This is a genomic window from Rhodococcus sp. IEGM 1381, assembly GCF_030056795.1.
Taxonomy (GTDB): Bacteria; Actinomycetota; Actinomycetes; order Mycobacteriales; family Mycobacteriaceae; genus Rhodococcoides.
In genome coordinates, this window is sequence record NZ_JASHKQ010000009.1 from 1 (window position 1) to 57,671 (window position 57,671).

The following is a 57,671-nucleotide window of genomic DNA, read 5'->3' on the forward strand; positions in this document are numbered from 1 at the left end:
GCACTGACATTCATCGACACACTGTTGAGTTCTCAAAGAACACGCACACACCATTCACCTCCGAGCTGAAGCTCGTGGGTGTCCGGGGCAACCGTTCCAGCTTAGATCAGATGATCGAGCACAGTCAAACTGGCTTCTCATCTATGAAGGAGTCCAACCTTGCGGTTCAACTACCTTCATTGTGCCGAGCGAACTCCGCGTTGCTCAGGCCTCGCGGTCTGGGCTGGCGTCCGTGTCGCTCTGACCTGGACAAAGTTACGCCCCGGGCAACAACGCGTCAAATCCCCAGGTCGTTCGCACGCGAATTGTGTGAACAGCCTGGTCGCAACCGATCGACTACCCACCTGACGGGCGTAGTAACCAAATTACATGGATGTGACTCCGGCCACTGACAACAAGCGAAGCTAGCTAGAGACCCGCGCGCCTGCGAAGTTCCGCTTTCCGCGTCGGACCACAAGCCACCGTCCGTGCAGAAGATCGTCCGCGGTGGGCGTCCAGTCCTCGTCGGAAATCTTGACGTTGTTGACCGATGCGCCGCCCTCCTTGACCGCGCGTCGGGCAGCGCCCTTGCTCTCGCTCAACCCCGTAGCGACGAGCAGATCGACGATGGTGTTCGGTGCACCTGCTTCGATGTCCGCCACGGACGCTTCCTGTAGCGCGGCGGCGAGCGTCTTTTCGTCGAGTTCCGTCAGTTCGGCCCGTCCGAAGAGCGCCTGGCTGGCGAGTTCGACCGATCGCGTCGCCGCTTCACCGTGAACGAGTGTGGTCATCTCGGCGGCCAGGCGCTTCTGCGCTTCGCGCGCGTGCGGACGCTCGGTGGTCGCCAACTCGAGTTCTGCCAACTCGTCCTTCGGCAGGAACGTGAACCAGCGCAAGTACTTCACTACGTCCGCATCACCGGTATTCACGAAGTACTGGTACCAGGCGTACGGGCTCGTCATCTCCGGGTCGAGCCACAGGCTGCCGCCTCCGGTGGATTTGCCGAACTTCTTGCCATCGGCGGACGTGACCAGGGGAACCGTCATGGCGTGGACCGACTCGGCGTCCTGTCGCCGGTTCAGTTCCACCCCGGCGATGATGTTTCCCCACTGATCGGAGCCACCGATCTGGAGGCTGCAGCCGTACTGGCGGCGAAGCTGCACGTAGTCGTTCGCCTGCAGCAGCATGTAGCTGAACTCGGTGTACGACATTCCGTCGCTCTCGAGCCTGTTCTTGACCGTCTCGCGGGCGAGCATCACGTTGACCGAGAAATGCTTGCCGATGTCGCGTAGAAAATCGATGGCGGACAGCTCGCCCGTCCACGACAAATTGTTCACCACCACCGCACCCGTAGGGCTTTCGTCCAAGTCGACGAACCGTTCGAGCTGACCACGGATACGCGAGGCCCACTCGGTGACGACCTCGGGAGAATTCATGGTCCGCTCCCCCACGTCGCGAGGGTCACCGATCAGTCCCGTCGCACCGCCGGCGAGAATGATCGGCCGATGTCCGGCCCGCTGAAACCGCTTGAGAGCGAGCAACGGCACCAAGTGCCCTGCGTGCAGCGACGGACCAGTCGGATCGAAACCGGAATACAGCGTGATCGGACCCTCGGACGTCGCTTCCCTCAGCGCGTCCACATCGGTGGACTGCGCAATCAGCCCGCGCCAGGTCATTTCGTCGATGATGTTCTCACTCACGACGTCGATCTTCCCGCATGGACGGATCGACCCGTCGGTCAGGCCCGTGGGCCACCGGGCGCAGCAGCGCGCGGACTGCGTTTGTAGCTCGATACCGCCGAAGATCCACGGATCCAGAAGCGCCACGGTCGATCGGCTGCCAGACTCACCCCGACGCGTGGGCCAGACGCGACAGCCTGGTCCGGCAGCGGGTGCTCGAGTATCCGAAGGGTGACAGCGGCCGAGGCGTCGAACAGTTCCGTTCCGTTGTCCGCCAGCGCGACGCCCAAGGCTCGACCGAGATTGCCCGGCCCACGGGCCCAGCCGGCCTCCACCCGTGCAGACCGTGGACTGCGGCCGGGGCGCCTGCTCTCGACGATGTCATGACCGGCCACCACTTCACCCGCACGGAGTAACACGGCGGCGGCCGTCCCGTCGGGACCGCAGCTGACGTTCATGCACAAATGCAGGCCATAACTCAGGTACACGTACAGCCGGCCCGCCGGCCCGAACATCACCTCGTTGCGGGGTGTCGAACCACGGAAGGAATGCGCCGCCGGGTCGGGCCACGGACCATCGAGTGGACCGCCGTATGCCTCTACTTCCACGATGCGCAGAGACACCTCGCCTGCGTGGACGGTTCCCCCGAGAATGCGTCGGGCTGCATCGTCCGGCTCTCCGCTTTCCAAGTCAGCGACGTTCACCCGTCCCATGATGCTGCGCCCTCGACCACGACGCGCCGACGGGGCTATGACTTCGACATCCGATGAAGTCTGGAGGCCGACATGGCGTTCACCGGGCAACATGCTGTCGAGGTAACTCGCGATCACGATGCTCGGCATCCTGCCGTTCGTCGTCATGTTTCTGATCACGTCGATCTATATGCAGCGCGAACAAACCTCGGGAACGCTCGAACGCCTGCTGATGACGCCGATGTCCAAGCTGGAGCTGCTGGCGACCTACGGCTCCGCGTACTCGCTCGCCGCGGTGGGACGAGCCCTGCTCGCGTGCGCTGTCGCAGTCAGATGCCGAGCTGGTTGAGCGCAGTCAGCAACGTTCTGCCGTTGACCTACCTGGTGGACGCTCTGCGGGAGATATCCCGCCACCAAACGTCACCGGGCGCATGGGGACCGATATCGCTGTGGTCGTGGCGTTCACCGTTGCCGCTCTGACCGGGGCGGCCGCGACACTACGTCGACGAACCCCGTGAGCGACCGGGCGGCCTAGGAAGTGGCGCGGGCCAGAATCGACTCGTGCTCGGCGTCGTCGACATCACGCGCGTCGTCGGCGAGCAGCACCGGGATGCCGTTCTCTATCGGATATGCGCGACGCAGTCGAGGGTTGTAGAGCAGTTCGCCCTCGACCAGCAACAGCGAGCCCTTGTCCACCGGGCACGCGAGGATGGAAAGCAGTGTCGAATCGATTGCCACAAGTGTCCTTCGTTCTGCTCCGACCGAGTCGGAGTGATGTACTCGACCACGCTACCGAACCCGACTTTCGTCCTGCAGGCCGCAATCTCAGGATGACTTTTCGGCTGCCGCGTCCCTACCGACAAACCGCTCGGCAACAACAGCTTTGGTCAAACGTCGGTAACTGTTCGACTCCGAGTCGTAAAACCACGACCGGGCACTGGGCGTCGGGATACCCGCTTCCTTCAGCGCCGTCGCATTGGGCCGATAGGCGCGGCCCACCGGGATTTCGGACACTACGTGCACGATCGCCGGACGCTCGGCCGGAAGCAGCGCACCGAGCGTGTCCGTCAACGCACGAGCGGTGATCACTGCTTCGGGTTGCAGCGAGATGGCGCAGACAGCAACCTCGGTGGCAGCCGCGTCGACACGAACCGACCGTGGACGATCGGCAGTGACGTGTACACCGTAGACCACAGCCGAATCCACCTGGTCGAGATCGCCGACAGCATCGACGATGGGCTGGGTGTAGACCGGGCCGCACGCCGACCGCACGACGGTGTCCTTGCGGTCGATCAGCCAGTAGTCTCCGTCGGAATCGCGTCGGAAGAGATTCTCGGTGGGAATCCATGCGTCCGTGGGCTCGAAAACACCGCGCATCACATGGCTGGTCGCTTCGCCCTCGCCACTCGGTCGGCCCAAGAGCAGCCCGATCTCGTCGTCGCGGCATTGCCGAACGAAACCGTCGTCGTCCTCTTCGAGTCGGCCGGTGATCGGGTCGTAGGCCGCAAGGGCAACCCGGGCACTGCCGGGCAGGGGGCGGCCTTTCGAGCCGATCTTCGATCCGGCCACGTTGGCCAGAATGACGTCGTTCTCGGTCGATGCGTAGAACTCGAGCACCCGAGCAGGGCTGAACCGAGCCAGCGTGCGGCGCCACAGTCCGACCGGCATACCGGAGCCGATGAACAGGCGAACCGGATGACCGGAATCTACTGGGAAACGACCGTCGTCGAGGATCTGCCGCATCATCGTCCACGTGTAACTGACCACGGTCACGCCGTAGCGGTAGACCTCTTCGCTGAATCGCTCGGGGTCGAGACCACGGGAGAGCGCAATCCGCGACCCACCCGCGAGCGCACCACCGATCGTGACCAGAATTCCCGCCGAATGATGTAGCGGGGCAAGGCAATACACGGTATCGCCAGGGCCGAGCGCAGCCGTGGTCGCGGTGCCGAAGGCCGAGAGCGCCCAACGGTGATTGGTGATGTACCGGGGTTCCAGGCCACGATCGGTCGTCGTGAACAGGATCATGGCCAATTCTCGAGCGCGTCCCGGATCGGGCTCGTACCACTGAGGCAGGCGCACACCGTCGGGATCGATGGCCTCGAGATCGGTCACCTCGTATCCGTTCGGTATCTCGAGTCGACGCGTCTCACCGCCACCGAGTACCAGAACATTCGGTGTCACCGGCACTGCGGCTGCGACGTTCTCGGGATCTGTGATCACGGTGTCGACATCGACCGTCCGCAGCGCTGCAGTCAGGTCGCTGCCCGGCTGCAGCAGAACCGGCACCGCCCCGATCCGCGACAGTGCAGCCATGGCGGCCAACGCACTGGGGCGCGTCTCCATCAGCACTCCGATGCGAGACGCAGGGCGCACCCCGACACTGATCAGACCGCGAACGACATTGTCGATGCGTACGTTCACCGCGTCATAGGTGTGCACACGGTCGTCGAAGAGGAAGCACTCACCGTTCGGGGACTTGCGCCCCTGTTCGGCGATCAAGCGGCCCAACGAGACTCGACTGTGCGGCTGCATCTGCCCGAGGCGGGCGAGCCGCGGCAGCGTACGCACGGCCTCGGACGAAATTTCACGGGTACCTCGTACCGCGCCGGTCGCTGCCGATGCCAGCCCCCGGCCGACCCCGACGCCCACCTCGGCAATGGAGGCCGCCGTGTGGATCAGTCGATTGGTGATCGACACTCCGCTGTCGGTGTCGCTGTGGTCCTCGCGCTCCATCACGCGGACAGCCTCCGGCTTCGGTCCGAGATCCTCCCGCCACCGAATCCAATTGCCCGTCGTCGGCCACGTCTGTGCAGCGGCTGTACTGCCGACGACAAGGCCGAAATGACCTGCGCGCAAGGTGGTCTCGAATACCTGTGCGCGCGGCGCCGCTCGCTGGATGCCGCGTACGGCCAAGGGCTGACCGATGTCGTCGACCTCTCCGACGAAGGCAAGCACCGGCACCGTCAGTTCGGCCAGAGTCAACAATCTGTCCTTGATGACGAACCCGCCGGTCATCATGCGGTTGTGCACGACGAACTGCTTCAGCAACTCCGCCACGGCTGGGCCGGACCATGCCACCCACCCGTCCATCGCCAGAAAGCGTCGCTGCGGCTCGCGCGGCAACAATGCCTCACGGTCGTGCAACTGCCGCAGGAAATCCAGGCGGGATCGGACGGTTTTCGCCGGATCGAGAAGCTGAAATCCCGTCCGAGCCATCCAGCCCGAGACGGCCAGCCGGGTGAAGACGTGATCGGCGAGAAACTCTGCGCCCCGGGTGGCCACGCCGGCCGGGATTCCCAGCGGCAGACCGGCCAATGTGTCGACGGGAGCCCCGAACGTGATGAGGCTGGCCAGGTTTCGTCCACCCCGATAGGCAGCAGCCTGGTAGCAGAACATCCCGCCCTGCGAGTATCCACCGAGATGGACGTCTCGCCCGGTGTGCTCGTGCACCTTGTCGACGACCTCGCTGATCGCCACGACGTGATCGGCGAGAGTACGGCTCCACCCGCCCTCTTCGGTATCGGGCGAACCGAAATCGACCACCCATGGATCCAGGCCCATCCCGTGCAGAATTCCGGCCGCACCCTGCTCGGTCGTGACGTCGTAGACATCCGCCGACACCATCATCGGCGGAATCAGCACAACAGGAGGGCTGTCCGCGGGTACGTCGTCGGGGAAGTACCGGCGCAACCGATACATGGGCTCGCGGTCCATCACCCGAAACGGCGACGGGTCCACCTCGGTTTCGAGGCCACCGAGACGAATGACCTCGAGACCGTTCTGGGCCGTGGCGATGGCACGCCGCAGTGGTCCACGTACGGCATCTGCATTCAGTCCCACCAATACACTCCTGCGTTCGGCCCGACGGAACGACCGGCATCGGTCTTCGCGTGACGAAAGCTTCTCACATCACACTCAAGGAAACCGGCGTGGATGTCCCTTGCTCGCCTAGTGTTGCAACACCGGTTCCTCGGCCCACGCACGCAGCGTCGACGCCGTCGCCCGTACGCCCCCGAGCTGATGCGCCACCTGCACAGCGGCGGTGCCGCCGCGAGCATCACGCGACGAAATCGAACCCTCCACCGTGAGCACCTCGCGAACATCCGGAGTGAGCGCTGGATCGATGGCGGCGAGTTCGTCATCGGTCAGATCGGCCAGTCCCACGCCCCGTGCTTCCGCCGCCCGGACGCAGGCTCCAGCTGCCTCGTGGGCCACCCGGAAGGCAATCCCCTGTCGTACCATCCACTCGGCGATATCGGTGGCGAGCGTGAATCCGGCCGGAGCCAGCTCGGCCATGCGTTCGGTGTGGAACTCGAGCGTCGCCGTCAATCCGGTGAGTGCCGGGAGCAACAGCTCCAGCTGCGCCACCGAATCGAACACCGGCTCCTTGTCTTCCTGGAGATCCCGGTTGTAGGCCAACGGTTGAGCCTTGAGCGTGGCCAACAGGCCGGTCAGGTTTCCGATCAGGCGGCCGGTCTTGCCACGAGTCAGCTCCGCGACGTCCGGATTCTTCTTCTGCGGCATGATCGAGCTACCCGTCGACCACGCGTCGGCCAGGGTCACGTATCCGTACTCAGGGGTGCTCCACGAGATGACCTCCTCGGCGAACCGCGACAGATCCACGGCCGTCATCGCCAGTACGAACGCCGCTTCTGCTGCGAAGTCACGCGAGGACGTGGCGTCGATCGAGTTCTCGGCGGACGACTCGAACCCGAGCTCGGCCGCGATCTTCTCCGGACTGAGCCCGAGCGACGAACCGGCGAGCGCACCGGAACCGTACGGCGACACCGCCGCTCGTTTGTCGAAGTCGGCAAACCGCTGCACGTCGCGCAACAGCGGATGAGTGTGCGCGAGCAGATGATGCGCGAGTAGCACCGGCTGCGCGGCCTGCGAATGAGTCTTGCCCGGCATGACGGCCGTCGGGTGCGCCGCGGCCTGAGTTGCCAGAGCGTCGACCACATCGAGAACCCCGACCGAGACCCGGCGGACCGCATCGCGCAGCCACATTCGGAACAGCGTCGCCACCTGGTCGTTTCGTGATCGGCCTGCACGCAGCCGTCCACCGACCTCGGGTCCGACGCGATCGATGAGACCGCGCTCGAGAGCGCCGTGCACGTCTTCGTCGGTCTCGGCCGCCGCGAAGGCACCCGAGTCGACGTCGTCGGCAAGGCGTTGCAAACCGTCGAGCATGGTCTCGAGGTCCTGTGGGGTGAGCAATCCGGCACCGTTCAGCACGCGGGCATGCGCCATCGATGCTCGGATGTCGTAGGGCGCGAGTACCCAGTCGAAGTGCGTCGACTTGCTCAGAGCCGCCATCGCGGCGGCCGGTCCGGATGCGAACCTGCCGCCCCAGAGCGAACCTTCGTTGGTTCCGTGTGCGCTGTCCGAGGTTGTCACAGGCCCAGGTCCCGCTTCGCTGCGATCTTCGAGGACAGGCCGTGCAGCTGAACGAATCCCTTGGCCGCGGACTGGTCGAACGTGTCGCCCTCGTCGTAGGTAGCGAGATTGAAGTCGTACAGCGACTCGCCACTACGACGGCCGTTGACGATGATGCCCCCGGCGTGCAGCACCAGACGGATGTCGCCGGACACATGCTCCTGCGTGTGCTGCACGAACGTGTCGAGAGCACCCTTGAGCGGGGAGTACCACAGTCCGTCGTAGACCAGCTCGGCCCACTTCTGATCGGTGTGGCGCTTGTAGCGGCCCAGTTCGCGCTCGAGGGTCACGTGCTCGAGCTCCTCGTGCGCGCGGATGAGCACCATGGCGCCCGGAGCCTCGTAGATCTCACGACTCTTGATGCCGACGAGCCGATCCTCGACGACGTCCAACCGGCCGACACCCTGCGCGCCCGCCCGAGAGTTGAGCTCTTGAATCGCTTCGAGTACCGAGACCGGACGGCCGTCGATCGCGACGGGACGACCTTTGTCGAACGAGACGATCAGCTCGTCCGGGGCCTGGAAATTGACCGTCGGATCCTGGGTGTAGTCGTAGACATCCTTGGTCGGCGCGTTCCACAGATCTTCGAGGAAGCCGGTTTCGACCGCACGACCCCAGACGTTCTGGTCGATCGAGAACGGCGACTTGGTGGTCACGTTGATCGGGATGTCGTTCTCTTCGGCGAACTTGATCGCCTTCTCGCGGGTCCAGGCGTAGTCGCGGACAGGCGCCAGCACCTCGAGCTCGGGGGCGAGAGTGTTGAAGCCGACCTCGAACCGAACCTGATCGTTGCCCTTGCCTGTACACCCGTGTGCAACAACGGTTCCGCCGTGCGCCCGCGCGTTCTCGACGAGGTGCTTGACAATCAACGGACGGCTGATGGCCGACACCAGCGGATACCGGTCCATGTAGAGCGCGTTGGACTGCACCGTCGGTAGGCAGTATTCGTCGGCGAACTCGTTCCTGGCGTCGACAACGACGGATTCGACTGCGCCGCAATCGAGTGCGCGCTGACGTACGATCTCCATGTCTTCGCCGCCCTGGCCCAGATCGATGGCGACCGCGACGACCTCCTTGCCGGTCTCCCGCCCGATCCAGCTGATGGCGACAGAGGTGTCGAGTCCGCCGGAATAGGCGAGGATGACGCGTTCGGCCATGGTGTTCAAGCTCCTTCGTTGTTCTTGTTGCGCATGATGGGTAGCCGGATCTCAGTTACCGCGTCGAGCAAGCTTTTCGATCTTGTCCGCGACCTCGCCACCGGTATGTGGCTCGCGGGCTATCAAGAGAATCGTGTCGTCACCTGCAATGGTCCCGACGATCTCGGGCATCGCAGCACGATCCAGAGCGCTGGCCAGGTAGTGCGCAGCGCCGGGCGGTGTTCGGAGCACGGCCTGGTTTCCGCTGTGATCGGTGGACACCAACAACTCCCCCAGCAACTTCAGGAGGCGGTCGGTGCCACCGGACACCCCGCGGACCGGGCTGCCGTCCTCCGGCACGACGTACACGCCCACTCCGCCGTCCGGGGCGCGCAGTTTCACCGCACCCAATTCCTCGAGATCCCGCGAGAGCGTGGCCTGAGTGGTGTCGATCCCCTCGGCCGCGAGCAACGACGCCAGCTGCGGTTGACTGCGCACCTGATGCGTGGCCAGCAACGCGATGATCCGCGCCTGCCTGCCCGCCCGAGTCGACGCGGTCAACGGCATCGCACTGACGTCCTCGCTCATGGTCGCTGGGCCTGTTCGAGGAGCCAGACCAGCAGAGCCTTCTGCGCGTGCAGACGGTTCTCGGCCTCGTCCCACACGACGCTCTGCGGACCGTCGAGCACCTCGTCGGTGATCTCCTCGCCCCGATGGGCGGGGAGGCAGTGCAGCACCACAGCATCGGACTTGGCCTTGGACAGGAGATCGGAGTCGATTCGATACGGCCGGAAAGGGGCGACACGATCGAGACCGTCGTTCTCCTGGCCCATCGACGTCCAGGTGTCGGTGACCAGCGCGTCGGCACCGGCAGCGGCCTCGGCCGGATCCTCGGTGATGGTGATGGTGGCCCCGGTTTCCTCGGCGCGCGCACGGGCGGCGTCGAGGACGTATCCGAGCGGCGCGAACTCCCTGGGCGCGGCGATCCTGACGTTCAGCCCGGCCGTCACTCCGCCGATGAGCAGCGAGTGCGCCATGTTGTTGGCACCGTCACCGAAATATGCCAACGTGCGCCCCTTCAGGTTCCCTTTGTGCTCGATCAGGGTCTGCAGATCGGCGAGTACCTGGCACGGGTGGAATTCGTTCGACAGGGCGTTCACGATGGGAATTGTTGCGCCGGTTGCCATCTGCTCGAGCCGCTTCTGCCCGAAGGTGCGCCACACGACGGCCTCGACGTAACGCGAGAGCACCCGGCCGGTGTCCTGCAGCGTCTCTTCACGACCGAGTTGGGTGTCGCTTCCGGTGACCACGACGGCATGCCCGCCCAGTTGCGCGATGCCCAACTCGAAGGAGAAGCGCGTCCGGGTGGAGTTCTTTTCGAAGATGACGCCGATACCCTTCGGGCCTTCGAGCGGGCGCTTCGAGAAAGGTGCCCGCTTGAGTTCGGCGGCCAGAGCGAGGATCTCACCCTGCTGCTGTGGGGTGACGTCGTCGTCCCGGAGGAAGTGCTGAACGGTCATGGCTGATGAGCCTCCTGTGCTGCGTCGAGAATTGCCGGCAATGCCGTAACGAACGACGCGGCTTGTTCTTCGGTGATGATCAGTGGTGGTGCAAGGCGGAGCACGTCCGGCTGTGCCGCGTTGAGAAGAAAGCCTGCGTCTCGCGCGGCCGCCTCGGCCGCCGGCGCGATCGCAGCGGTGAGCACAACTCCCAGGAGGAGCCCCGATCCCCGGACATGGCTGACGAGAGGGTGTTCGAGGGCCTCGATGGAGTGAGCGATGGTCTTACCGATGCTGTCGGCGTGAGAGAGGAGATCCTCGGCGGCGATGGTGCGCAACACCGCCAACGCGGCAGCGGCACACACGGGATTACCACCGAACGTGGTGCCGTGCTTACCCGGATGCAGCAGTTCCCCCGCCGCTCCGATACCGATGCACGCACCGATGGGAAGGCCACCGCCCAGGCCCTTCGCGAGCGTGATCACGTCGGGCACGATGCCGACCGACTGATGGGCATAGAACCAGCCCGTTCGACCGATGCCGGTCTGCACCTCGTCGAGCACCAGCAGTGCACCATGTTTCGCGGTGATCTCACGCGCAGCAAGGAGGTAACCCTCGGGCGGTACCACCACACCGCCCTCACCCATGATGGGTTCGAGAAACACCGCGGCGGTATCGGAATCGACGACTGCTTCGAGTGCGGCCACATCGCCGTACGGCACGTGCTGCACGCCCGCGGGCATCGGCTCGAACGGAGTCCGCTTGTCGGCTTGTCCGGTGAGTGCAAGAGCTCCCATCGTCCGCCCATGGAAGGACTTCTCGGCTGCCACGATGTTGGGACGACCGGTCAGGCGAGCGATCTTGAACGCTGCCTCGTTGGCCTCGGTTCCCGAGTTGCACAGGAACACTCGCCCGGTGGCCCCGGCACCGAGGTGAGCGAGCAATTGCTCGGCCAACGCGATACCGGGTTCTGTCGCATACAGATTCGAGGTGTGTCCCAGGGTGGACAGCTGCGTGTTGACCGCCTCGATCACCGCCGGATGGGCGTGGCCGAGGATGTTCACGGCGATACCGGCGAGAAGGTCGAGGTACTGCTTGCCGTCGGCATCGGTCACCACTGCACCGTCACCGCGCACGAGCGCCACGCGCGGCACACCGTAGTTGTCCATCAGCGAATTCGACCACCGCTGTTGAAGATCGAGCGTGGACTCCGTGCCGGTCATGGCGTGACTCCTGACGTAGAAGAGTGATCGGGGGTGACCATGGTGCCGATCCCCTGGCCGGTGAACAGTTCCACCAGAACCGAATGTTCGACGCGCCCGTCGATGACATGTGCAGTCGGCACACCTGCTCGAACGGCGCGCAGGCACGCTTCCATCTTCGGCACCATCCCGGCGTCGAGGGAGGGCAATAACGCATCGAGCGCGGACGCATCGATCTCGGACGTTAGCGAGGTGCGATCCGGCCACGCGGTGTAAAGACCCTCGACGTCGGTGAGCACGACCAGTTTTTCGGCACCGATAGCACTCGCCAGTGCGGCGGCTGCGGTGTCGGCGTTGATGTTGTGCACCACGCCGTCTCGGTCGGGAGCGATGGTGGACACCACCGGAATACGTCCGGCCGCAATGAGATCGAAGATCGCCGTCGGATCTACCGAGGTGACGTCGCCTACCAGACCGATGTCGGTCTGGTCGCCGTCGACGAGCACGGTTCGCCGGGTAGCCGTGAACAGGTGCGCGTCCTCGCCGGAGATGCCGACGGCATACGGCCCATGACTGTTGATCAAGCCGACGAGTTCACGGCCGACCTGCCCGAACAGCACCATTCGCACGACGTCCATGACCTCGGGCGTCGTGACGCGGAATCCGCCGCGGAACTCGCCCGTCAACCCGAGCCTGGTGAGCATTGCCGAAATCTGCGGGCCACCACCGTGTACGACGACGGGATGGATTCCGACGGTACGCAGGAACACCATGTCGGCGGCGAACGCACGTTTGAGGTCATCGTCGATCATGGCGTTTCCGCCGTACTTCACCACGACGGTCTTACCCGAGAATCGTTGCAACCAGGGCAGAGCCTCGGCGAGCGTGAACGCCTTCTGCGCGGCCGTCAACTGCAGGTCTGCCGAGGTCATGACGAATACGCCGAATTCTCTTCGACGTACGCGTGCGAAAGGTCGGTGGTTCGAATGGTGGCCGAACCGGAACCGAGACCGAGGTCTATGGTCACGGCGATATCGACACCCGACAGGTCGACCTCACGAGCACCCGGCGCGCCGACGCCGTCGATGCACACGGGATTGCCGTTGAACGACACCGCAATTCGATCCGGATCGAGTTCGATCGGCGCGATACCGATCGCAGCGAGCACCCGTCCCCAGTTCGGGTCCGAACCGAACAGCGCCGTCTTGGTCAAGCTGTCCCTGGCAACGGTCCGTGCGCCGATCAGGGCCTCGTCCTCCGACATCGCACCCGACACGGTGATCTTCACTCGCTTGGTCACGCCCTCGGCGTCGGCCATCATCTGATCGGCCAAGTCGTCGCACACCGCCAGGACCGCGGCGTCGAGGTCGTCCTGAGACGGTGCCACTCCACTGGCCCCGGACGACATCAGGAGCACCGTGTCGTTGGTCGAGGACGCGCCGTCGACATCGAGCCGATCGTAGGACAGCCGAGTGGCCGCACGCAGGGCCTTGTCGAGCTGTTCCGCGGTGGCGACCGCATCGGTGGTGATGACACTGAGCATCGTGGCCAGCGAGGGTGCCAGCATGCCAGCACCCTTGGCCATACCGCCCACGTTCCACTTGTCGGCGTGATGAATCGCCGCCTGCTTCGGCACGGTGTCGGTGGTCATGATCGCGTACGCCGCATCGGTACCACCCGAAATGCCGCCTGCGAGTTCGTGCACCACCTCGGTCACACCGGGCAGCAGCTTGTCCATCGGCAGCCGATCACCGATGAGGCCCGTCGAGCACACGGCAACCTCGATGGCCCCGGTCTCCGAACCCCAATTGCTCAGTGCGGACGCAACTTCCTCGGCCGTACGATGCGCATCCTGGAACCCGGGCGCACCCGTGCAGGCGTTGGCACCACCGGAGTTGAGAATCACCGCACGCAGCCGGCCGGTGGAGAGCACCTGCTGGGACCACAGCACCGGAGCGGCCTTGACCTTGTTGCGGGTGAACACACCCGCTGCCGCGAAGTCGGGTCCTTCGTTGAACACCAGGGCCAGATCCGACCTGCCACTTACTTTGATGCCGGCGGGAATTCCAGCCGCGCGGAACCCGGCAGGCGAGGTGACACCTTGTGTGCGGACCAGCTTTCCCGCAGCCGTGCCGGTGGACTCCGCCTCGCTCCGAACGCTGCTCATGGCGCTACTCCTACGGTAGAGAGACCATCGGTCTCGGTGATTCCCAATGCAAGATTCATGGATTGAACGGCGGCTCCCGCCGTTCCCTTGGCCAAGTTGTCGATGGCCGCAATGACGACGAGGAGGCCTGCGTCGGCATCGACCGACACGCTCATCTGTACGGCGTTCGACCCGATCACCGAACCGGTCTGAGGAAGGCGGCCGGCGGGAAGCACGTGTACGAAGGGTTCTGCAGCGTAAGCCTTTTCGTATACCTCGACCGCCTGCTCGGCAGTGGCAGTGGTGATCGCGGTACAGGTGGCCAGAATTCCGCGGGGCATGGGCGCGAGAACCGGCGTGAACGACACCGCAACCGCGCTCCCGGCAACGGCCGACAGATTCTGCACGATCTCCGGCGTGTGTCGGTGGGCACCCGCCACTGCGTACGCCCGAACCGAACCCATCACCTCCGAGCCCAAGAGGTCTGCCTTGGGAGCTCGACCGGCACCCGATGTACCGCTCACTGCAACGATATTGACCCGCGGCTCGATGATGCCGGCGGCGACGGCCGGCGCGAGCGCGAGAGACGACACCGTCGGATAGCACCCGGGAACCGCGATGCGGGTCGCACCGACCAACCGATCTCGGAGGCCCGGCAGCTCCGGCAGGCCGTACGGCCAGCTGCCTGCATGCGGACTCTTGTAGTACTTCTCCCAGGCAGCACCGTCGGTAAGACGGAAGTCGGCACCGCAATCGATGATCACCACCGACTCGGGCAGCGCAAGTGCAAGCTCGGCGGACTTGCCGTGCGGGAGCCCGAGGAACACGACATCGTGGCCGGCCAGCTCCTCGACGGTGGTCGGACCGAGAACTCGGTCGGCCAGCGGCAACAGATGCGGATGGAACTCTCCGAGCGTGGAGCCGGCATTGCCGCCGGCCGTCAGCGAACCGATGACCAGCGAACCGTCGCGCACCGCCGGGTGCCCGAGCAGAAGCCGAAGAATTTCACCGCCGGCGTACCCGCTTGCGCCCGCTACCGCAATGCGCCTCGGCACGGCCTCCGAAATAGTCATGCGGTTTATTATGCAGCATCATGCAAGCTCATTCATGAACGGGTCCGGTGTGTCAGGTTCCGCCCATGGACTTACGGATCTCGTCGAGCTTCTTGCGGCCGGCTTCCTGACGCTCGTTCCACTGCTTGTCCAGATCTCGACCGGCCCGGGACTCCCGGTCCAACTCCTCAGCCCCGACGGCCGTCCCCGAGCGATGGTCCACCTTGTCACGCACACCGGCCCAGGTGGGCACTCCCGATTCGGTGAAGTCGCCGATCACGCTGCCGACAGCGTCGCCCGTGTATCCACCGCCTGCGCCGACGGGCATGTCGTCGACCAATTCCGCATCGATGATGCCCGGCACCGTGCCGCCCAGTGGAGCCCCTGGCGGCGGATCTCCGAGCGGCTGATCGATCCGAGGCCTCGTGACCTGCGGAACGTCGACATCGGGAACCGTTCCCGGTGGCGCACCGCGATCGGGTCCAGTGGGTTCGGACTCGACGGTACCCAACTCGGCAGCCAGTGCCGACGCGGCAGCCGCCACCGAGGCCAGCCGCGGCCGACCGGCCACCGCCGCGAGTACGTGGTTCACAACCTGCAGATCGGACGCCGTGCCGTCTGCTCCGGATTCACTCATGCGTTGCTCCCGTCACCGTGGGCGTTCGTGACTCCACGCTACGGAACCGACGGTCCGGCCGCCGACAGATCAGCTACGCAGCTCGGCTCCGACGGCTCTGGCTGCAGCTTCGACCGCAGCATCACGCGCAGCAGTGGCCTGATCCTCGGTCAACGTGCCGTCGGTTCCACGGAACCGCAGCGCGAACGCCAGAGACTTGCGACCTTCGCCGACTTGTTCACCCTCGTACACGTCGAACAACCGGATCGATTCGAGTAGATCGCCGCCGCCGATCGTCAGCGCCGCCTCGACGGACGCCGCAGGCACGGAAGCCTCGACCACGACGGCCACGTCCTGGAGCACCGCCGGATACGGCGACACCTCGGGGGCCGGGAGCGATTCGACAACAGGCAGAGCGCTCAGGCTCAGCTCCACGGCACAGGTACGCGGCGGCAAGCCGGCCCGCTCGAGCACTGCCGGGTGCAGTTCGCCTGCATATCCCACGACCTCGCCGTCGAGCAATACCTCGGCACACCGACCGGGATGCCACGGAAGATGTTGAGCGGCACGAAGATCGACGTGAACGCCGGCCGCCTCGGTCACTGTGCGTACCGCAGCGAAGGCGTCAGCTGCTTCAGCGGCGCGGCCCGGGCCCCACGGACCCGACAGCTCACGCTGACCGGTGAGCACCACGCCCACATGTACCGGCTGCGCAGGCAAAGACCCTCGAAGCATGGCGATCTGGTCGTCAGTGGGACGACGATCCACCGGCAGTGCGTCCACCGCAGCAGTGGCATCGTGCCGAAGCACCACCTGGGCAATTCCGAACAGCGACACGTCACGCTGACCGCGGGCGATGTTTCGGCTCAGCATCTCGAGCAGTCCAGGCAGCACGGTGGTCGCGAGCTCGGGGCGATCGGCCTCGAGCGGATTGAGGACCGACGTGGTGGCTCGCCGTGGATCGTCCTTGTCCAGACCCCAGGTATCGAAGACGCCCTTGGGCAGGAACACCGGAGGCAGTACCTCGACGTACCCGGAGAACGCGAGCGCCTTGCCGACCGCTCGTCTACGCTTCTGCTCGGCGGTGAGGCCGCGACCTCCGGGGGCCGACGGCAGGACCGACGGGATCTTCTCGAGCCCCTCGAGTCGCAGCACCTCTTCCACCAGGTCGGCACGTTGCACCAGGTCAGGTCGCCATGACGGCGGCGTCACCGTCAGTTGACCGTGCCCGGCATCGTCGACGGACACGTCGACTCTGCAGCCGATCTGCGTCAACCGTCGCGCAGCGGTTCCGTTGGGGTACTGCACGCCGGCGATTCGGTCGGGCAGATCGAAATCCATCGTGACTGCGGGGTACTCGGCGGCCTCACCGATGTCGGTCAACACCGGCTCGATCCGGCCACCGGCGATCTCGACCAGCAACTGTGCCGCACGATCGAGGGCGGCGACCGGAAGAGCAGAATCCACGGTCCGCTCGAAACGCTTGCTCGCCTCGCTGGACAGCTTGTGGCGGCGACCGGTTCGGAACACCGCGAGCGGATCGAACGACGCTGCTTCGAGTACGACCTCGGTGGTCGCGTCGTCCACTTCGGTGGACGCCCCGCCCATGACGCCGGCCAACGAGATGGCTCCCGACCCGTCGGCGATGACGACGTCCTCAGGATCGAGTGACCGCTCGACTCCGTCCAATGTCGTCAGCTTCTCCCCCGCATTCGCACGGCGGACGGCGAGATCGCCGTTCAGCTTGGCCGCATCGAACGCGTGCAGCGGCTGGCCGAGCTCGTGGAGCACATAGTTGGTGACATCGACAGCAGCCGAGATCGGGCGCACACCGGCCAGGAGGAGGCGACGCTGCATCCACCACGGAGTGGTCGCCGTGGGATCGGTGCCGACGATCTTGCGCAACGCGAATCGTGATGCGCCCGAGTTCGATTCGACGGTAACCGACCATGCCTCACCGGTGACCTCGGTGGACATCGTTCGTGCCGGGTCCACGTAGGGCAAGTCGAAGCTACACGCCAGCTCACGGGCGAGGCCGCGGACCGAGAAGGCGTAACCGCGATCCGGGGTCACGTTCAGCTCGATGACCGAGTCCTTCAGCCCCAGAACCTCTTTGGCGTCGTCACCCGGTGCGGCCGTGACCGCAGGCAGCACCAGAATTCCGGAGTGGTCTCGGCCGAGTCCGAGCTCGAGCGTCGAGCAGATCATTCCGTTCGAATTGCGGCCGTACGTCGTGCGCGATGCGATGGCGAATCCGCCGGGCAGAACGCTGCCCGGCAGAGCGGCGACGATCAGGTCGCCTTCGGCAAAATTTCGTGCACCACAGACGATTTCCTGTGGCTCGTCGGCCCCGACGTCCACCAGACAGAATCGAATCGGCTTCTTGAACTCGGTCAGTTCCTCGATCGAGCTCACTCGGCCCACCACCAGTGGTCCGGTCACGTTGTCCAGCGATTCGAGTTCTTCGACCTCGAAACCGACCCGCACGAAACCGGCGTCGAGCTCCTCGGGCGACACGGCCCAGTCGGGAGTCCCCGCGTGCAGGACCTCGGTCAGCCAGGATTGTGGGACTCGCACGTGTGCTCAGCTCTTTCTTGTATCCGAGAAGAAGTGGGGCGGGTGTGAAGCGGCGTCAGGCCCGAACGCCGAAGGGCAGCGTGAATCTGATGTCGCCTTCGACGATGTCGCGCATGTCCGGGATGTCGTTGCGGAACTGAAGCGTGCGTTCCAGGCCCATTCCGAATGCGAATCCGGTGTACACCTCGGGGTCGATGCCGCTGGCTTGCAGCACCTTCGGGTTGACCATCCCGCAGCCACCCCACTCGACCCAACCAGCCCCGCCCTTCTTCTTCGGGAACCACACATCGACCTCGGCCGAGGGCTCGGTGAAGGGGAAGTAGTTGGGTCGCATCCGAGTACGGGTGTCGTTGCCGAACAACGCTTTGGCGAACGCATCCAGTGTTCCGCGCAAGTGCGCCATGGTCAGACCCTTGTCGATGGCGAGACCCTCGACCTGATGGAAGACCGGGGTGTGCGTCGTGTCGAGTTCGTCCGTACGGAATGTCCGCCCCGGGCAGACCACGTAGATCGGAAGTTCACGCGAGAGCATCGACCGCACCTGCACCGGCGAAGTATGAGTGCGCAACACCTGCCGCGATCCCTCGGGCGCGATGTGGAACGTGTCCTGCATCGTGCGCGCCGGATGGTCGGGCAGGAAGTTGAGCGCGTCGAAATTGAAGTGTTCGGTCTCGACCTCGGGGCCTTCTTCGACCTCCCAGCCCATTCCGACGAACACGTCCGCAACTTGTTCGGCGATAATCGTGATGGGGTGCCGAGCACCGACCGGAGCCCGGCCGGTGGGCAGCGTCACGTCGATGGTTTCAGCCATCAGGATTGCCGCGTCCCGCTCGGCCGACAGAAGGGCACGTCGCTCGTCGAAGGCCTTCTGCACCCGGTCGCGCGCTGCCTTGACGCGTTTGCCCGCGTCGGCCTTCTGCTCACCAGGTATCGCTCCGAGCGCGCGCTGCGCCAGCGCCAACGGAGCCTTGCCGCCCACGTGGTCGATCTTGACCTTGGTCAAGGCGTCGAGATTCGTTGCGTCGGCGAACGCCTGCTCCGCCGAGTCCACTGCGGATCCGAGCGCAGACTCCTCGAGCACGCTCGGATCTACCGGCTCGGGTCCGACATCTTTCTTCGCCACGACAGCTGCACTCCTCGAGTAATAGTCGGTGTCTGCGCGAGGCAGACAGGTATCGATCCTAGGCGAGAGGCGCTCACGAGGTTCCGGAGCGTCGCTGGGCGCGGGCGCTCGCATACAGGCAGATCGCTGCGGCCGTTGCCAAATTGAGGCTCTCGGCGCGACCGTGGATCGGGATCCGGATTCGGTGATCGGCGTCGCGGGCCACCGACTCGGACAGCCCGTGTGCCTCGTTGCCGAACAACCACGCGGTCGGCTGCTGGAGTAGACGGTCGGCATCGTCCAGGTCGACCTCCCCGTCGGCGGCCGTCGCCACGATCGACAGACCCGCGCTGCGTAGCGCCTCGATCCCGGATTCGATCGAACGTTCCCTAGCAATCGGGAGATGGAACACACTGCCCGCTGACGCGCGGACGCATTTGCCGTTGTGGGGATCCACCGAATCACCCAGCAAGACAACCGAATCCGCACCGGCGGCGTCTGCGACGCGGATGACCGTCCCCGCATTGCCCGGCTCGGCGACCTCGACCGGCACCGCTACCAGACTGGGACTGTCGGCCAACGCACGACCGAGCGAGACGTCGACCAGTCCGGTGACCGCGACGAGCCCCTGCGGGGTGACGGTGTCGGACAGCGCCTTCGCGGCTCGATCGGTGATCGGAAAGACTCGTGCGCCGCCGGCCTCGATGGACGAAATCAAGGCGTGGTGACGCTCGAGGGCATCCGAGGTGAAGAACAACTCGCGGACCAGCCCGGACTTTGCGGCCTCGGAGACCGCATTGAAACCCTCGGCGAGGAACTGCCCGGTCTTCTTGCGCTCGGCGGCACGCACGAGCTTGACCGCCGAAACGACCCGTGGTGTTCGCTCGGTCAGCGAATCCACGGGTCGTTTCGGAGTTGAATCGTCGTACGGCGACTCGCTCAGGCTGCTTCTCCGGCAGGAGCGTTGACATCGGCAGGCAGTGCGGCCTTGGCGATGGCGACCAGGCTTGCGAAAGCCGCGGCATCCGACACAGCGAGCTCGGCGAGGATCTTGCGATCGACCTCGACGCCCGCGGCCTTCAGGCCCTGGACGAAGCGGTTGTACGTGATGTCGTTGGCCCGTGCTGCAGCGTTGATACGCGTGATCCACAGCTTGCGGAAATCACCCTTACGCGCGCGGCGGTCCCGGTACGCGTAGGTGAGCGAGTGGAGCTGCTGCTCCTTGGCCTTGGTGTACAGACGTGAGCGCTGTCCGCGGTAGCCCTTGGACGCTTCGAGAATCGAACGGCGCTTCTTCTGGGCGTTGACGGCCCTTTTTACGCGTGCCACTGGTGAATCCTGTCGATCTGGGGGTGTGTGAAAACCCCGAATGGTAAGGGATGAAGCCGACCGAGATCAGTCGGCGGCGGGCCGGATCAGATACCGAGCAGGCGCTTGATCCGCGGCACGTCGGCCTTCTTGACAACGGCGACACCATCGAGGCGACGAGTCACCTTGGTGGGCTTGTGCTCGAGCAGGTGGCGACGGCCGGCCTTCTGGCGCAGGATCTTGCCGCTGCCGGACACCTTGAATCGCTTCTTGGCACCACTGTGGGTCTTCTGCTTGGGCATGAAAATCCTCTTCTTCTGTAATAGCTCTTCGGTGTTGCATGGCACAGCCGTACAGCGCAACGGAAAAACTGTGCACCGAAGCAGTTGTAGGGCTGTCTTACTGGTAGAGCACGAGGCTCAGTTGGTCTGAGCCGGAGTAGCCGGAGCTGCTGCGGCCGGTGCCTCGGCAGCCGGGGCTGCCTCGGCGGGCTGTTCCGGCGCGGGAGCCGGTGCGCGTTGTGCGGGCGGTGCCGCTGCGCTCTCCTGTGCCTTGACGCGAGTCTTGGCACCCTTGTGCGGCGCCAGCACCATCGTCATGTTGCGGCCGTCCTGCTTGGCCGAGGTCTCCACGAAGCCGAGCTCCGCGACGTCCGCGCCCAAGCGCTGCAGCAGACGGAAACCGAGTTCGGGTCGCGACTGCTCACGACCGCGGAACATGATGGTGACCTTGACCTTCGAGCCGGCTTCGAGGAAGCGAACGACGTTGCGCTTCTTGGTCTCGTAGTCGTGCGCGTCGATCTTGGGGCGGAGCTTCTGCTCCTTGATGACGGTGAGCGTCTGGTTCTTGCGCGATTCGCGCGCCTTCTGCGCAGCCTCGTACTTGAACTTCCCGTAGTCCATGATCTTGCAGACCGGCGGACGTGCGTCGGGAGCTACTTCGACAAGATCGAGGTCGGCTTCGAGAGCCAAGCGGAGTGCATCTTCAACACGCACGATCCCCACCTGTTCACCGCCCGGTCCGACAAGCCGGACCTCGGGAACTCGGATGCGATCGTTGATGCGGGTCTCAGTGCTGATGGGGCCTCCTAGGTAGTGCGGTGTGGTGTAACCCGACCGCCTGCCACTGGCACAGCCCGTTGCCGTCGATCCTCGACATTCCCCGCAGCGACGCGAATCGCTACAAAGAAAAAAACCCCGCTCTCGGTGTGAACCGATAGCAGGGCCCGATGTCGACCGGTCGAACCGCACGACAACTGTCGTCGTACAGTCTCCTCACAGGGAGGAAGCACGTCGGAAACCTGTGCGGATCTCCATCGTGCGACCGGACCGGAACGAGCTTGTTGAAGGCTACGTGCCGGTGGGAGTCGGGCTCCACTTGCTGCCTCCGTGCGGTGAACTCCATCGAGGAGCGCACGCCGAAGACGGTCGTAGAGTCACGTTACCAGCAGATTCGATAAACCGACAATCGAGCCTGATCACCCCCGAACTCGTCGGCACCCGATTCTCCCGGCCGCGGGCGGCGTGGGATTCTCGTAGGTATGACGAGCTCCCTCACTCCCGCCGATGGCGATCCCGCGGGTGTCGACGCAGTCGGCACCGAGCCCGAAGTCCGTGAACTCGCCGAGGTCCCCGCGGTCGAGGTCATCAGCCGCGCTGCGGTCATGCTGATGAGTTCCGCAGCCGAGAAGTTGGGACTCTCCGAGCCGGATCCCTCCGAGAGCCCCTACCTGGACCTCGACGAGGCACGACGTGTCATCACCGCACTGGCAGGCTTGGTCACCGCGTCGGTGGAATACCTCGGCCCCCATGCCGGACCCATTCGCGATGGACTGCAAGCACTGCAGCGCGCATTTCGGGAAGCATCGGCCCACCCGGACGAGCCAGGAAAGGGCCCCGGCGAGAAGTACACCGGTCCGGTGCACTGAGCGAGAGCATCGACGACGACGCCCCGAACACGAACGCCGCATCCGGTGCGATACCGGATGCGGCGTTCTGCGTACACGGGCGCTACCGGACCGCGACGACCTTTCGCGGCCTGCGCTTCTTTGGGGCGGCTTTCACCGGCTGCGAGACAACCGACTCACGAGTGAGCGCTTCCTGCAGGAACTTACCCGTGTAGCTTTCCGGCACGGCCGCTACAGCCTCCGGATCACCCTGCGCCACAACCATTCCGCCACCGGAGCCACCCTCGGGGCCCATGTCGATCACCCAGTCGGAGACCTTGATGACATCCAGGTTGTGCTCGATAACGATCACCGTGTTGCCCTTGTCCACCAAACCGTTCACCACGCCGAGCAGCTTCCGGATGTCCTCGAAGTGCAAACCGGTGGTCGGCTCGTCGAGAATGTAGACCGTGCGTCCGGTGGACCGCTTCTGCAATTCAGCCGCCAACTTCACGCGTTGCGCCTCACCACCGGACAACGTGGTGGCCGGTTGCCCGAGCCGCACGTATCCGAGACCGACCTCGACGAGCGTCTTGAGGTATCGGTGGATCGAGGTGATGGCCTCGAAGAAGTCCGCGGCTTCCTCGATCGGCATGTCCAGAACCTCGGCGATGGTCTTGCCTTTGTAATGCACCTCGAGCGTCTCGCGGTTGTATCGCGCGCCCTCACAGACCTCGCACGGAACGTAGACGTCGGGCAGGAAGTTCATCTCGATCTTGAGAGTGCCGTCGCCGGAGCATGCCTCGCACCGCCCGCCCTTGACATTGAACGAGAACCGCCCGGGCTGGTAACCGCGCACCTTGGCCTCGGTGGTGGCTGCGAACAACGTACGAATCTTGTCGAAGACGCCGGTGTAAGTCGCGGCATTGGACCGTGGCGTGCGGCCGATGGGCGACTGGTCGACCCGAACGAGTTTGTCGAGCTGGTCGAGTCCGTTGATCCGGGTGTGCCGTCCGGGAACCTGACGAGCACCGTTGAGCTTGTTGGCCATCACGGTCGCGAGGATGTCGTTGACGAGTGTGGACTTGCCCGAACCGGAAACCCCGGTGACCGAGGTAAGCACACCGAGCGGGAAGCTGACGTCGACGCCGCGGAGATTGTGCTCGCGGGCACCGACCACTGTGACCTGACGCTTCTTGTCGACGACGCGACGGGTGTCGGGCAGCGGAATCTCCATCCGACCGGAAAGGTACGCGCCGGTCAGCGATTCTTCGTTGGTCAACAAGTCCTCGTACGAGCCGCTGTGCACGACGCGGCCGCCGTGCTCACCGGCCAACGGCCCGATGTCCACGATCCAGTCGGAGGTACGAATGGTGTCCTCGTCGTGCTCCACGACGATCAGTGTGTTTCCGAGGTCGCGCAGCCGGGTCAGCGTGTCGATCAACCGACGGTTGTCTCGCTGGTGCAGACCGATCGAGGGCTCGTCCAGAACATAGAGAACGCCGACGAGGCCCGATCCGATCTGGGTGGCGAGCCGGATGCGCTGGGCCTCGCCGCCGGACAGGGAGCCGGCGGTTCGAGCCAGCGAGAGGTATTCCAGGCCGACGTCGAGCAGGAAGCCGAGGCGCGCCTGTACCTCCTTGAGTACCTGGCCTGCGATCGCCTCCTCGCGACGACCGAGAGTGAGGCTGTTCAGGAAGTTCGCGGTATCGGCGATCGACAGCTCGCACACCTCGGCGATCGACTTGGGACCGAAATCGCCCGCCGCGATCGTGACCGACAAGATCTCGGGCCGCAGCCTGGCACCGTTGCAGGTGGGACACGGCACGTCGCGCATGTACCCGTCGTAGCGTTCCTTCATCTGCTCGGACTCGGTCTGCTCGAGACGACGGTGGAGGAACGGCATCACACCCTCGAACTCGGCGTAGTACGAGCGCGTTCGGCCGTAGCGGTTCTTGTACTTCACGTGCACCTGGTGGTCGCTGCCTTCGAGGACCGCTCGCTTGACCTTGGCGGGCAACTTGTTCCACGGTGCATTCAGGTCGAACCCCATCGCGTCGGCGAGCCCGGACAGCAGGCGGCCGAAGTACTCCGATGTCTGGCCCATCGACCACGGTGCGATGGCTCCGTCGGCGAGGCTGAGATCGCCGTCGGGAACGACCAGCTCCGGGTCGACCTCCTTGCGCACACCGAGTCCGACGCAGTCGGGGCAGGCACCGTACGGCGAGTTGAACGAGAAGGACCGCGGTTCGAGATCGTCGATGGACAACGGGTGACCATTGGGGCACGCGAGCTTCTCGGAGAATCGGCGCTCGCGGTCGGCAGCGTTCTCGTCGCGGTCGACGAAATCCAGAACGACGATGCCGTCCGCCAGCCGGAGGGCGGTTTCGACCGAGTCCGTCAATCTCTGCTTCGAGCTGGACTTGACGGTCAGGCGGTCGACGACGACCTCGATGTCGTGCTTTTCCTGCTTCTTGAGAACGGGAGGACTGGTGAGCTGGTGCACGACGCCGTCCACGCGCACACGGGAGTAGCCCTGCGTGTTGAGCGAGTCGAACAGGTCGACGAATTCACCCTTGCGGGTACGGACCACCGGAGCAAGGACCTGAAACTTCAGGCCCTCCTCCATGTCCAGCACCTGATCGACGATCTGCTGCGGAGTCTGCTTCGCGATCTGTTCACCACACACCGGGCAGTGCGCCGTACCGGCACGGGCGTACAGCAGCCGGAGGTAGTCGTAGACCTCGGTGATGGTGCCGACGGTCGACCGCGGGTTGCGGTTGGTCGACTTCTGATCGATCGAGACCGCAGGCGAGAGCCCCTCGATGAAATCGACGTCCGGCTTGTCCATCTGGCCGAGGAACTGCCGTGCGTAGGCGGACAGCGACTCCACGTAGCGACGCTGACCTTCGGCGAAGATCGTGTCGAAGGCGAGAGACGATTTGCCCGAGCCGGACAGACCTGTGAATACGATCAGCGCATCGCGAGGCAGGTCGATGTCGACTCCTCGCAGATTGTGCTCCCGTGCACCTCGCACTATCAGGCGATCCGCCACTGTGTTCCCTTCTTTCCGAACGAGCACGTCCGATCGAGCTGCTGCGGGGCGCAGCACTGCACGACTTTCGAGTCGCGTGATGACGTGTGGTGCCGATGCACCGGTTACACGTCGTGTAACCGACGACCCCACGTCGAAAACCTGTATTGGTGAGGGACGAACCTCACGCAGTCGCAATGGTAGATCCAGGCACCGACACACTTTTCCACGTGCACGACCCCGACGCCCCTCGTCGGGCCGCCGACGGTAGCGTCCTCGAAATGGACGAGCACCTCTTGGTCATCGACGACGACTACACCGGCGTCGTCTCTCAGGGTTCGCCGCCGCAGCGGCGCACGATTCCCGGCGCGACGATCACGAAGATGTCGGTCGGCCCCATGGACAACAACACCTACTTGGTCGTCTGTTCCGCAACGGGTCATTCGGTGCTGATCGACGCCGCCAACGAGGCCGAACGCATTTCGCTGCTCATCGACGAGAACGCACCGACGCTCTCGCTCATCGTGACGACGCATCAGCACGCCGACCACTGGCAGGCGCTGGCAGACATCGCCGGTGGTACGGATTCACCCACGGCCGCCCACGCTCTCGATGCCGAGCCGCTGCCGGTCGCTCCGGACCGCCTGCTGGCCGATCGGGACACGGTGACGGTGGGCGAGCTCACGTTCGACGTGGTGCACCTGACCGGACACACCCCCGGTTCCATCGCACTCGCGCTGACCGACACCGACGGCACCCGCACCCATCTCTTCACCGGAGATTCACTCTTCCCCGGGGGCGTCGGAAAAACTGGAAGCCCCGAGGATTTCACCCAGCTGCTCGACGACGTGACGGCAAAGCTGTTCGACCGATTCGGCGACGACACCGTGGTCTACCCGGGCCACGGAAAGGACACCACACTCGGTGCCGAGCGCCCTCACCTGGCCGAATGGCGCGAACGGGGCTGGTGACGATCGGCGCGCTTGAGACCGCCGAACACGGGGTATGAATAGTGTGACAAAAGGACGCACCGCGGTAGGTTTTCCCGACCGCTGTGCGATGTCCTAACGCCGATGACACGAGAAACTACGCAGGAGGCTGTCAATGCTGGTCCGCCGTATCGCCCGTCCGTTGATGTCAACGATCTTCATCGCCGGGGGCGTCGACGCACTCCGTAACCCCAGTGGCAAGGCAAAGGTCGCCGCTCCGCTGATCGAGCAGGGCAAGGACGCGCTGCCGAACGAGGTCACCGCGAATGTGCCCGAGGACCCGGAGACGCTGGTTCGTATCAACGGCGGCATTCAGGTTGCGGGCGGCATTCTGTTGGCGACCGGCAAGGCACCGCGTATCGCATCGATCGCATTGGCCGGCAGCCTCGTTCCGACGACGCTGGCCGGTCACGCCTTCTGGAACGAGACCGACCCGGAGGCAAAGGCTGCGCAGCGTATCCACTTCTTCAAGAACCTGAGTCTGCTCGGCGGACTGCTCATCGCAGCCGTCGACACCGAGGGCAAGCCGTCCGTCGCATGGCGTAGCAAGCGGGCAGCACGCCGCGCGCAGGAGACCGTCGTCTCGGCACTCCCCGGGCACTCCACCCACGAGACCGGTGAGCGCGTCAAGGAAATCGCAGCCGTCGCCGCGAGCCGCAGCGCCGATCTCGCCGAGGCTGCCCAGCCGAAGCTGGCCAAGTTCGCCGACGCCGCCCAGCCCAAGTTGGCCAAGCTCGCCGACATCGCTACCGACAAGGGCTCGGAGCTGGCCGAGGTCGCTCAGCCGGCACTGAGCCGCTGGGCTCACGTGGCCGCCGACAAGGGTTCCGTGCTCGCCGAGGAAGCGCAGAAGCGCGGATCCAAGCTGGCCGGACTCGCCGCCGACCGCGGAAGCGACTTGGCCGACGAGGCACAGAAGCGCGGTTCCAAGCTCGCTGACAAGGCAGCGCACCGCGGAACCGACCTGGCCGAACTCGCACAGAAGCGCGGATCGAAGCTCGTCGACGTTGCCGCCGATCGTCGCGTCGAACTGGCCGACGTGGCGCAGAAGCGGGCATCCAAGCTCGCCGAACTGGCCGCCGAAAAGGGCTCCGTCCTCGCCGACGAGGCTCAGAAGCGCGGAGTCACCTGGGCCGATCTGGCGTCCGATCGGGTGGAGACACTCGGCAAGCGCGCTCGCAAGCGCGCCGAGAAGCAAAGCAAGGAGCTCGAAAAGGTCACCGAGCAGGCCCGCGCCAAGCTCGAAAAGCGAGTCGCCAAGGCTCAGAAGAACCTGGACAAGAAGATTCAGCAGTACGCCAAGTAGTCCTCGCCGATAGAACGAGCGCACGTTCGTGCACAGCGGCCCTGCCCCGGAACTCGAGGTTCTGCGGCGGGGCCGTTGTGCGGCGTAGACTGCTCTGGCTGATTTCGAGGCGATATCTTCGCCTCGGCCGAACTCCCGAGGAGACCCTTTGCCGGACGACGGCCACACATCGAGCGGCTCCGACATGCCGATCGAAGAAGACTTCGAGCAAGCGCATCTGACGAGGCTGTACACGCAGCTGGACGCGCTGCGCGAATACGCGGCGAACCGATTGCGGGCCGTGCTGTTGGAGACCGGCGGAACACCGCAGGCCCGAAGCGAACGCGAATCGTTCAACCAGATGTACACCGAGGACATCGCCAAGTACGACGCCGCAGAGAACGGACTGTGCTTCGGACGTATCGACCTCGATCCGCATTCTCTCGACCCCAAGGTCGATGATCGTCCCGAACGCTACATAGGCCGCGTCGGAATTCTCGACGACAAGAACGACTACGAGACGCTGCTGTTGGACTGGCGAGCACCGATGGCCCGGCCGTTCTACCTGGCGACACCGGCTGCACCGGAAAACGTGTTGCGGCGCAGGCACATTCGTACCCGCGGCCGCCGCGTGACTTCGATCGCCGACGAATTCCTCGATCTGAACTCTGCTCGATCGTCGAGCGATGCTGCCGTAGCAGGCGGCGTCGCAAGCGAAGGTGCGCTGCTCTCGGCACTGGATGCTGCCCGCACCGGCCAGATGAACGACATCGTGGAAACGATCCAGAGCGAACAGGACGCGATCATCCGGTCGCAGCATCGCAGTGTGCTGGTCGTTCAAGGCGGACCGGGCACCGGCAAGACGGCCGTCGCGCTGCACCGCGCCGCCTATCTGCTCTACACCTACCGCCAGCAGCTGGGTAAGAGCGGCGTACTCATCATCGGACCCAACGCGACGTTCCTCGACTACATCGGACAGGTGCTGCCCTCGCTCGGCGAGACCGGCGTGCTGTTGTCCACGATCGGTGACCTCTACCCGGGAGTCCGTGCGCAACGAGAGGATTCGGCCCTGGCCACCGAGGTCAAGGGCAGACTGTCGATGGTCGACGTGCTGAACCGAGCAGTACGCGACCGGCAGGAAGTTCCCGCGCAGCCGAGGCGGCTGAAGTTCGACACCTACGACATCACGCTCGACCGCAAGATCGTCACCCGAGCTCGCGGACGCGCTCGCTCGTCGCGGCGACCACACAACCTGGCTCGGCCCCTGTTCGTGTCCTCGGTGATCGATCAACTGGCCAACCAACTGGCAGCGAAGCTGGGCCAGAATCTGGTCGACGGATCCAGCCTGCTCAGCGCCGACGACATAGCGGACATGCGCGACGAGATGCGCGAAGACCAGGACGTCATGGCCGCTGTCGACGAGTTGTGGCCGGACCTGTCTCCCCAACAGGTTCTCCACGACCTGTTTGCGTCGCCCGAGAAGATCGCCTCGGCCGCACCGGAACTGGACGCGGAAGAGCGCGAATCGCTGACCCGTCGGGGCCGGGGTTTCTCCGCTGCCGACGCTCCCCTGCTGGACGAGCTGGCCGAGTTGCTCGGCGTGGACGATGCGGCCGAACGCGAGCAGGCACAACGTCAATGGCGCGGCCAGATCGCCGACGCCCAGGGCGCGCTGGACATCCTGACCGGTTCGGCACCACAGGACCTCGAAGACGAACTCGACCCGGAGATCCTGATGGCCTACGACTTGATCGACGCCGATCAGCTTGCGCGGCGTCAGAATTCGGGTCAACGCCTCACCACCGCCGAACGGGCAGCCGGCGACCGGACCTGGACCTACGGGCACGTGATCGTCGACGAAGCTCAGGAACTGTCGACCATGGCGTGGCGAATGGTGATGCGACGCATACCGAATCGGTGGATGACGCTGGTGGGCGACACTGCGCAGACCGGCGATCCCGCCGGAACGTCTTCCTGGAGTTCGGTTCTCGAACCGTATGTGGCACAGCGCTGGAAGCGGACCGAACTCACGGTCAACTACCGGACGCCGTCGGAGATCATGGTGGTGGCGCACGACGTGCTGGCCGCGATCGATCCAGACCAATCCGAGCCCCGTTCCATCCGCAGCACCGGCGTCACACCGTGGGCGCAACAAGTGCTGGAGGCAGACCTGTTCACCGCAGTGGAGAAGCGGGTCGCCGAGCACCCACGTCCCGGACTGAGCGCAGTGCTCGTCCCAGCCGGTCGCGTCCCCGACTTCCGACATCTGGCGTCGGACGTGGTGACCGTGTCATCGGTCAGGGACGCGAAAGGTCTCGAATTCGACTCGGTTCTCATCGTCGAGCCGAGTGCCATCGTGGCCGAGTCGCCCAAGGGGATGAACGACCTCTACGTGGCGCTGACCCGAGCCACCCAGCGACTCGGCGTGGTGCACGTCGACGCACTACCGAAGGAACTCTCGGCGCTGCAGCCGTTCGAGCCGGAAGCCTAGAGACCTGCACACACCAACGGCCCGCTCCGTCGATTCGATGGAGCGGGCCGTAAGGCGTGTTCAGGATGAATCAGCGGACGGTGTGCACGATCAGGACATCGCAGGTGGACTTGCGAGCGGCGTCGGACGGAACCGAACCCAACAGGCGGCCGGTCAACGAGTTCAGTCCGCGGTTGCCGACGACGAGCAGATCGCCCTTCACCTCGTCCACGAGTGCCAGCAGCGACTCGACGGGGGCACCGACGATCGCCTTCTCCTCGATGTTCTTCGCACCGGCCTTGGTGGCGTGCTCGCGCGCAGTGCGCAGAATTTCACGCGTCGGTGCCGATCCGGTGATCTGGTAGGCGTCCTCACGCAATGCGTCGGCGGCAGCGGACGTGTCCTTCGGATCGGCCGGGTAGTACGCGCAGGCGATCACCAGGGTGGCATCGGCGTCTCCCGCCAGAGCCGCGGCCTTCTCCACTGCCCGCAGTGACGATTCGGAGCCATCGGTCCCGACGACGACGGTGCGGTAGGCGCTCATTCATTCCTCCATTGGTCGGTCACACACAGATGTGACACTTCTGGTCGAACTCGATTGGTGCAAGTCACAGGACCGAAAGACGGTGGTCCGGGGACTGATTCGCTGACATTAGCCGCAACCGGCCGATCGGCACGTGAACTTGGGGAACAACACGATCCGCGCCACTCACATACATTGGTTTGCATGCCGATTCCCCGCCCGCCACTGCCGAGACGGGCCATGACCGTCGGAGCCGCAGTGATTGCAGTTCTGGCGGTAGCCGCTCTCGCATTCGTAGTCCTCCCCCAGGATTCGAGCGCCGACACATCCACTCGTGATGCGCGCATCACGCTACCGGAGAGCCCCGAGTCGACGGGCACCGTCGACATCGACGCGCGGCTCTACGCCCCGGCTGTCACACCAGCGCCGACGGTGCTCCTCGCCCACGGCTTCGGCGGCAGCAAGGACTCGGTCGACGGTGAGGCACGTGACCTCGCGGCTCGCGGGTACACCGTGCTCGCCTACAGCGCACGCGGGTTCGGCGACAGCACGGGTTCGATCTCGATCAACGACCCCGATCGCGAAGTCGCTGACGCTCGCGGACTCATCGACTGGCTGGCCGAACAACCGGAGGTGGAACTCGACGCTCCCGGCGACCCGCACGTAGGAGTTGCCGGTGGATCGTACGGCGGCGCGCTGGCGCTGAGTGCGGGCGGCACCGATCCCCGCATCGATTCCATCGCCGCCGCGATCACCTGGAACGACCTGGGTCAGGCCCTGTTCCCCAACTACGGCGTCACCTCGACCGAGGGCCGAGAAGCCCTCGGCGACAAGGTCACTCCCGCGGCTGCGGAGTACGGCGGACCCGGCGTGCTCAAGCGTGGCTGGGCCGGTGTGTTCTTCGGAGCGGGCGCAGCGAGCACACCGCCCGGCGACGGCGGTGACGGCGGTGATGCAAGCACGGAAACATCGGGGACTGGTGACGGCGCGTCTGCATGCGGCAGGTTCTCACCCGAGTTCTGCGACGCCTATGCCCAATCCGCGGTGACAGGGATCCCCAGCCAACAGCTCCTCGATCTGCTGACCGCACACTCTCCCGTCGCGGTGGCGTCGAACATCACCGCACCGACCCTGCTGGTGCAGGGCACCCAGGACACACTGTTCGGCCTGGATCAGGCCGACGCGACGGCGCGTCAGATCGCGGCGGCCGGTGGGAACGTCACGGTGCGATGGTTCGACGGCGGCCACGACGCAGGCGGAACGGACGGCACGAGCGATCGGGCCATCGCCGACTTCTTCGACAGGACGTTGCGTGACCGCGAGGCTGCCACCGGTAGCCAGCCGTTCGTCTACTCCACTCAGCGGGCAGCCGACGAGCGCGGCGGCGACCGCAACCGCCGGATGACAGCTCCCGACTACCCGGGCCTGGCGGCCGATTCCGACGCCACGCAGACCGAATCCGTTACGTTCACTCCCAGGGCTGAGAACCAGTCGATCATTCGTCCGCCCGGAGCGTCGCCGTCGGCGATCTCGTCGGTACCCGGTTTGGGCTCCGTGCTCTCGACTCTCGGATCGACCGGGGCCGGAGCAGCCCTGACCGCGGACCTGCCGGGCCAGTCGGCAACGTTCACCAGCGATCCCGTCGATTCGTCCGTAACGATCACCGGTGCACCTCGAGTGAACCTACGAGTGGCGTCACTGGCCTCACCAGGTCAAGCCGTTCTGTTCGCAAAGCTCTACGACGTCGCACCGAACGGCACGAGAACGCTTCCCGGCGGCGCGGTCTCGGCGATCCGTCTCCCCGATACCGAGGGCATCGATCCCGTCGATGTCACCGTTGCGCTGCCTGGCATCAGCTACGCCGTCCAGCAGGGTCATCGCCTCGAACTGAGCATCTCCACCACGGATCAGGCCTACGCCGTTCCGCTCGAACCGGCCCAGTTCAGCGTGGCCATGACCGACAACACCATTGCGTTGCCCACCGTCCCCGCAGAGGAGAGCGCCAACAGCACCGTTCCGGTGGCACCGCTGATCGGCATCGGGGTCGTCCTTCTCGCGGTTGCTGGTGCGATCGTGGCCGGAGCCGTGCGGACCAGACGCCGCGCGGTCGCCGAAGTGGACGAGAGTCTGATCGACACTCCCCTGGTGATCACCGATCTGGCCAAGACGTACTCCAACAGCTTCCGCGCGGTCGACGGCGTCAGCTTCGAGGTGAAGCAGGGCCAGGTCCTGGGTCTCCTCGGGCCCAACGGTGCAGGAAAGACCACCACCCTGCGGATGCTGATGGGCCTGATCACCCCCACCGGCGGTGATATCCGCGTCTTCGGCCACAAGGTGACGCCGGGCGCGCCGGTGCTGTCCAGACTCGGCTCGTTCGTCGAGGGATCAGGATTTCTTCCCCACCTGACCGGAACTCAGAACCTACGGTTGTACTGGGAGGCGACCGGGCGGCCGATCGAGGACGCCCACCTGGAAGAGGCGCTGGAGATCGCCGATCTCGGCACCGCCATCGAACGCAAGGTCAAGTCGTACAGCCAGGGCATGAGGCAGCGGCTGGCCATCGCCCAAGCAATGCTGGGGCTGCCGGACCTGATGGTTCTGGACGAACCGACCAACGGACTCGACCCACCGCAGATCAGGACAATGCGCGACGTGCTGATCAACTACGCGAAGACCGGGCGGACGGTGCTGGTGTCGAGTCACTTACTCGCCGAGGTCGAACAGACCTGTACCCATGTGGTCGTGATGAACCGCGGTTCGGTGATCAGCTCGGGCACCGTCCGCGAACTGACCGCAGCGGGCGGGCAAACGGAGATCCGGGTCGACGACGCCACCCGCGCGCGGTCGGTGCTGGACGCCTCAGGTCACGACGGTGCAGTGATCGTCGACGACGGCACGGTGACCGTCGACCTGACCGACGCGGATTCCGCCGTCGTGATCCGGGAGCTCGTCACCGCGGGGGTCTCGGTGCGCGGATTCTCGCAATCGACTCGCCTCGAAGACGTGTTCCTCGACCTCGTTCATCGAGATACACCGGGCTCTGTCATTCACGAGCCTGACACCAGCAAGGATCGCTCATGAGCACCACACACGCAGACGGGCGCGCTGCCGGATACACCGGCGGCAGCACCTTGCCGTTCCGTACCGAATTGCGCAGGCAACTGGGACGTCGCCGCACTCAGCTGGCCATCGGCTTTCTTGCCCTGCTTCCGGTGATCCTGGCCATCGCGTTCACCGTCGGCAGCTCGAGTGCCGACACGGACGCCGGTGGACTGATCGAACTCGGTACTCGCGGAGGCATGAACTTCACCGTCTTCGCCCTGTTCATGTCGGTAGGGTTCCTGCTGATCGTGGTGGTGGCGCTGTTCTTCGGCGACTCGGTGGCAAGCGAGGCCTCGTGGTCGAGTCTGCGGTATCTCCTGGCCATCCCAGTACCTCGGAGTCGACTGTTGACGCAGAAGGCGTTGGTGTCGGCCACGTTGTCGAGTGTGGCGATCGTCGTGCTCGTCGGCGTTTCGCTGTTGATCGGCACCGTGATGTACGGCGCGGAGTCGCTCATCACCCCATTGGGTGAGGGTCTGTCGTACGGAACCTCACTGGTGCGGCTACTGATCGCAGTCGCCTATATCGGCATCAACCTGCTGTGGGTGGCCGGCCTGGCCATGCTGCTGTCGGTGCTCACCGACGCCCCGCTCGGGGCCGTCGGCGGCGCCGTGATGACGTCGATTCTGATGCAGATACTCGATCAGATCACCGCTCTGGGATCACTTCGCAACTATCTGCCCGGGCACTACGCCAATTCGTGGATCGATGCCTTCGGGACGAGCATCGACTGGAACGACATGGTGGTGGGATCGTTCTCGGCCATCACGTACGCGGCCGTGTTCGGGTTGCTCGCGTGGCGACGTTTCGCCACCAAGGACATCACCAGCTGAGGCGGCCTACTTCTTCTGGAGCGCGGGTCCGAAGACGCCCTCGGGAATGACGCCCTGGCCGACGATCGACTCACGCCACGGCGTCGCGAGCGAGACCAGCCGAGCTGCACCGTCCTCGCCGAGGGCGGCCCACGGCGCAACGGCGAGGTCGTTGGTGATGTCCTCGACCAACGTGCGGAGATCTTTACCGTCCTGAGTCAGGGCACCGTCGGACGAAAGCAGCTCTCGGTCAGCCAGAGACGCGACTGCCCCGTCCCACTGCTCGGTAGACCATCCGCGACGCTTACGCGCGAACTCTTTCTCGAAGCCGTAGCCGGTGGCGGTGTGGGTGATCAGCGCTTCGAGACCGCTCAGGCCCGCTGTCTGCAGCGCCGCAATGTGACCGTCGCCGCGGTATTCGCGGATCAGAGTCAGGGCGTGCCACAGCACCAGATGCGGCGCAGTGGGCCAGTCGAGCTCGGCATACGCTGCGTACAGGGGTCGACCGTCGTCACCGGGAATTCCCCGGGCCGCGATCGATGCCAGGTCGGCAGCCTCGGCCATGTCCGCGGACGTCAGAACCTCGGGGCCGAGCAGTCGGCCGAAGGCAGCGTCGAGAGTCTCGTACCGGATGGCCATGATCTCGTCGGGTGACGCGATGTCCCAGGCGGCCGGAACGAGCGGTGCCACCAGTTCACGGTTGAAGTTGTAAAACGTAGCGGTGACGACACCTGCGCCGACCCGTCCCAGGGGTGCTGCCCGGCCCGCGAAATAGCAGGCCCGCGGAGGCAACCCCGCCGCGACCAGAGCATCCTGTGTCTCCGGAAGGAAATAGGTCATCGAGTGAATCAGTTCGAGCGCGCGAGAGGTGCGGCCGGCGGTCGTTGCGTCCATCGCTGAACCGTATCGCGTCTCCAGCCTGCCTATTTGAGCCCGGCCGCATCCATCCCGCGCAGTTCCTTCTTCAGATCTTGAATCTCGTCTCGCAGCCGTCCCGCGAGCTCGAACTTCAACTCGCGCGCAGCGTTCATCATCTGGTCGGTCATGTTCTTGATCAGATCGGCCAGCTCTGCGCGCGGCATCGACGAGACGTCCTGCCCCTCGTAGACTCCGGAGCTGACCGACCGGCCCGCTTCGCCCTGAGCACGTCGACCCCGGCTGGCGTTGCGACCGGAACCACCGATCTCGACGACGTTGTCGGTGTCTTCTGCTTCCTGATACACCTGGTCGAGGATGTCGGCGATCTTTTTGCGCAGCGGCTGCGGATCGACGCCCCGCTCCTTGTTGTACGCGATCTGCTTCTCACGCCGTCGATCGGTTTCCTCGATCGCGTAGGTCATCGAGTCGGTCATCTTGTCGGCATACATATGCACTTCGCCGGACACGTTTCGCGCGGCACGACCGATGGTCTGGATCAAGCTGGTGCCACTGCGGAGGAAGCCTTCCTTGTCGGCGTCGAGAATCGCCACGAGCGATACTTCCGGAAGGTCGAGGCCCTCACGGAGCAAGTTGATGCCCACCAACACGTCGTATTCGCCCAGTCGAAGTTGTCGGAGCAGCTCGACGCGGCGCAGCGTGTCGATATCGGAATGCAGATAACGCACGCGAATGCCCAGTTCGAGAAGGTAATCGGTCAGATCTTCCGACATCTTCTTGGTCAGAGTGGTCACGAGCACACGCTCGTCCTTCTCCGCGCGCTCCCGGATCTGGTGCACCAAGTCGTCGATCTGCCCCTTGGTCGGCTTGATCACGACCTGAGGGTCGACGAGTCCGGTGGGCCGAATGACCTGCTCGACGAACTCTCCACCGGTCTGGCCCAGCTCGTATTTTCCTGGAGTCGCGGAGAGGTAGACCGTCTGGCCGATCCGCTGCGTGAACTCTTCCCACGTCAGCGGACGGTTGTCGGTCGCGGACGGCAGACGAAACCCGAAATCGACGAGGTTCCGCTTACGCGACATGTCACCCTCGTACATCGCCCCGATCTGCGGCACGGTCACGTGCGACTCGTCGATGACCATGAGAAAGTCCTCGGGAAAGTAGTCGATCAGGGTGGCGGGCGCGGTGCCGGCACCACGGCCGTCGATGTGTCGTGAGTAGTTCTCGATACCCGAACAGAACCCGACCTGCTTGATCATCTCCAGGTCGTACTGCGTCCGCATGCGCAACCGCTGTGCCTCCAGCAACTTGCCCTTGCCTTCGAGCTCGGCCAGACGTCCTTCGAGCTCGGCCTCGATGTCCTTGACCGCTCGTTCCATCCGCTCCGGACCGGCCACGTAGTGCGTGGCGGGAAAGATACGAACCGAGTCGACCTTGCGGACGATGTCCCCGGTCAGCGGATGCAGGTAGTACAGGGCCTCGATTTCGTCACCGAAGAACTCGATACGGATCGCCAGCTCCTCGTACGAGGGGATGATCTCGACGGTATCGCCGCGAACCCGGAACGATCCGCGGGTGAACGCCATGTCGTTGCGGGTGTACTGCACGTCCACCAGCAGCCTGAGCAGTGCATCACGCTGAACCTCGACGTTGACCTCCAGCTCGATCGACCGGTCGACATACGACTGCGGAGTGCCGAGGCCGTAGATGCACGACACCGAGGCCACCACCACCACGTCCCGTCGCGAGAGCAGAGATGCCGTCGCGGAGTGCCGAAGGCGTTCGACGTCGTCGTTGACGGACGAGTCCTTCTCGATATAGGTGTCGGTCTGCGCGATGTACGCCTCGGGCTGGTAGTAGTCGTAGTACGACACGAAGTACTCGACTGCGTTGTTGGGCAACATGTCTCGCAGCTCGTTCGCCAACTGCGCCGCCAGAGTCTTGTTCGGTGCCATCACCAGGGTGGGGCGCTGCAACTTCTCGATGAGCCAGGCGGTGGTGGCCGATTTACCGGTACCCGTGGCACCGAGAAGCACGATGTCCTTCTCGTCCGCCTTGATCCGCCGTTCGAGCTCGGCGATAGCCGACGGCTGATCACCGGCCGGGGTATGTTCGCTGACGACCTCGAACGCCGGCCCAGTGCGCTCGATCGCGCCCACCGGACGGTGTTCGGAGTGCGCGACAACGGGATGTTCGGATGCAAACGCCATTACACAAGCGTAGACGCGACCACCGACAAGTTCCGTCGGACAGACCCCGAAGGTGCGTTCCCGGTAGCTTCTACAGACATGGTCGCTCACACGTCAGCCGGTGCGCACACCGTCGTACATGCCCCCAAGCACGAGACGTTCGACCTCGTTGCCAAGACGAACGTGGATCCCAAAGGTTTCGTACGCGTGGTCGACGAATATCGCGTCGAGCCGTGGGGGCTCTACATGGCCCGACCGTCGGACCATGCCCACTTCGACTACCTCGAGTCCTGGCTACTGCCGGCTCTCGGGCTCCGCGCCTCGGTGTTCCATTACCTGCCGGCACACGCGAGGGACCAGGACTACTACGTCGACATCGGCGAGTACACGGCCGGGACCACCCGATGGACTTCCGTCGACCACTACCTGGACCTCAGTGTCCGGACCGGCCGCGACTACGACCTCCTGGACGTCGACGAGCTGTTCGACGCACGAGTAGCGCAACATCTGGACACCCCGACGGCCGAGCGTGCGCTGTCCAGGTCGATCGCGGCCATCGAAGGACTGACGCGGCACGATTACGACCTGAACGCGTGGCTCGCGTCCGTGGGGATGCCGACGGAGTGGAACGGCAAACCGGCCTGATGCGCGCAGCTTTGCGTCAGGCAGTCCAGTTCGTCTCCTCTGCCCATTGCCACGCCCGCCGATACGCCACGTCGAACCAAGGTGCCTTGGCGTTCACGTAGGCGTCGATCGCCGGTTGGTAGTCGACGATTCCGGCAGCGGCCTCGGCGGCCCGTCGCTTGATCGCGGCGTACTCCGTTGCGACCCCTGCGTCCGCTCGGAGCCAGTCGCGGAACAACAGGGCGAACTTCTGGTTCGGCCAACCGTCGACCCGAATGTGCACGTTGGCCGGTCGACCGGGGTCCGCGTTGCCGTGAAAACGCTTGCCCCACACCGCAGGATCTGCCTCACCGCCCATTCCGTATGCAGGCTTGGGTTCGTCGAAATTACTGGTCTCGACTCCGGGGAACCCGGCAAGACGTAACCGATCACCCACAGCATCCGCGTCGTCGAGCGAACGCACCGTGATTTGAATGTCGATGACGTCCTTGGCGTCCAGACCGGGCACCGCGGTAGATCCCACGTGGTCGATTCGGACGGCGTCGTCCGCACACGCGAGAGCCATGCGGCCGATGATCCGGCGGGCCTGCAACTCCCATGCCGGGTCTGCCGTCACCTGTTCCGGATGCGTGCGGGCGACGATGCCCTCTCTGATGTTGCGCTCGAAGGGAATCAGGCGCTCGTTCCACAGGAGCCGAACCTGCTCGTCGACGCTTCCCGGCGCACCGGTGTTGTCGATCCATACGTCTGCTGCGGCTCGGCGGGCGTCATCGGTTGCCTGCGCGGCAATTCGCGCGCGGGCGTCGGCCTCGGGCATGTTTCGTGGGCCGGTGAGTCGGCGTACTCGTTCTTCGGCATCGACCCAGACGACCACGACAAGGTGGAAGAACGGACCCATCGAGCCTTCGACGAGCAGCGGAATATCTTGCACCACAATGGCATCCGAGGCCGCACCGTCGATGATTTCGGCAGTACGCTTGCCGACCAACGGGTGGACGATGCCGTTGAGCTTCTTGCGGGATTCCTCGTTCCCGAACGCCACGGCCGCCAACGCCGGACGGTCCAACGAACCGTCCGGTGCGAGAATGTCGGCCCCGAACGTATCCGTCAGTTGTTGCAGGCCAAGCGTTCCCGGCTCCACGACTTCACGGGCGAGCACATCGGAGTCGACGAGAACTCCACCCAGCTCGGTCAGCACCTTGGCAACGGTCGATTTTCCGGCACCTATTCCACCGGTCAGTCCAAGTCTCAGCATGCACCCAGTCTGACACTCGAACACGCCGAAGCACACCAGCCCCAAATGCACCGGTTTCGGAGGTCTGTCGGTTATCTTCGACGAGCGCTACCTCGATGTGCCGACCCACAGCTATTGAAAAGGACACCCATGCGAAGCAATCAGATCCAACCGGGTCGGCACCGCCTTGGCATGGATGCAGGCGTACATTGCGTTCTCATTCCGGAAGTTGCCTCGGCGTTGGCCGACCACCGGCGTAACTGGTTCACCAACCTCCTGACCCCCGCCCGCCACAGCTTCGCCAGCATGCGCAAGCGCACGGAGAGCGTCGGTCAGTGGAGTCCAGCCACCGCCGCGTAGTTCGCACTTCCCCCTCACACATGGGCCCGGTTCATCGGAACCGGGTCCATTGTCGTATCGCCAGCTGAGCATGTCCGCTCGACTGCTTCGAACGAAAAAGCCCCGGTTCTCACGAAGAGAACCGGGGCTGCGGTCACACCCTCACGGGTGGACAACTTCTATCAGGCGTTGCCCGACAACTTCTCGCGAAGTGCAGCAAGCTGCGCATCGCTGGCCAGCGATCCACCGGTCGAGGCCGGAGCCGACGCTGCGGGAGCATCGCCTTCTGCATCGGCGGGGGCCTGACCCGACTCGGAGGAGTAGTTGGTGTTTGCGGCTTCGGCAGCTTCGTCCTTGGCCGTCTTCTCCATCTGAGCGGTGTGCATCTTGTGGCGACGCTCGGCCTCGGCGTAGCGACCTTCCCACTCTTCACGCTGCTTCTCGTAGCCTTCGAGCCATTCGTTGGTCTCGGAGTCGAAGCCCTCGGGGAAGATGTAGTTGCCACCCTCGTCGTACGAGTCGGCCATGCCGTACTTGGACGGATCGAACTCTTCTGCGTAGTCCTCGTTGGCCTGCTTGAGGCTCAACGAAATCCGGCGACGCTCGAGATCGATGTCGATGACCTTGACGAGTGCGTCGTCGCCGACACCCACGACCTGGTCCGGAACCTCCACGTGGCGCTCGGCCAGCTCGGAGATGTGCACGAGGCCCTCGATGCCCTCTTCGACGCGCACGAATGCACCGAAGGGAACCAGCTTGGTGACCTTGCCGGGCACGATCTGGCCGATCGCGTGGGTACGAGCGAACTGGCGCCACGGATCTTCTTGAGTTGCCTTGAGCGACAGAGAAACACGCTCGCGGTCCAGGTCGACATCGAGAACCTCGACGGTGACCTCGGTGCCGACCTCGACAACCTCGGACGGGTGATCGATGTGCTTCCAGGACAGCTCGGAGACGTGCACGAGGCCGTCGACGCCACCCAGGTCCACGAAGGCACCGAAGTTGACGATGGAGGACACGACGCCCTTGCGGACCTGGCCCTTCTGGAGCTGGTGCAGGAACTCGCTGCGGACCTCGGACTGGGTCTGCTCGAGCCATGCGCGGCGCGACAGGACCACGTTGTTGCGGTTCTTGTCGAGCTCGATGATCTTGGCCTCGATCTCCTTGCCGACGTACGGCTGGAGGTCGCGGACGCGACGCATCTCGACGAGCGAGGCAGGCAGGAAGCCGCGGAGACCGATGTCCAGGATGAGTCCACCCTTGACGACCTCGATGACGGTGCCCTTGACGGCCTCGTCCTTCTCCTTGAGCTCCTCGATCGTGCCCCAAGCGCGCTCGTACTGAGCTCGCTTCTTGGACAGGATCAGGCGGCCTTCCTTGTCCTCCTTGGTGAGGACGAGTGCTTCGATCTCATCTCCCACGGAGACGACCTCGTTGGGGTCGACGTCGTGCTTGATGGAGAGCTCGCGAGAAGGGATGACGCCTTCGGTCTTGTAACCGATGTCGAGTAGAACCTCGTCGCGATCGACCTTGACGATGGTGCCTTCGACGATGTCACCATCGTTGAAGTACTTGATCGTCGCGTCGATGGCTGCGAGAAAATCCTCTGCGGAGCCGATATCGTTTACGGCCACCTGCGGTGAGGTTGTGGTTGAGGGCATGTGTTGAGTTGCTCCGGACGGGTTGGGTATCGGTTGATGGATGTTCGGTCGGACTTGTAGAGCATGTGCAGCACGAGTGTCTACGACGAAATTGCTGCCGACTCCGCGAACGCCGAGGACGGGCGGACCCGACCTGAGCGCAGCATGAGCACACTCGCGGTGATCAGGGTACGCGATGCCGCAGTACCAGCACAAACCCGGTTAGAGTCGGCGGGTGAGCGATCTTCCTGTGCCGTCGTCCACTCCCGGCCGCGGCCGTGTCGATTCGGCCACGAGCGACCGCGCCAGCAGACTCTGGTGGGACTCCGACGCCGACAACTACCACCGTACGCACGGCGCGTTTCTCGGTGTGTCGACCGACACCGGCGAATTCGTCTGGTGCCCCGAGGGACTGCACGAGGGCGATGTGCACCTGTTGGGCGACGTCGCAGACAAGGACGTCCTCGAAGTGGGATGCGGCAGTGCACCGTGTGCCCGCTGGCTCGGCGCTCAGGGCGCCCGCGCGATCGGTCTCGACATCTCGATGGGCATGTTGCAACGAGGCGTCGATGCCATGACTGCGGGCGGGTCGACAGTTCCGCTGGTGCAGGCCAGTGCCGAGTCCCTGCCGTTCGCCGACGAGCGGTTCGACATTGTGTGCTCGGCCTTCGGTGCGGTTCCGTTCGTCGCGGACTCCGCCAATGTGATGAAGGAAGTGGCGCGGGTCCTGCGGCCGGGCGGCATCTGGGTGTTCGCCGTCAATCACCCGATGCGCTGGGTGTTCCCCGACGATCCAGGGGTCGCCGGGCTGACTGCGACGATTCCGTACTTCGACCGGACCCCATACGTCGAATACGACGCGCACGGAGTCCCGAACTACGTCGAGCATCACCGCACGATCGGTGACCGGGTGCGCGAACTGGTTGCCGCCGGCCTCGAGGTGCGTGACATCGTGGAGCCGGACTGGCCGGAGTGGCTGGACCGAGAGTGGGGGCAGTGGAGCCCGCTGCGTGGGCAACTCTTTCCCGGCACCGCGATCTTCAGCAGCCGAAAACCGCGCTGAGTCCGTCGTCGATCAGCGCCGGTGCACCCGCGCCTCGACGGTCTCGGTGAAGGCACTGGTCGACGCCTGCCCACCGAGGTCCGCTGTCGCTACGCCGGATTCGACGGTGTCGTCGACCGCGTGTCGGATCCGCCCGGCGGCTGCCGCGAGCCGGTCGTGTCCGTGCCGATCGGCGAGCCACTCGAGCAGCATCGCTGCCGACAGGAACAGCGCCGACGGGTTGGCGCGATTCTTGCCGGCGATGTCCGGGGCGGAACCGTGTGACGCCTGCGCCATGGCCTGTGATTGCGAGGAATTGATCGACGGGGCGGTACCGAGCGAGCCGGACAGCTCTCCCGTGAGATCCGACAGGATGTCGCCGAACATGTTCTCGGCCACGATGACGTCGTAGTTCTCACCGCGTCGAACCAGGTGTGCGGCCAGCGCGTCGACGTGTTCCTCGGTGACCTCGACGTGCGGAAACTGCTCGCCCACGGCGCGGCACGCATCGCGGAACAATCCCGTCGTCATCGACAGCACGTTGGTCTTGTGGACGATGGTGAGCTTGCGGCGGCGTCTGTCTGCCAGCAAGAACGCCTCACGCGCAATGCGTTCGCATGCCCGGCGGGTGAACACCCCGACCGCGAGTGCCACATCGGGAGTAGGCATGAATTCTCCGCTGCCGACGAACATGTTGCGATCGGCATAGAACCCCTCGGTGTTCTCCCGCACCACAATCAAGTCCATGTTCGGCGACATCGCTCGCACGCCGGCAAGGGCTTTCGCAGGCCTGATGTTGGCGAACAGGTCGAAATCCTTCCGAATCCGCCCGCCTGGGGTCAGCTGCGAACGAAACGGCTCCGGATACGAGGCACTGTCGTGTGGCCCCAGAATCCAACACTCGAGCTCGCCCAGTGCGTGCAGCGTGCTCTCGGGTATCGGCGTGCCGTACTCGTCGATGGCACCGCGACCGAGCGGGAGGTGCACCCACTCGACCGCCGATCCCCCCACCGCCGCGAGTGCTGCGTCGACCACTCGAATCGTGGCGGGCACGATCTCGTGACCGATCCCGTCGCCGGTCATGGCCCCGATCCGTAGCGTCGTTGTATTCCGGCCGTCCGTCTGCGACATCATGGCCTCCATGGTGCAGTCCGCAGAACTTCTACTCGACTCCGGCCTCGATGCTGCGGTTCGCCGCGAGTGGGCGGCGCTGTCGGATGCCGGCCTCCCGAGCCAGAACCGGCACCGCGGCGAATCGAACCGACCGCACATCACCGTCGCGGTGGCAGCGTCCATGCCCGTCGCGGTGGACGACGGCGCAGCCGTTCGCTTCGATCCGTTCGATGTGCTCCTCGGTGGCCTCGTCGTGTTCGGTGGTCGCACGATCACCCTGGCACGCCTGGTCGTTCCGACCAGCGAGTTGCTCGATCTGCACGCCCGGATGCACGAGGCCGTAGGCGAAGATTCGCTCGATCACCTCGACCTGGGCCGATGGACACCGCACGTGACACTGGCCCGGCGATTGACATCCGAGGAAGCGGGATCCGCCGTACGACTGCTCTCGACGAGCATCGAGGACCTGGTGGGCTCTGCCGTGGCCCTTCGTCGATGGGACGGCGAGGCCAAGCGCGAGTGGCGAATCGGCTGACCGCAACGTCAGAAAGTGAAGTCGCCGAACTGTGTCACCTCCGCGTGGGTGTCGGGAGCGAAGCCAGCGACCACCAGGGCATCGATGGCCAGGAACGACAGCACAACTACCAATACAAGTGTCATGCTCCTAGCGTCCTGCCTGCGGAGAGTCCCCACGAGTGGCAGTAATGCCACATATACTCGAATTCCTGCCATACTGGTTCACATGCTGAAACGAGTGGTCGTTGCGCTGATGCCGTTGACCGAACAGTTCGAGCTCGGCGTCGCATGCGAGGTGTTCGGATTCGACCGCTCGGACGAGGGCCTTCCCACCTACGACTTCTCCCTGATCGCCGGTGTCCCCCAACCGATCCGCACCCGCGTCGGCTACACCATCGACGTGCCGCACGATCTCGACAGTCTCGACAGCGCCGACCTGATCATCATTCCGGCCGGCGGCACCGAGGCGGCTGACGACGGCAGCTATGTGTGCGGCACCGGATACAACTCGTCCATCGAGCCCTTGCTGGCCAAACTCCGTGCGGCGGTGGACCGAGGTGCCATGGTCGCAAGCCTGTGCAACGGTGCGTTCGTGCTGGGCCAGGCAGGGCTGCTCGACAATCGGCCGTGTACGACGCATTGGCGGCATTCGGCCTCGCTGGCCGCGAAATACCCGCTGGCTCAGGTGGATCCGAACGTCCTCTACGTGGACGCAGGCAACGTACTCACCAGCGCAGGCACGGCCGCCGGAATCGACCTGTGCCTGCACATCGTGCGCAAGTACCAGGGCAGCGTCGTGGCCAACGGAATCGCCCGCAGAATGGTCGTCCCGCCGCATCGCGACGGTGGCCAGGCCCAATTCGTCACCAGTCCCCTACCCGCCACGCACACCGAGACGTTGGCCCCACTGCTGGACTGGATGACCGAGAACCTCGACTCCGAACTGACGATCGGGCGACTGGCAGCACGGGTGAACATGTCGGCACGCACCTTTGCTCGTAAGTTCGCAGCCGAAACCGGAACGACGCCCGCGCGGTGGCTCAACGATCAACGCGTGCTGGCGGCGCAGCAGTTGTTGGAGAACTCCGATCTGCCGATGGATTCGATCGCCGAGGTGGTCGGCTTCGGCAATGCCGCCGCTCTCCGACAGCATTTCGTGAGATTGCGATGCACCACACCGAACTCGTACCGTCGGACGTTCCGGGCCACTCCCCAGCCCGCGTGACGACGCCTGTCCGATGCGGTCGGGATGATTCCGACGAAGGCCTGTGTTGACACACGCAAGAAGCGCAATCAATCGAAAGGGACCGCGTGGCCACTCAGACTTTGACTCAGCAGAACTTCGACGACATCGTCACCAACAACGACGTGGTGTTGGTCGATTTCTGGGCCTCCTGGTGCGGCCCCTGCCGCCAGTTCGCTCCGACGTTCGAGAAGTCGTCGGACGCACACCCCGACGTGGTGCACGCCAAGGTCGACACCGAAGCCGAGCAGGGACTTGCTGCAGCAGCGCAGATCCAGTCGATCCCGACGATCATGGCGTTCCGCGAGGGAATTCTCGTCTACGCACAGCCCGGTGCATTGCCTGCACCGGCGCTCGAAGACCTTGTCGGACAGATCAAGGCACTCGACATGGACGTCGTGCGCCAGCAGATTGCCGAGCAGGCTCCCGCAGCGGAGTAGCTCGTCACACAGCACGACGCGAAGGGCCGCTCGCCGGGTTCGGTGAGCGGCCCTTCGCGGTGCCACGGGTCGAATCAGTGAGCTGCGGCATCCCAGCTTCGACCGGTACCGACCGACACCTCCAGGGGCACCGACAATTCGATCGCCGCCGACATCTTGTTCCGCACCAGCGCTTCGACTTCCTCGCGCTCGGAGGCGACGACCTCGAGCACCAGTTCGTCGTGCACCTGCAACAACATGCGCGACTTCAGAGTCGACTCGGCGAGTGAGTGGTGCACATCGATCATCGCGACCTTGATGATGTCGGCGGCGGTGCCCTGAATGGGGGCGTTGAGTGCGGCGCGCTCGGCTACCTCGCGCCGCTGACGGTTGTCACTGTTGAGATCCGGCAGGTACCGGCGCCTGCCGTACAGCGTCGAGGTGTACCCCACCTTGCGCGCTTCCTCGACGGCGTTGCGCAGGTAGTCGCGGACGCCACCGAATCGCGCGAAGTACGCCTCCATCTGCTGCTTCGCCTCCTCGGTGGAGATCTTGAGCTGCGCGGCGAGGCCGAATGCGCTGAGCCCGTAGGCCAATCCGTACGACATCGCCTTCACTCGACGACGCAGTTCGGGGGTGACCTCCTCGATCGGCACCCCGAATGCGCGGGAACCGACAAAGCTGTGGAGGTCCTCACCGGTGTTGAAGGCCTCGATCAGACCCTCGTCACCGGACACGTGCGCCATGATGCGCATCTCGATCTGGCTGTAGTCGGCGGTGAGCAACGAGTCGTAGCCGGCACCGACAACGAAACCGTCTCGGATGTGCCGTCCCGCCTCGTTGCGCACCGGAATGTTCTGCAAATTCGGTTCGGTGGACGACAGTCGCCCGGTGGCCGCAACGGTCTGGTTGAACGTGGTGTGAATACGACCGTCGTCGGCGACGGATTTGAGCAGGCCGTCGACCGTCACCTTCATGCGTGTCGCGTCCCGGTGATCGAGCAGGAACTTCAGGAAGGGATGCTCGGTCTTCTCGAACAACCCCTGCAGCGCATCGGCATCGGTGGTGTAACCGGTCTTGGTCTTCTTGGTCTTGGGCATGTCGAGTTCCTCGAACAGCACCACCTGCAACTGCTTCGGTGACCCCAGGTTGATCTGCTTGTCGATCACGCCGTACGCGGAGTTCGCGGCCTCGTCGACCTGCGCGGCGAAACCGGACTGCAGCGAGCGAAGGTGGTCACTGTCGACAGCGATGCCGGTCGCTTCGACATCGGCCAAGACCGTCAGCAACGGCAACTCCATCTCGGAGAGCAACGTGGTCGATTCGATGGCAGCCAGTTCGGCGTCCAGGGCCTCGGCCAGGTCGATGACGGCCCGTGCCTTGAGAATCTCGCCCTCGGCGAATACAGCATCAGCGGTGTCCTCGGTATCGAGCAACGACAACTGGCCTTCACCGGCATCCTCGACGCGGAGCTCTCGCTTGAGGTAGCGCAGCGACAGGTCATCCAGATTGAACGAACGCTGACCCGGCCGCACGAGATACGCGGCCAGCGCAGTGTCGGTGGTCAAACCTGCGAGAGTCCAACCCCGCCCGCGCACCGCGTGCAACGCCCACTTGGCCTCGTGCAGAGCCTTGGGTTGCGCCGAATCTGCAAGCCAGGCAGCGAGTGCGCGCTCATCGGATTCGTCGAGGGCCGTCGTCATGACGAACGCACCTTCACCGTCGGCCGCAGCGATCGCCACCGAGGTTGCATCGCTGTCGAAGGGCCTGCGTGGTCCCAGGACGGAGAGACCACTACGTCGACCGTCCGACGCGTGTTCTTCCAACCACGCGGCCAACTCACCCGGGGCGACGATTCCACCGCGGACGTCGAAGCCTTCCTCGGCTTCGGGCTCGACCGACGCGAGAGTCTCGAACAGTCGGTCCCTCAAAATACGGAATTCGAGATCGTCGAACAGCGCGTGGATCTTCTCGCGGTCCCACGGAGCCAGTTCGAGCTGATCGGGGGTGTACGGCAACGGCACATCGCGAACCATCTCGGTGAGCTCGCGGTTGAGCACCACACTCGACAGGTTGGCGCGCAGTGCATCTCCCACCTTGCCCTTGACCTTGTCCACGTTGTCGACAAGAGCGGTGAGCGAACCGTATTCGACGATCCACTTGGTCGCCGTCTTCTCCCCGACCCCGGGAATGCCGGGAAGGTTGTCACTCGGGTCTCCGCGAAGGGCTGCGAAATCCGGATACTGAGACGGCGTCAGCCCATATTTACCGGCGACCTCCTCGGGGGTGAACCTGGTGAGATCCGAGACACCCTTGCGCGGGTACAACACCGTCACGTTGTCGGTGACCAACTGCAGAGCGTCTCGGTCACCGGTGACCACGAGCACGCGATAGCCGAGCGCCTCTGCCTGCGTCACCAAGGTGGCAATGATGTCGTCCGCCTCGAATCCGGCCTCCGCCATCACGGGAATACCCATGGCCCCGAGAACATCCTTGGTGATGTCGACCTGGCCGGCGAACTCGTCGGGAGTCTTGCTCCGGTTGGCCTTGTATTCAGGGAACCGCTCGGCGCGGAAGGTCTGCCGCGAGACGTCGAAGGCCGCGGCGATGTGCGTCGGCTTCTCGTCCCTGAGCAGATTGATCAACATCGAGGTGAACCCGTACACGGCATTGGTGCACTGCCCGCTCGTGGTCTTGAAGTTGTCCGCAGGCAGCGCGAAGAAGGCACGGAACGCCATGGAGTGACCGTCGATCAGGAGCAACGTGGGACGCTCCCCACCCGCCCTCGCGTCGGTTCCGGCCGCGGGCGCTGCACTTTTCTCGGTTACTGGGCTCACGGTTGACCAGTCTAGGTAGCGGGTCCGACAACCCGTAGTCGGATGCTCGCTCCGCGACGCGAACGCCCTCACGACGCGCGTCGCGGGCCGCGAAACACAACCGATACTTTCCGGAAATCTCAGTCGCCGATTTTGCGTCGTTTCAACGGATAGAGTCCGACAATTGCAGTAAATCCCCAACCCGTGACTCAACGACAACCGTCCGGAGGACGTGCGTGGCTCCAAATGTTCGATGGACCAGAAAGGTGCAACCGCCGAGGTTGCGCGCAAGATCTGCCGTTCGGCTCCTTCAGCGAACACTCCTACTCGCCGTTCTGAGTTCGATTGCCGCGCTGCTGTTCGGTGCGCCGGCATTGGCCCAGGAACCTACCCCCACTCCCCCGGCCTCTCCGGGGACCAGTGTCGAACAAGCACCGCCCGCAGACGCAGTCAGCGTCGCGGGATCTCTCAACAACGGCGGCGAGCGCCTCGTCGGCGTCGATGTCGCAGCGCTCGACGCGAGCGGCACCGAAGTAGCCCGCACCACCAGCGAAACCGGTGGCCGGTGGACTCTCGAATTGTCCCCAGGGACATACACATTCCAGGTAGTGCAGGAAACGCTTCCCGACGGGGTGAGCGTCCAGGCAGAAGTCCAGCGCGACGTTCAGGCCGGGCGTTCCAACACCGTCATCTTCTCGTTCGGTGAAGCCAGAACTGCCACCAGCATTCCATTTTACGAGAAGTTCGTCCGCACCACAGTCGACGGTTTCCGTTTCGGCCTGGTCATCGCACTGGCGGCGGTAGGGCTGAGCCTGATCTTCGGCACCACCGGCCTCACCAACTTCGCGCACGGCGAACTCGTCACCCTCGGTGCCGTCGCGGCGTGGTTCTTCAACGTGAGCCTCGGAATACAACTGATTCCGGCCACGGTGCTGGCAATCATCGTCGGAGTCGCGATCGGATGGCTCAACAATGCCTTGATCTGGCGACCACTGCGCAAGCGTCGCACCGGCCTGATCGCACAGCTCGTGGTGACGATCGGTCTTGCGATCGCATTGCGCTACCTCATCCTGATCTTCTTCTCGGATCGCTCCGAGCCCTTCGACGACTACCAGGCCCAGACCGAGAACAACTGGGGCCCGCTGTCGATCACGAACGTCAATCTGGCGTGCATCATCATCAGCGTCGTCGTCCTGGTCGGCGTTGCACTGATGTTGCAGCGCACCAAGATCGGTAAGGCCATGCGAGCGGTGGCCGACAACCGTGACCTCGCCGCATCCTCGGGCATCAACGTCGAGCGCGTGGTCACGTTCGTCTGGTGCCTCGGTGGCGGCCTGGCCGCACTCGGTGGCGTGCTGTTCGGGTTATCCGAACTCGGCGGACGCGTCCAGTGGGAGATGGGATTCAAGCTCCTACTGCTGATGTTCGCCGGAATCACGCTCGGTGGACTGGGGACGGCCTACGGCGCGTTCCTCGGTTGCGTCATCGTGGGTCTGCTCGTGCAGTGGTCGACACTGGTCATCAATCCCGATCTCAAATACATCGGAGGGTTGCTCGTCTTGATTCTCATCCTCGTCGTCCGCCCACAGGGCATCCTCGGCTCGCGACAAAGGATCGGGTGACCACCACATGGATATCATCGGCGCACTTCAGATCTCACTCGCTCAGCTGGTCGGCCCGTCGGCCATCTTCTACGCTCTGCTCGCCATCGGCCTGAACCTGCACTTCGGTTACGCCGGGCTGCTCAACTTCGGCCAGATCGGCTTCGCGCTTCTCGGCGGCTACGGCGTCGGCATCACCACGATCACCTACGAGCAGCCGCTGTGGCTCGGCATTCTGGTCGGTCTCGCCGCGGCAGGGTTGCTTGCTCTGGTTCTCGGTATTCCGACTCTGCGACTGCGAGCCGACTATCTCGCGATCGTCACCATCGCGGCATCGGAAATTCTGCGATTGGTGTTCCGTTCGACCGCAACGGATTCGGTGACCAAGTCCACCAACGGCATCACCGGCTTCGCCGGCCCGTTCACCAGCATGAGTCCGTTCGAGGGCGGCAAGTCGTACAGCTTCCTCGGCGTTCGCTTCCTGGGTAACGACCTGTGGGCCATGCTCGTCGGCTGGACACTGGTGCTGCTGCTGTGTGGAGTGATCTACCTCCTGACTCACAGCCCATGGGGACGCGTCCTCAAGGCCGTCCGTGAGGACGAGGACGCGGCCCGCTCACTGGGCAAGAACGTCTTCGTCTACAAGATGCAGGCACTGGTTCTCGGCGGCGTCATCGGCGGTATGGGTGGTGTGTTCAACGCACTGCAGACCCAGTCCATCAACCCCGATTTCTACTCGACCGCACAGACGTTCTTCGCCTTCGGCGCGCTGATTCTCGGTGGGGCGGCAACAGTGTTCGGCCCGGTACTGGGCGCAATGCTGTTCTGGTTCCTGCTGTCCATTCCCGATGCGATTCTGCGGCAATTGATCTCCGGCGACGACCCGGTGCTCAACCTCACCGGCGCCCAGGTCGGCGCCACGCGATTCGTGCTCCTGGGAATCCTGATCGCCGTGTTGATGGTGTTCAGACCTCAGGGCATTCTCGGCAACAAGCGAGAGGTTCAACTCAATGCCTGACCTGAGCAAGGATGCTGCTGCAACGGCCGCACCGAGCAAAAAAGCAAGCACACTCGAATCACGCGCTGCCCAAGCGCTGTCGAGCGATCAACGCGCGTCGCTGTTCGCCGGTGTGCCCAACGAACCCGGCGCACCGAAACCAGACGCCACCATGGTGGTCGACGGAGTCTCGCGGACCTTCGGCGGCCTCAAAGCCGTCGACGTGGCGCACCTCGAAATTCAACGCGGCTGCATCACCGGCCTCATCGGGCCCAACGGTGCAGGCAAGACCACGCTGTTCAACCTGCTCACCGGATTCGATCGCCCCGACACCGGGACCTGGTCGATGGATGGCCAGGAGCTGGGCCGGATGCACCCGCACCAGGTGGCCCGCAAGGGTGTGGTGCGCACGTTCCAGTTGACCAAAGCACTGTCGAAACTGACTGTGCTGGACAATGTTCGGTTGGGCGCGACAGGTCAACGCGGCGAGCGCATGATCAACACGTTCATGCCGTGGACGTGGAAGGCCCAGGAGCGTCAGATCACCGAACGCGCCTATGAACTGCTGGGGCGCTTCAAGCTCGACGTCAAGGCCGACGATCTGGCCGGCTCACTGTCGGGCGGCCAGCGCAAACTGCTGGAGATGGCACGTGCGCTGATGACCGATCCGTCGGTGGTCATGCTCGACGAGCCGATGGCCGGGGTCAATCCCGCTCTGACGCAATCACTTCTGGGGCACATCAAGTCGCTGCGCGACGACGGTATGACCGTGGTGTTCGTCGAACACGACATGGACGTCATCCGCGACATCAGCGATTGGGTGGTGGTGATGGCTCAGGGCAGCATCATCGCCGAGTCCACGCCGGAGGAACTCTCCAACAACGGTGCTGTCGTCGACGCGTACCTCGGCAGCCACCACGATCAGGCTCTCGAGTTCGACGCCGACGGCAATCCGGTCGGGGCGACCGCCGAACTGGCGGAGGCACTGAAACAGGCCGAGAAGGAAGAACTCGAAGCGGGAGGCGATCTTTCGGACCCGGAGTTCGTCAGCCCAGTGACGCCCGACGTCGCCGAGGGCGGCTCGCACCGGGCCAAGGAGGACAACTGATGAGCGAACAGACATTGACGCCGGCGGAATTCGCCGCCACACCCGAGGAGCACGCTCGCCTGGCCGAAGGTGCACTCTTGCGCGCCGACGGATTGGTGGCCGGTTACATCCCCGGCGTCAACATCCTCAGCGAATGCAACTTCTTCCTCAACGACGGCGAGATCGTCGGCATCATCGGGCCCAACGGCGCCGGAAAGTCGACCTTGCTCAAAACGCTCTTCGGGCTCGTTGCGGTCCGCGAGGGCAGCGTGAAGCTACGCGGTGACAACATCACCTCTGCCGAGGCGCACGTACTGGTCACCAAAGGTGTCGGATACGTTCCGCAGACCCAGAACGTGTTTCCGTCGCTGACCATCGAGGAGAACCTCGAAATGGGAATCTATCTGCGTCCCAAGAAGTTCGGTGAGCGTTTCGAGTTCGTCAGCGAGTTGTTCCCCCTGCTCGGAGAACGCAAGAAGGTCAAGGCAGGCGCACTGTCCGGTGGCGAACGACAGATGGTCGCCATGGGACGCGCACTGATGATGGAGCCGTCGGTACTGCTGCTCGACGAACCGTCGGCCGGGCTGTCACCGATGTTCCAGGACGAAGTGTTCATCCGCTGCAAGAAGATCAACGCGGCGGGCGTCTCGATCATCATGGTCGAGCAGAACGCCCATCGCTGCCTCCAGATCTGCGACCGCGGCTACGTTCTCGATCAGGGCCGCAACGCGTATACCGATACCGGTCCTGCGTTGATGAACGACCCGAAGGTGATCGAGCTGTACCTCGGCACACTGGCCGGAAGCAAAGAGAAGAAGACGTAGATCTTCTTCGACGACGAAGCCCCGGTTCGACTCGATGTCGAACCGGGGCTTCGTCTTTGCACCCGCATCGACGGATACACACAACACTGGGCCCGAGTCCTGATCGAGGACTCGGGCCCAGTGCGTGTGTGGCAGTTACAGATCACTCACCGACGACGATGTATCCGTCCGTCGTCAGCGTGTTGTCCGGTCCGAAGACCAGGTTGCCGTAAGAACCCGTGGCGGGCTCACCTGCGTCACTGAAGTTCAGCGCGCCGGTGATTCCGTCGTAGTCGATATCGGTTCCGGCCTTGACGAGCGGAAGGCACTCGGCGTAGCTGGTGCACTTGGTGCCGTCCTTGGTGACGCTGTTGATGTTGGCAGCGATATCGGTGCCTGCCGTCGACTTCGCCTGCTCGGCAGCGAGTGCCGAGATGACGACTGCGTCGTAGGACTCACCGGCATAGTTGAAGTCCACCAGGGCCGGGTTCACGGCCTTGAGGCGGTCCTGGAAAGCAGTGCCGACATCCGTCAGCGGGGTGGTGCCGCGCATCGTGTCCAACAGGCCTGCTGCCACCGATTCGCCCAGGGCGTTACCCATGTTGCCGTCGACGCCGTAGACCAACGTGCCGTCGGACGGTCCGATGCCGATCTCGTGCATGCGCGTGATGATCTTCGCGGACTCCTCGAAGCCGATGATGGCGACGGCATCCGGGTTGAAGTTCTTCACGCCGTCGACCTCGGCGTTGAACGACTGTGCGTTCGGGTCGTAGATGGTCGTCTGAATCTGGTCTGCCGCGATGCCTGCCTCTTCGAGGTTGTCCGCGGTGTTCTTGGCCAGGCCCGTGCCGTACGGGTCGTTGAGAGCGAGGATGGCCACGCGCTGTGCGCCGTCCTCGGCGATCAGCTGCGAGAGTGCCTGTGCCTGCAGCACGTCGGTGGGAGCGGTACGGAAGTACTGTCCCTTGTCCGGGTAGCAGACGAACTGGTCCGAGGTGTTGGCGGGCGAGAACTCCACGACGCCTGCACTGGCGATCTTGTCGATGACCTTGAGCGAGACCGAGGACGATGCTGCACCGACGATGACGTTCGAGCCGCCGGCGAGCAGGCGGTCGACCGTGGTGTTGGCGGTATCGGTCGTCGTGTCGCCGGAGTCACCGGGGATGAGGGTGGCGGGCTGATCGAGGACGCCACCGGCACCGTTGACGTCGTTGACAGCCAACTGGACACCGGCAACCTCGGGCGGGCCGAGGAAGGCCAGGGTTCCGGTCTCGGGGAGAAGGGTTCCCACCACCAGAGGCGACGTGTCGGGGGTTGCCCCGGCAGTGGCCTGCTCGGGCGTGCAGTCGGTGGAGACGGTCGTTTCCGCGGCTGCAGTGCCGCCGCTGGCACTGGTGGTATCGGTCGAGCCGGAGTCGTCGCTCGACGAACAGCCGAACAGTGCGAGCGAGGTGACGCTCAGCACCGCAGCCGTGCGGACATAGGTCCGAATTGCCATCTAGGTTCTCCTTGAAATTGCTCGTCGTTGAAGCGCACCTGAGTTACATGTGGCTCACGTGTGGATCAGACGCTAATGCTCGGAGTCGATTCGCAAGGCCTAGAACGACGCTCGTGACCTGACTGTGACCTAGAGAGACGAAGTGTTACGTGGCCGTAGCTTTCCCGAGCCGATCAGCCCTCTGCCGCAGGCTTGTTCGCAGGAGTACCGAGTGTCTCGATCACAACTTCGGCAACAGCCTTCATCGTCGTTCTGCGATCCATCGCGGCGCGTTGAATCCACTTGAACGCCTGCGGTTCTGTGAGCGATTGCGACTCCATCAGAATGCCCTTGGCCTTCTCGATCAACTTCCGTGTCTGCAGTCGATCCTGCAGATCGGCTATCTCGGATTCGAGTGCAGAGATCTCACTGAAACGACTGGCCGCCAACTCCACCGCGGGCATCAGATCCGCTTTGGTGAACGGCTTGACCAGATACGCCATCGCTCCGGCGTCGCGTGCCTTCTCGACCAGCTCACGCTGACTGAACGCGGTGAGAATGACGACGGGGGCGATGCGTTTCTCGGCGATCTCCGACGCCGCATCTATCCCGTCTCGACGCGGCATCTTGACGTCCATGATGACCAGATCGGGACTCAGTTCGACGGCCAGGTCCACCGCCTGCTGACCGTCCGCGGCCTCCCCGACCACGTCGTAGCCCTCTTCGCGGAGCATCTCCACGAGGTCCAATCGAATCAGGGATTCGTCCTCTGCCACCACCACACGAAGCGGGGGCTTGCCAGTACCGTGCGCACCAGGAGCGTTCATCTGTATGGGTCTCCTTTGACAGTCATCGCCCATCAGGGCCGTCGAGCATCTGAAGGGTACCGGTGCGCGCCCCCGAAAGCGCATCTTCTAAACTCGTCAATCGTTGCTTGAAAGACGCCAGCCCTCGTATCCCAATTGGCAGAGGAAACGGATTCAAAACCCGTCCAGTGTGAGTTCGAGTCTCACCGAGGGCACCACAGCAACACAGGCGAGTCGCCACGACGGTAAACGCTGCCCACGATCGCGCCTACAGTGGAGTGATGTACATACCCAGCAGTCTTCGTTGCCATGACACCAGTGCGGGCAGTTTGTGCGCAGCGAAGGTCGACCATCGTTTCGGGGATTCGGCGGACCAGTCCGCTCAGTGGGTCTACTACACCTGCAGTGCGGACTCCGCTCACGAGACCGGTTACGTCGACCGCCTGGTCACTGCCTGAATCATGTTCGTAGAACGCGCCTATGTCCACGCCGACGATGTCGGATCGGACTGGCCCTTCACCGTGCCTGCAGTCGCCGACCTCGCTCGCGACGGACTCGAGTTCCTCGCACCGGTCACAATTCTGGTCGGCGACAACGGTTCCGGTAAATCGACCCTCGTCGAGGCAATCGCCGAGGGTTTCGGAATCGATGCCCGCGGCGGTCGGGCGGCGCAGCAGTCGCGTCGGCTCGACGAGGTGACCAGCGCCCTCGGCGAGGTACTCGAACTCGAGACCACGCCGCGGGGTTCTCGAATGCTTCGTGGCCCACGACTGCAGAAGCGCGGCTTCTTCCTGCGCGCCGAGACCGCGTTCGACATGGCCGAGAACCTCGGCGGCATACCGGGTTTCTGGGACGAGAACACCGCCGAGATGAGCCACGGCGAAGGGTTCCTGACCATGTTCGGTGCGATGTTGACCGAGCCCGGTTTCTACGTTCTGGACGAGCCGGAATCGCCCCTGTCGTTCACCGCGAGCCTGCAGCTCGTTGCACTGATGTCCGAGCTGGGCAACGAGGGCGCGCAGATCGTCTGCGCCACCCACTCACCGATTCTGGCGTCGACCCCCGGTGCCGACATCGTCGAAGTCGGCGAACACGGTCTACGCCGAAGTACCTGGGACGAGCTCGAATTGGTACAGCACTGGCGTCGCTACCTCGACGACCCGAACAGCTACCTTCGTCATCTGCTCGACTGACCGTCGGCCATCGACACCGCTTCTCGACGGCGCACACTTCCCGGGGAGATGCCCGTCGCGCGTTTGAACGCCTTACCGAACGCAGCCTCCGACAGATATCCACTGCGCCGGGCCAATTCGGCCAACACCACATCCTCGGATCGCAATGTCTCGTAGGCGACCTGCATCCGCCACGTTGCCAGATAGCTCATCGCAGAGTCGCCGACCAGCTCGGTGAACCGTGCCGAGAACGCCGAGCGGGACATGTTCGCCCTCGATGCCAGAGCCGCAACGGTCCACCGCTCATGAGGGTGTCGATGAATCAGCGCCAACGCCGCTCCGATCCGATCGTCCTGCAATGCGCCGAGCCAACCCGACTGCGCGCCCGGCGTGTTCGCGATCCACGACCGTAACGCGTGGATCACCAGAATGTCGGACAGCCGGGTGATCACCGCTTCTCCCCCGGGCTCGAGCACGCGCGCTTCCTCCGCGACCATGGCCAGCACGCTCTGCATCCTCGATTGCCTCGGGCCGGGATCGGCGTCGACCACCACCAGCGCGGGCAGCAGGCGAACGAGCTTCTGCGCTGCAGGATGATCCAATCGAACCGCCCCGCAGACGAGGCTCGCAACATGGCCGGCACCGCCCGCGTCGTGAGTGATCACCGCGTAGCGATCGCTGATGTACTCGTGCGGGAGGTCGTGGACGCTCGTCGCGCGAACCGACGCATCGACCCCTGCTGCGAGCACATGCCCTCGCCCGTGCGGTACCAACGCGAAATCGCCGGGCACCAGCTCCCGCGTCCGCTCGCCGGGAACCGACAGCAGGCACCGACCGTCCACCACAGTGTGAAACCACAGCGCATCCTCCATGGCGGGCAGTGCGAGACCCCAGGATCCGCTCAGCTCGGAGCGGACGTAGAACGATCCGGTCATTCGTAGAAAGTGCAGCGCTTCACCCAAGGGGTCGGACGACTTCCATGGATCCGCGCCACGCATACGCCGATCGTCTCACGAGATGGACGATCGGACATCGAATACAGCTTTTCGGGCATTGCCCATCCAGCTTTTCGGGGTCACAGTGGACTACAGAACGCCATTGGACGAAAGGAACCACCCTGATGGACCGAATGCTCGCGGTCGCCACCGCC

Annotated in this window: 49 protein-coding genes, 1 tRNA gene and 1 pseudogene (1 of these 51 running past the window's edge); 21 read left to right on the forward strand and 30 right to left on the reverse strand. The window is 64.4% G+C overall.

What is annotated here, in order from left to right; genetic code table 11:
* Positions 1-404: 404 nt before the first annotated feature.
* Together tyrS and QM797_RS18340 are read right to left on the reverse strand one after the other, a co-directional pair.
* Entirely contained in the window at positions 405-1,679 is a 1,275-nt protein-coding gene (tyrS, locus tag QM797_RS18335) for a tyrosine--tRNA ligase (RefSeq protein WP_283277108.1), read from the reverse strand.
* A 38-nt stretch (positions 1,680-1,717) separates the two neighbouring features.
* Positions 1,718-2,371 carry a DNA-3-methyladenine glycosylase gene (locus tag QM797_RS18340; protein WP_283277234.1) on the reverse strand — a complete coding sequence of 218 codons (654 nt, stop codon included), beginning with the start codon at positions 2,369-2,371 and terminating at the stop codon, positions 1,718-1,720.
* A gap of 106 nt (positions 2,372-2,477) precedes the next feature.
* Here QM797_RS18340 and QM797_RS18345 point away from each other — a divergent pair.
* Positions 2,478-2,868: pseudogene (locus tag QM797_RS18345) on the forward strand (ABC transporter permease); the annotation flags it as partial.
* A 13-nt stretch (positions 2,869-2,881) separates the two neighbouring features.
* Here QM797_RS18345 and QM797_RS18350 read toward each other — a convergent pair.
* The 17 genes from QM797_RS18350 to infC all read right to left on the reverse strand — a co-directional run bounded on the left by QM797_RS18350 (position 2,882) and on the right by infC (position 21,506).
* Complete coding sequence (locus tag QM797_RS18350) at positions 2,882-3,088, reverse strand: Trm112 family protein (protein WP_032378947.1); 207 nt, start codon at positions 3,086-3,088, stop codon at positions 2,882-2,884.
* An 87-nt stretch (positions 3,089-3,175) separates the two neighbouring features.
* Entirely contained in the window at positions 3,176-6,196 is a 3,021-nt protein-coding gene (locus tag QM797_RS18355) for an AMP-binding protein (RefSeq protein WP_283277110.1), read from the reverse strand.
* 105 nt (positions 6,197-6,301) lie between these two features.
* Positions 6,302-7,750, reverse strand: a complete 1,449-nt coding sequence (gene argH, locus QM797_RS18360; RefSeq protein ID WP_283277112.1) for an argininosuccinate lyase — start codon at positions 7,748-7,750, stop codon at positions 6,302-6,304.
* Entirely contained in the window at positions 7,747-8,946 is a 1,200-nt protein-coding gene (locus QM797_RS18365) for an argininosuccinate synthase (RefSeq protein WP_283277113.1), read from the reverse strand. The genes argH and QM797_RS18365 overlap by 4 nt, the downstream gene beginning before the upstream one ends.
* Positions 8,947-8,997: 51 nt before the next feature.
* Positions 8,998-9,513 (reverse strand): arginine repressor, encoded by a 516-nt coding sequence (locus tag QM797_RS18370; protein WP_057476212.1) that lies wholly within the window; start codon positions 9,511-9,513, stop codon positions 8,998-9,000.
* The gene (argF, locus tag QM797_RS18375) at positions 9,510-10,445 is read right to left on the reverse strand and encodes an ornithine carbamoyltransferase (protein ID WP_283277114.1); all 936 of its coding nucleotides are present in this window, start codon (positions 10,443-10,445) and stop codon (positions 9,510-9,512) included. The genes QM797_RS18370 and argF overlap by 4 nt, the downstream gene beginning before the upstream one ends.
* The gene (locus tag QM797_RS18380) at positions 10,442-11,647 is read right to left on the reverse strand and encodes an acetylornithine transaminase (protein ID WP_283277115.1); all 1,206 of its coding nucleotides are present in this window, start codon (positions 11,645-11,647) and stop codon (positions 10,442-10,444) included. The genes argF and QM797_RS18380 overlap by 4 nt, the downstream gene beginning before the upstream one ends.
* Positions 11,644-12,558 carry an acetylglutamate kinase gene (argB, locus tag QM797_RS18385; protein WP_283277116.1) on the reverse strand — a complete coding sequence of 305 codons (915 nt, stop codon included), beginning with the start codon at positions 12,556-12,558 and terminating at the stop codon, positions 11,644-11,646. The genes QM797_RS18380 and argB overlap by 4 nt, the downstream gene beginning before the upstream one ends.
* Positions 12,555-13,793 carry a bifunctional glutamate N-acetyltransferase/amino-acid acetyltransferase ArgJ gene (gene argJ / locus QM797_RS18390; RefSeq protein ID WP_283277117.1) on the reverse strand — a complete coding sequence of 413 codons (1,239 nt, stop codon included), beginning with the start codon at positions 13,791-13,793 and terminating at the stop codon, positions 12,555-12,557. Before argJ ends, argB begins: the two co-directional genes overlap by 4 nt.
* A complete protein-coding gene (gene argC / locus QM797_RS18395; RefSeq protein ID WP_283277118.1) occupies positions 13,790-14,845 on the reverse strand; it encodes an N-acetyl-gamma-glutamyl-phosphate reductase in 1,056 nt (351 codons plus the stop codon). The genes argJ and argC overlap by 4 nt, the downstream gene beginning before the upstream one ends.
* 52 nt (positions 14,846-14,897) lie before the next feature.
* Positions 14,898-15,461 carry a hypothetical protein gene (locus QM797_RS18400; protein WP_283277119.1) on the reverse strand — a complete coding sequence of 188 codons (564 nt, stop codon included), beginning with the start codon at positions 15,459-15,461 and terminating at the stop codon, positions 14,898-14,900.
* Between the two features lie 69 nt (positions 15,462-15,530).
* Positions 15,531-18,017 carry a phenylalanine--tRNA ligase subunit beta gene (gene pheT, locus QM797_RS18405; RefSeq protein WP_283277121.1) on the reverse strand — a complete coding sequence of 829 codons (2,487 nt, stop codon included), beginning with the start codon at positions 18,015-18,017 and terminating at the stop codon, positions 15,531-15,533.
* A gap of 55 nt (positions 18,018-18,072) precedes the next feature.
* Positions 18,073-19,140 (reverse strand): phenylalanine--tRNA ligase subunit alpha, encoded by a 1,068-nt coding sequence (gene pheS, locus QM797_RS18410; protein ID WP_283277122.1) that lies wholly within the window; start codon positions 19,138-19,140, stop codon positions 18,073-18,075.
* Between the two features lie 73 nt (positions 19,141-19,213).
* Complete coding sequence (locus QM797_RS18415) at positions 19,214-20,020, reverse strand: TrmH family RNA methyltransferase (RefSeq protein WP_283277123.1); 807 nt, start codon at positions 20,018-20,020, stop codon at positions 19,214-19,216.
* A gap of 38 nt (positions 20,021-20,058) precedes the next feature.
* Positions 20,059-20,448, reverse strand: a complete 390-nt coding sequence (gene rplT, locus QM797_RS18420; RefSeq protein ID WP_032378959.1) for a 50S ribosomal protein L20 — start codon at positions 20,446-20,448, stop codon at positions 20,059-20,061.
* A gap of 86 nt (positions 20,449-20,534) precedes the next feature.
* The gene (gene rpmI, locus QM797_RS18425) at positions 20,535-20,729 is read right to left on the reverse strand and encodes a 50S ribosomal protein L35 (protein WP_008715923.1); all 195 of its coding nucleotides are present in this window, start codon (positions 20,727-20,729) and stop codon (positions 20,535-20,537) included.
* A gap of 117 nt (positions 20,730-20,846) precedes the next feature.
* Entirely contained in the window at positions 20,847-21,506 is a 660-nt protein-coding gene (infC, locus tag QM797_RS18430; RefSeq protein WP_283277235.1) for a translation initiation factor IF-3, read from the reverse strand.
* Positions 21,507-21,967: 461 nt separating this feature from the next.
* On the opposite strand from infC, the gene QM797_RS18435 reads away from it, so the two are divergent.
* Positions 21,968-22,354 (forward strand): DUF1844 domain-containing protein, encoded by a 387-nt coding sequence (locus QM797_RS18435; protein WP_283277124.1) that lies wholly within the window; start codon positions 21,968-21,970, stop codon positions 22,352-22,354.
* 82 nt (positions 22,355-22,436) lie between these two features.
* Here the strand turns inward: QM797_RS18435 and uvrA are convergent, their stop codons facing one another.
* Entirely contained in the window at positions 22,437-25,367 is a 2,931-nt protein-coding gene (gene uvrA, locus QM797_RS18440) for an excinuclease ABC subunit UvrA (RefSeq protein WP_283277125.1), read from the reverse strand.
* A 260-nt stretch (positions 25,368-25,627) separates the two neighbouring features.
* On the opposite strand from uvrA, the gene QM797_RS18445 reads away from it, so the two are divergent.
* From QM797_RS18445 to QM797_RS18455, 3 genes are all read left to right on the forward strand, one after another.
* Positions 25,628-26,317, forward strand: coding sequence for an MBL fold metallo-hydrolase (locus tag QM797_RS18445; RefSeq protein WP_283277236.1), 690 nt, complete (start codon positions 25,628-25,630; stop codon positions 26,315-26,317).
* A 133-nt stretch (positions 26,318-26,450) separates the two neighbouring features.
* On the forward strand, positions 26,451-27,641 hold the full coding sequence (locus tag QM797_RS18450) for a DoxX family protein (protein WP_283277126.1): 1,191 nt from the start codon (positions 26,451-26,453) through the stop codon (positions 27,639-27,641).
* A gap of 184 nt (positions 27,642-27,825) precedes the next feature.
* Positions 27,826-30,111, forward strand: coding sequence for a HelD family protein (locus tag QM797_RS18455; RefSeq protein WP_283277127.1), 2,286 nt, complete (start codon positions 27,826-27,828; stop codon positions 30,109-30,111).
* 70 nt (positions 30,112-30,181) lie between these two features.
* Here the strand turns inward: QM797_RS18455 and QM797_RS18460 are convergent, their stop codons facing one another.
* On the reverse strand, positions 30,182-30,634 hold the full coding sequence (locus QM797_RS18460) for a universal stress protein (protein WP_032378962.1): 453 nt from the start codon (positions 30,632-30,634) through the stop codon (positions 30,182-30,184).
* A gap of 183 nt (positions 30,635-30,817) precedes the next feature.
* Between QM797_RS18460 and QM797_RS18465 the strand changes: the two genes are divergently transcribed.
* Entirely contained in the window at positions 30,818-33,694 is a 2,877-nt protein-coding gene (locus QM797_RS18465; protein WP_283277128.1) for an alpha/beta fold hydrolase, read from the forward strand.
* On the forward strand, positions 33,691-34,548 hold the full coding sequence (locus tag QM797_RS18470; protein WP_283277129.1) for an ABC transporter permease: 858 nt from the start codon (positions 33,691-33,693) through the stop codon (positions 34,546-34,548). The genes QM797_RS18465 and QM797_RS18470 overlap by 4 nt, the downstream gene beginning before the upstream one ends.
* A gap of 6 nt (positions 34,549-34,554) precedes the next feature.
* Here QM797_RS18470 and QM797_RS18475 read toward each other — a convergent pair whose 3' ends face one another.
* Positions 34,555-35,421 carry an SCO6745 family protein gene (locus QM797_RS18475; RefSeq protein WP_283277130.1) on the reverse strand — a complete coding sequence of 289 codons (867 nt, stop codon included), beginning with the start codon at positions 35,419-35,421 and terminating at the stop codon, positions 34,555-34,557.
* 29 nt (positions 35,422-35,450) lie between these two features.
* Positions 35,451-37,613 carry an excinuclease ABC subunit UvrB gene (gene uvrB / locus QM797_RS18480; protein ID WP_283277131.1) on the reverse strand — a complete coding sequence of 721 codons (2,163 nt, stop codon included), beginning with the start codon at positions 37,611-37,613 and terminating at the stop codon, positions 35,451-35,453.
* A gap of 78 nt (positions 37,614-37,691) precedes the next feature.
* Between uvrB and QM797_RS18485 the strand changes: the two genes are divergently transcribed.
* Positions 37,692-38,237, forward strand: a complete 546-nt coding sequence (locus QM797_RS18485; RefSeq protein ID WP_283277132.1) for a ribonuclease FAU-1 family protein — start codon at positions 37,692-37,694, stop codon at positions 38,235-38,237.
* A 16-nt stretch (positions 38,238-38,253) separates the two neighbouring features.
* Here QM797_RS18485 and coaE read toward each other — a convergent pair whose 3' ends face one another.
* Positions 38,254-39,471, reverse strand: a complete 1,218-nt coding sequence (coaE, locus tag QM797_RS18490) for a dephospho-CoA kinase (protein ID WP_283277133.1) — start codon at positions 39,469-39,471, stop codon at positions 38,254-38,256.
* Between the two features lie 129 nt (positions 39,472-39,600).
* Between coaE and QM797_RS18495 the strand changes: the two genes are divergently transcribed.
* Positions 39,601-39,810, forward strand: a complete 210-nt coding sequence (locus QM797_RS18495) for a hypothetical protein (RefSeq protein WP_032378969.1) — start codon at positions 39,601-39,603, stop codon at positions 39,808-39,810.
* A 161-nt stretch (positions 39,811-39,971) separates the two neighbouring features.
* Here the strand turns inward: QM797_RS18495 and rpsA are convergent, their stop codons facing one another.
* On the reverse strand, positions 39,972-41,450 hold the full coding sequence (gene rpsA, locus QM797_RS18500; RefSeq protein ID WP_027497255.1) for a 30S ribosomal protein S1: 1,479 nt from the start codon (positions 41,448-41,450) through the stop codon (positions 39,972-39,974).
* A 214-nt stretch (positions 41,451-41,664) separates the two neighbouring features.
* On the opposite strand from rpsA, the gene QM797_RS18505 reads away from it, so the two are divergent.
* Positions 41,665-42,492, forward strand: a complete 828-nt coding sequence (locus QM797_RS18505; RefSeq protein WP_283277134.1) for a class I SAM-dependent methyltransferase — start codon at positions 41,665-41,667, stop codon at positions 42,490-42,492.
* A 12-nt stretch (positions 42,493-42,504) separates the two neighbouring features.
* On the opposite strand, the gene QM797_RS18510 is transcribed toward QM797_RS18505, so the two are convergent.
* Positions 42,505-43,602, reverse strand: coding sequence for an isocitrate/isopropylmalate dehydrogenase family protein (locus QM797_RS18510; RefSeq protein ID WP_283277237.1), 1,098 nt, complete (start codon positions 43,600-43,602; stop codon positions 42,505-42,507).
* 10 nt (positions 43,603-43,612) lie between these two features.
* On the opposite strand from QM797_RS18510, the gene QM797_RS18515 reads away from it, so the two are divergent.
* The 3 genes from QM797_RS18515 (at position 43,613) to trxA (ending at position 45,783) form a co-directional block, all read left to right on the forward strand.
* Positions 43,613-44,119 carry a 2'-5' RNA ligase family protein gene (locus QM797_RS18515; RefSeq protein WP_283277135.1) on the forward strand — a complete coding sequence of 169 codons (507 nt, stop codon included), beginning with the start codon at positions 43,613-43,615 and terminating at the stop codon, positions 44,117-44,119.
* A 207-nt stretch (positions 44,120-44,326) separates the two neighbouring features.
* Positions 44,327-45,325: a helix-turn-helix domain-containing protein gene (locus QM797_RS18520; RefSeq protein WP_283277136.1), complete on the forward strand. Its 999-nt coding sequence runs from the start codon at positions 44,327-44,329 to the stop codon at positions 45,323-45,325.
* A gap of 86 nt (positions 45,326-45,411) precedes the next feature.
* On the forward strand, positions 45,412-45,783 hold the full coding sequence (gene trxA, locus QM797_RS18525; RefSeq protein ID WP_222095764.1) for a thioredoxin: 372 nt from the start codon (positions 45,412-45,414) through the stop codon (positions 45,781-45,783).
* Positions 45,784-45,857: 74 nt separating this feature from the next.
* Here the strand turns inward: trxA and polA are convergent, their stop codons facing one another.
* A complete protein-coding gene (gene polA, locus QM797_RS18530; RefSeq protein WP_283277137.1) occupies positions 45,858-48,599 on the reverse strand; it encodes a DNA polymerase I in 2,742 nt (913 codons plus the stop codon).
* A 260-nt stretch (positions 48,600-48,859) separates the two neighbouring features.
* On the opposite strand from polA, the gene QM797_RS18535 reads away from it, so the two are divergent.
* The 4 genes from QM797_RS18535 to QM797_RS18550 are packed head-to-tail and all read left to right on the forward strand — an operon-like array spanning position 48,860 to position 53,087.
* A complete protein-coding gene (locus tag QM797_RS18535) occupies positions 48,860-50,200 on the forward strand; it encodes a branched-chain amino acid ABC transporter permease (RefSeq protein WP_283277138.1) in 1,341 nt (446 codons plus the stop codon).
* A gap of 7 nt (positions 50,201-50,207) precedes the next feature.
* Positions 50,208-51,197: a branched-chain amino acid ABC transporter permease gene (locus QM797_RS18540; protein ID WP_032404006.1), complete on the forward strand. Its 990-nt coding sequence runs from the start codon at positions 50,208-50,210 to the stop codon at positions 51,195-51,197.
* Positions 51,190-52,284: an ABC transporter ATP-binding protein gene (locus QM797_RS18545; protein ID WP_283277139.1), complete on the forward strand. Its 1,095-nt coding sequence runs from the start codon at positions 51,190-51,192 to the stop codon at positions 52,282-52,284. The genes QM797_RS18540 and QM797_RS18545 overlap by 8 nt, the downstream gene beginning before the upstream one ends.
* Entirely contained in the window at positions 52,284-53,087 is an 804-nt protein-coding gene (locus QM797_RS18550) for an ABC transporter ATP-binding protein (RefSeq protein ID WP_283277140.1), read from the forward strand. Before QM797_RS18545 ends, QM797_RS18550 begins: the two co-directional genes overlap by 1 nt.
* A gap of 142 nt (positions 53,088-53,229) precedes the next feature.
* On the opposite strand, the gene QM797_RS18555 is transcribed toward QM797_RS18550, so the two are convergent.
* Positions 53,230-54,564 (reverse strand): ABC transporter substrate-binding protein, encoded by a 1,335-nt coding sequence (locus tag QM797_RS18555; RefSeq protein WP_283277141.1) that lies wholly within the window; start codon positions 54,562-54,564, stop codon positions 53,230-53,232.
* Positions 54,565-54,737: 173 nt separating this feature from the next.
* Entirely contained in the window at positions 54,738-55,370 is a 633-nt protein-coding gene (locus tag QM797_RS18560; RefSeq protein ID WP_283277142.1) for an ANTAR domain-containing response regulator, read from the reverse strand.
* A 120-nt stretch (positions 55,371-55,490) separates the two neighbouring features.
* On the opposite strand from QM797_RS18560, the gene QM797_RS18565 reads away from it, so the two are divergent.
* The 3 genes from QM797_RS18565 to QM797_RS18575 all read left to right on the forward strand — a co-directional run bounded on the left by QM797_RS18565 (position 55,491) and on the right by QM797_RS18575 (position 56,542).
* A tRNA-Leu gene (locus QM797_RS18565) sits at positions 55,491-55,567 on the forward strand.
* A gap of 63 nt (positions 55,568-55,630) precedes the next feature.
* A complete protein-coding gene (locus tag QM797_RS18570) occupies positions 55,631-55,807 on the forward strand; it encodes a hypothetical protein (protein ID WP_283277143.1) in 177 nt (58 codons plus the stop codon).
* Positions 55,808-55,810: 3 nt separating this feature from the next.
* Entirely contained in the window at positions 55,811-56,542 is a 732-nt protein-coding gene (locus QM797_RS18575; RefSeq protein ID WP_283277144.1) for an AAA family ATPase, read from the forward strand.
* On the opposite strand, the gene QM797_RS18580 is transcribed toward QM797_RS18575, so the two are convergent.
* Positions 56,527-57,519, reverse strand: coding sequence for an AraC family transcriptional regulator (locus tag QM797_RS18580; RefSeq protein WP_283277145.1), 993 nt, complete (start codon positions 57,517-57,519; stop codon positions 56,527-56,529). The genes QM797_RS18575 and QM797_RS18580 overlap by 16 nt on opposite strands.
* A 122-nt stretch (positions 57,520-57,641) precedes the next feature.
* Between QM797_RS18580 and QM797_RS18585 the strand changes: the two genes are divergently transcribed.
* On the forward strand, positions 57,642-57,671 hold the beginning of the coding sequence (locus tag QM797_RS18585; RefSeq protein ID WP_283277146.1) for an anthrone oxygenase family protein. 459 nt of this gene lie beyond the right edge of the window; 30 of the gene's 489 nt are visible here — the first part of the coding sequence; its start codon is at positions 57,642-57,644; its stop codon lies beyond the right edge, outside the window.

Excerpts from the sequence above, each read along its gene's own strand:
- QM797_RS18470 (WP_283277129.1), top strand. The coding sequence starts at position 33,691 with ATGAGCACCACACACGCAGACGGGCGCGCTGCCGGATACACCGGCGGC.
- QM797_RS18460 (WP_032378962.1), bottom strand. The coding sequence starts at position 30,634 with ATGAGCGCCTACCGCACCGTCGTCGTCGGGACCGATGGCTCCGAATCG.
- QM797_RS18445 (WP_283277236.1), top strand. The coding sequence starts at position 25,628 with ATGGACGAGCACCTCTTGGTCATCGACGACGACTACACCGGCGTCGTC.
- QM797_RS18540 (WP_032404006.1), top strand. The coding sequence starts at position 50,208 with ATGGATATCATCGGCGCACTTCAGATCTCACTCGCTCAGCTGGTCGGC.
- QM797_RS18450 (WP_283277126.1), top strand. The coding sequence starts at position 26,451 with ATGCTGGTCCGCCGTATCGCCCGTCCGTTGATGTCAACGATCTTCATC.
- QM797_RS18495 (WP_032378969.1), top strand. The coding sequence starts at position 39,601 with ATGCGAAGCAATCAGATCCAACCGGGTCGGCACCGCCTTGGCATGGAT.
- QM797_RS18520 (WP_283277136.1), top strand. The coding sequence starts at position 44,327 with ATGCTGAAACGAGTGGTCGTTGCGCTGATGCCGTTGACCGAACAGTTC.
- QM797_RS18340 (WP_283277234.1), bottom strand. The coding sequence starts at position 2,371 with ATGGGACGGGTGAACGTCGCTGACTTGGAAAGCGGAGAGCCGGACGAT.
- QM797_RS18515 (WP_283277135.1), top strand. The coding sequence starts at position 43,613 with ATGGTGCAGTCCGCAGAACTTCTACTCGACTCCGGCCTCGATGCTGCG.
- QM797_RS18575 (WP_283277144.1), top strand. The coding sequence starts at position 55,811 with ATGTTCGTAGAACGCGCCTATGTCCACGCCGACGATGTCGGATCGGAC.
- QM797_RS18455 (WP_283277127.1), top strand. The coding sequence starts at position 27,826 with ATGCCGATCGAAGAAGACTTCGAGCAAGCGCATCTGACGAGGCTGTAC.
- QM797_RS18485 (WP_283277132.1), top strand. The coding sequence starts at position 37,692 with ATGGTCGCTCACACGTCAGCCGGTGCGCACACCGTCGTACATGCCCCC.
- argC (WP_283277118.1), bottom strand. The coding sequence starts at position 14,845 with ATGACTATTTCGGAGGCCGTGCCGAGGCGCATTGCGGTAGCGGGCGCA.
- rpmI (WP_008715923.1), bottom strand. The coding sequence starts at position 20,729 with ATGCCCAAGCAGAAGACCCACAGTGGTGCCAAGAAGCGATTCAAGGTG.
- QM797_RS18365 (WP_283277113.1), bottom strand. The coding sequence starts at position 8,946 with ATGGCCGAACGCGTCATCCTCGCCTATTCCGGCGGACTCGACACCTCT.
- QM797_RS18475 (WP_283277130.1), bottom strand. The coding sequence starts at position 35,421 with ATGGACGCAACGACCGCCGGCCGCACCTCTCGCGCGCTCGAACTGATT.
- QM797_RS18400 (WP_283277119.1), bottom strand. The coding sequence starts at position 15,461 with ATGAGTGAATCCGGAGCAGACGGCACGGCGTCCGATCTGCAGGTTGTG.
- rpsA (WP_027497255.1), bottom strand. The coding sequence starts at position 41,450 with ATGCCCTCAACCACAACCTCACCGCAGGTGGCCGTAAACGATATCGGC.
- QM797_RS18510 (WP_283277237.1), bottom strand. The coding sequence starts at position 43,602 with ATGTCGCAGACGGACGGCCGGAATACAACGACGCTACGGATCGGGGCC.
- QM797_RS18435 (WP_283277124.1), top strand. The coding sequence starts at position 21,968 with ATGACGAGCTCCCTCACTCCCGCCGATGGCGATCCCGCGGGTGTCGAC.
- QM797_RS18370 (WP_057476212.1), bottom strand. The coding sequence starts at position 9,513 with ATGAGCGAGGACGTCAGTGCGATGCCGTTGACCGCGTCGACTCGGGCG.
- QM797_RS18580 (WP_283277145.1), bottom strand. The coding sequence starts at position 57,519 with ATGCGTGGCGCGGATCCATGGAAGTCGTCCGACCCCTTGGGTGAAGCG.
- uvrB (WP_283277131.1), bottom strand. The coding sequence starts at position 37,613 with ATGGCGTTTGCATCCGAACATCCCGTTGTCGCGCACTCCGAACACCGT.
- QM797_RS18465 (WP_283277128.1), top strand. The coding sequence starts at position 30,818 with ATGCCGATTCCCCGCCCGCCACTGCCGAGACGGGCCATGACCGTCGGA.
- QM797_RS18555 (WP_283277141.1), bottom strand. The coding sequence starts at position 54,564 with ATGGCAATTCGGACCTATGTCCGCACGGCTGCGGTGCTGAGCGTCACC.
- argJ (WP_283277117.1), bottom strand. The coding sequence starts at position 13,793 with ATGAGCAGCGTTCGGAGCGAGGCGGAGTCCACCGGCACGGCTGCGGGA.
- argB (WP_283277116.1), bottom strand. The coding sequence starts at position 12,558 with ATGACCTCGGCAGACCTGCAGTTGACGGCCGCGCAGAAGGCGTTCACG.
- QM797_RS18560 (WP_283277142.1), bottom strand. The coding sequence starts at position 55,370 with ATGAACGCTCCTGGTGCGCACGGTACTGGCAAGCCCCCGCTTCGTGTG.
- QM797_RS18380 (WP_283277115.1), bottom strand. The coding sequence starts at position 11,647 with ATGACCGGCACGGAGTCCACGCTCGATCTTCAACAGCGGTGGTCGAAT.
- coaE (WP_283277133.1), bottom strand. The coding sequence starts at position 39,471 with ATGCTGAGACTTGGACTGACCGGTGGAATAGGTGCCGGAAAATCGACC.
- QM797_RS18550 (WP_283277140.1), top strand. The coding sequence starts at position 52,284 with ATGAGCGAACAGACATTGACGCCGGCGGAATTCGCCGCCACACCCGAG.
- QM797_RS18570 (WP_283277143.1), top strand. The coding sequence starts at position 55,631 with ATGTACATACCCAGCAGTCTTCGTTGCCATGACACCAGTGCGGGCAGT.
- argF (WP_283277114.1), bottom strand. The coding sequence starts at position 10,445 with ATGACCGTTCAGCACTTCCTCCGGGACGACGACGTCACCCCACAGCAG.
- QM797_RS18545 (WP_283277139.1), top strand. The coding sequence starts at position 51,190 with ATGCCTGACCTGAGCAAGGATGCTGCTGCAACGGCCGCACCGAGCAAA.